This is a genomic window from Thermostichus sp. MS-CIW-15, assembly GCF_054060575.1.
The window spans coordinates 1-45,466 of record NZ_JBSSDI010000024.1 but is presented as its reverse complement, the minus strand read 5'-3'; the positions used below and the strand labels follow the sequence as shown (position 1 = coordinate 45,466).

39 protein-coding genes, 1 other RNA gene and 2 pseudogenes are annotated in these 45,466 nt (G+C 61.1%); 17 read left to right on the top strand and 25 right to left on the bottom strand.

Annotated elements, in window-relative coordinates; genetic code table 11:
- Window positions 1-232 precede the first annotated feature (232 nt).
- The 4 genes from ACVW0R_RS09755 (at window position 233) to ACVW0R_RS09740 (ending at window position 3,179) form a co-directional block, all read left to right on the top strand.
- Window positions 233-997: an SDR family oxidoreductase gene (locus ACVW0R_RS09755; RefSeq protein WP_457501993.1), complete on the top strand. Its 765-nt coding sequence runs from the start codon at window positions 233-235 to the stop codon at window positions 995-997.
- 80 nt (window positions 998-1,077) lie between these two features.
- Window positions 1,078-2,337: a sensor histidine kinase gene (locus ACVW0R_RS09750; protein ID WP_011431152.1), complete on the top strand. Its 1,260-nt coding sequence runs from the start codon at window positions 1,078-1,080 to the stop codon at window positions 2,335-2,337.
- Window positions 2,338-2,487: 150 nt separating this feature from the next.
- Complete coding sequence (pedR, locus tag ACVW0R_RS09745; protein ID WP_011431151.1) at window positions 2,488-2,751, top strand: photosynthetic electron transport-dependent transcriptional regulator PedR; 264 nt, start codon at window positions 2,488-2,490, stop codon at window positions 2,749-2,751.
- A 182-nt stretch (window positions 2,752-2,933) separates the two neighbouring features.
- Window positions 2,934-3,179, top strand: a complete 246-nt coding sequence (locus tag ACVW0R_RS09740) for a hypothetical protein (protein WP_240527823.1) — start codon at window positions 2,934-2,936, stop codon at window positions 3,177-3,179.
- 331 nt (window positions 3,180-3,510) lie between these two features.
- Here ACVW0R_RS09740 and ACVW0R_RS09735 read toward each other — a convergent pair whose 3' ends face one another.
- Window positions 3,511-4,404 (bottom strand): acyl-CoA desaturase, encoded by an 894-nt coding sequence (locus ACVW0R_RS09735; RefSeq protein WP_011431149.1) that lies wholly within the window; start codon window positions 4,402-4,404, stop codon window positions 3,511-3,513.
- 319 nt (window positions 4,405-4,723) lie between these two features.
- On the opposite strand from ACVW0R_RS09735, the gene ACVW0R_RS09730 reads away from it, so the two are divergent.
- Complete coding sequence (locus tag ACVW0R_RS09730; RefSeq protein WP_099812859.1) at window positions 4,724-5,392, top strand: TetR/AcrR family transcriptional regulator; 669 nt, start codon at window positions 4,724-4,726, stop codon at window positions 5,390-5,392.
- 50 nt (window positions 5,393-5,442) lie between these two features.
- Here ACVW0R_RS09730 and rnpB read toward each other — a convergent pair.
- Both rnpB and lipA read right to left on the bottom strand, forming a co-directional pair.
- An RNA gene (gene rnpB, locus ACVW0R_RS09725) (RNase P RNA component class A) lies at window positions 5,443-5,891 on the bottom strand.
- A gap of 134 nt (window positions 5,892-6,025) precedes the next feature.
- Window positions 6,026-6,916, bottom strand: coding sequence for a lipoyl synthase (lipA, locus tag ACVW0R_RS09720; protein ID WP_011431147.1), 891 nt, complete (start codon window positions 6,914-6,916; stop codon window positions 6,026-6,028).
- 411 nt (window positions 6,917-7,327) lie between these two features.
- Between lipA and tkt the strand changes: the two genes are divergently transcribed.
- Window positions 7,328-9,328, top strand: a complete 2,001-nt coding sequence (gene tkt, locus ACVW0R_RS09715; protein WP_011431146.1) for a transketolase — start codon at window positions 7,328-7,330, stop codon at window positions 9,326-9,328.
- Between the two features lie 366 nt (window positions 9,329-9,694).
- On the opposite strand, the gene ACVW0R_RS09710 is transcribed toward tkt, so the two are convergent.
- Window positions 9,695-9,829: a hypothetical protein gene (locus tag ACVW0R_RS09710; RefSeq protein WP_255322487.1), complete on the bottom strand. Its 135-nt coding sequence runs from the start codon at window positions 9,827-9,829 to the stop codon at window positions 9,695-9,697.
- Window positions 9,830-10,071: 242 nt separating this feature from the next.
- Here ACVW0R_RS09710 and ACVW0R_RS09705 point away from each other — a divergent pair, with 242 nt between their 5' ends.
- The 3 genes and pseudogenes from ACVW0R_RS09705 to ACVW0R_RS09695 all read left to right on the top strand — a co-directional run bounded on the left by ACVW0R_RS09705 (window position 10,072) and on the right by ACVW0R_RS09695 (window position 12,338).
- Window positions 10,072-10,497, top strand: coding sequence for a hypothetical protein (locus ACVW0R_RS09705; protein ID WP_187147158.1), 426 nt, complete (start codon window positions 10,072-10,074; stop codon window positions 10,495-10,497).
- 117 nt (window positions 10,498-10,614) lie between these two features.
- A pseudogene (locus ACVW0R_RS09700) lies at window positions 10,615-10,998 on the top strand (zinc ribbon domain-containing protein); the annotation flags it as partial.
- 293 nt (window positions 10,999-11,291) lie between these two features.
- Window positions 11,292-12,338, top strand: a complete 1,047-nt coding sequence (locus ACVW0R_RS09695; protein ID WP_228375300.1) for a hypothetical protein — start codon at window positions 11,292-11,294, stop codon at window positions 12,336-12,338.
- 96 nt (window positions 12,339-12,434) lie between these two features.
- Here ACVW0R_RS09695 and ACVW0R_RS09690 read toward each other — a convergent pair whose 3' ends face one another.
- The 6 genes from ACVW0R_RS09690 to ACVW0R_RS09665 form a co-directional block, all read right to left on the bottom strand.
- Window positions 12,435-12,710: a hypothetical protein gene (locus ACVW0R_RS09690; protein WP_011431141.1), complete on the bottom strand. Its 276-nt coding sequence runs from the start codon at window positions 12,708-12,710 to the stop codon at window positions 12,435-12,437.
- Window positions 12,707-13,324: a hypothetical protein gene (locus ACVW0R_RS09685; protein WP_099812861.1), complete on the bottom strand. Its 618-nt coding sequence runs from the start codon at window positions 13,322-13,324 to the stop codon at window positions 12,707-12,709. The genes ACVW0R_RS09690 and ACVW0R_RS09685 overlap by 4 nt, the downstream gene beginning before the upstream one ends.
- 21 nt (window positions 13,325-13,345) lie before the next feature.
- Entirely contained in the window at window positions 13,346-15,175 is a 1,830-nt protein-coding gene (locus ACVW0R_RS09680) for a proline--tRNA ligase (RefSeq protein WP_099812862.1), read from the bottom strand.
- Window positions 15,176-15,277: 102 nt separating this feature from the next.
- Entirely contained in the window at window positions 15,278-18,373 is a 3,096-nt protein-coding gene (gene infB, locus ACVW0R_RS09675) for a translation initiation factor IF-2 (RefSeq protein ID WP_457501992.1), read from the bottom strand.
- Window positions 18,374-18,761: 388 nt separating this feature from the next.
- Complete coding sequence (locus ACVW0R_RS09670; RefSeq protein ID WP_457501991.1) at window positions 18,762-19,079, bottom strand: YlxR family protein; 318 nt, start codon at window positions 19,077-19,079, stop codon at window positions 18,762-18,764.
- A gap of 38 nt (window positions 19,080-19,117) precedes the next feature.
- Window positions 19,118-20,152 (bottom strand): HD-GYP domain-containing protein, encoded by a 1,035-nt coding sequence (locus ACVW0R_RS09665; RefSeq protein ID WP_099812865.1) that lies wholly within the window; start codon window positions 20,150-20,152, stop codon window positions 19,118-19,120.
- 238 nt (window positions 20,153-20,390) lie between these two features.
- Here ACVW0R_RS09665 and ACVW0R_RS09660 point away from each other — a divergent pair, with 238 nt between their 5' ends.
- Window positions 20,391-20,789 (top strand): DUF4346 domain-containing protein, encoded by a 399-nt coding sequence (locus tag ACVW0R_RS09660; RefSeq protein WP_099812866.1) that lies wholly within the window; start codon window positions 20,391-20,393, stop codon window positions 20,787-20,789.
- Window positions 20,790-20,873: 84 nt separating this feature from the next.
- The gene (locus ACVW0R_RS09655; RefSeq protein ID WP_457501990.1) at window positions 20,874-23,732 is read left to right on the top strand and encodes a tetratricopeptide repeat protein; all 2,859 of its coding nucleotides are present in this window, start codon (window positions 20,874-20,876) and stop codon (window positions 23,730-23,732) included.
- Here ACVW0R_RS09655 and ACVW0R_RS09650 read toward each other — a convergent pair.
- The 4 genes from ACVW0R_RS09650 to ACVW0R_RS09635 all read right to left on the bottom strand — a co-directional run bounded on the left by ACVW0R_RS09650 (window position 23,729) and on the right by ACVW0R_RS09635 (window position 26,686).
- Window positions 23,729-25,324 carry a copper resistance CopC/CopD family protein gene (locus ACVW0R_RS09650; RefSeq protein ID WP_099883679.1) on the bottom strand — a complete coding sequence of 532 codons (1,596 nt, stop codon included), beginning with the start codon at window positions 25,322-25,324 and terminating at the stop codon, window positions 23,729-23,731. The genes ACVW0R_RS09655 and ACVW0R_RS09650 overlap by 4 nt on opposite strands.
- 17 nt (window positions 25,325-25,341) lie before the next feature.
- On the bottom strand, window positions 25,342-25,929 hold the full coding sequence (locus tag ACVW0R_RS09645) for a YcnI family protein (RefSeq protein WP_457501989.1): 588 nt from the start codon (window positions 25,927-25,929) through the stop codon (window positions 25,342-25,344).
- 62 nt (window positions 25,930-25,991) lie between these two features.
- A complete protein-coding gene (locus tag ACVW0R_RS09640; protein WP_099812870.1) occupies window positions 25,992-26,339 on the bottom strand; it encodes a hypothetical protein in 348 nt (115 codons plus the stop codon).
- Window positions 26,339-26,686, bottom strand: a complete 348-nt coding sequence (locus tag ACVW0R_RS09635) for a c-type cytochrome (protein ID WP_011431130.1) — start codon at window positions 26,684-26,686, stop codon at window positions 26,339-26,341. The genes ACVW0R_RS09640 and ACVW0R_RS09635 overlap by 1 nt, the downstream gene beginning before the upstream one ends.
- Window positions 26,687-26,831: 145 nt before the next feature.
- Here ACVW0R_RS09635 and dnaG point away from each other — a divergent pair, with 145 nt between their 5' ends.
- On the top strand, window positions 26,832-28,727 hold the full coding sequence (gene dnaG / locus ACVW0R_RS09630) for a DNA primase (protein ID WP_457501987.1): 1,896 nt from the start codon (window positions 26,832-26,834) through the stop codon (window positions 28,725-28,727).
- Between the two features lie 14 nt (window positions 28,728-28,741).
- Here the strand turns inward: dnaG and ACVW0R_RS09625 are convergent, their stop codons facing one another.
- Window positions 28,742-29,941: an NAD(P)/FAD-dependent oxidoreductase gene (locus ACVW0R_RS09625; RefSeq protein WP_099812872.1), complete on the bottom strand. Its 1,200-nt coding sequence runs from the start codon at window positions 29,939-29,941 to the stop codon at window positions 28,742-28,744.
- Window positions 29,942-30,173: 232 nt separating this feature from the next.
- On the opposite strand from ACVW0R_RS09625, the pseudogene ACVW0R_RS09620 reads away from it, so the two are divergent.
- Window positions 30,174-30,930, top strand: a pseudogene (locus tag ACVW0R_RS09620) (mechanosensitive ion channel family protein); the annotation flags it as partial.
- A gap of 131 nt (window positions 30,931-31,061) precedes the next feature.
- Here the strand turns inward: ACVW0R_RS09620 and ACVW0R_RS09615 are convergent.
- Window positions 31,062-32,039 carry an alpha-ketoacid dehydrogenase subunit beta gene (locus ACVW0R_RS09615; RefSeq protein ID WP_099883683.1) on the bottom strand — a complete coding sequence of 326 codons (978 nt, stop codon included), beginning with the start codon at window positions 32,037-32,039 and terminating at the stop codon, window positions 31,062-31,064.
- A 909-nt stretch (window positions 32,040-32,948) separates the two neighbouring features.
- Here ACVW0R_RS09615 and pdxA point away from each other — a divergent pair.
- Entirely contained in the window at window positions 32,949-33,998 is a 1,050-nt protein-coding gene (gene pdxA / locus ACVW0R_RS09610; protein WP_457501986.1) for a 4-hydroxythreonine-4-phosphate dehydrogenase PdxA, read from the top strand.
- Here pdxA and rpiA read toward each other — a convergent pair.
- From rpiA to ACVW0R_RS09570, 8 genes are all read right to left on the bottom strand, one after another.
- Window positions 33,955-34,647 (bottom strand): ribose-5-phosphate isomerase RpiA, encoded by a 693-nt coding sequence (rpiA, locus tag ACVW0R_RS09605; protein ID WP_457501985.1) that lies wholly within the window; start codon window positions 34,645-34,647, stop codon window positions 33,955-33,957. The genes pdxA and rpiA overlap by 44 nt on opposite strands.
- Window positions 34,648-34,677: 30 nt before the next feature.
- Window positions 34,678-36,078, bottom strand: a complete 1,401-nt coding sequence (gene rimO, locus ACVW0R_RS09600; RefSeq protein ID WP_457501984.1) for a 30S ribosomal protein S12 methylthiotransferase RimO — start codon at window positions 36,076-36,078, stop codon at window positions 34,678-34,680.
- A gap of 148 nt (window positions 36,079-36,226) precedes the next feature.
- On the bottom strand, window positions 36,227-37,042 hold the full coding sequence (gene cbiQ, locus ACVW0R_RS09595) for a cobalt ECF transporter T component CbiQ (protein ID WP_414411053.1): 816 nt from the start codon (window positions 37,040-37,042) through the stop codon (window positions 36,227-36,229).
- Window positions 37,029-37,673, bottom strand: a complete 645-nt coding sequence (gene cbiM, locus ACVW0R_RS09590) for a cobalt transporter CbiM (protein ID WP_457501983.1) — start codon at window positions 37,671-37,673, stop codon at window positions 37,029-37,031. The genes cbiQ and cbiM overlap by 14 nt, the downstream gene beginning before the upstream one ends.
- A gap of 2 nt (window positions 37,674-37,675) precedes the next feature.
- On the bottom strand, window positions 37,676-38,215 hold the full coding sequence (locus ACVW0R_RS09585) for a hypothetical protein (protein WP_011431121.1): 540 nt from the start codon (window positions 38,213-38,215) through the stop codon (window positions 37,676-37,678).
- 57 nt (window positions 38,216-38,272) lie between these two features.
- Window positions 38,273-39,193 (bottom strand): DUF4382 domain-containing protein, encoded by a 921-nt coding sequence (locus ACVW0R_RS09580; RefSeq protein ID WP_240531067.1) that lies wholly within the window; start codon window positions 39,191-39,193, stop codon window positions 38,273-38,275.
- A gap of 128 nt (window positions 39,194-39,321) precedes the next feature.
- Entirely contained in the window at window positions 39,322-40,128 is an 807-nt protein-coding gene (locus ACVW0R_RS09575) for an SH3 domain-containing protein (RefSeq protein ID WP_011431119.1), read from the bottom strand.
- Between the two features lie 167 nt (window positions 40,129-40,295).
- Window positions 40,296-40,664 (bottom strand): hypothetical protein, encoded by a 369-nt coding sequence (locus tag ACVW0R_RS09570; protein ID WP_099812877.1) that lies wholly within the window; start codon window positions 40,662-40,664, stop codon window positions 40,296-40,298.
- Between the two features lie 387 nt (window positions 40,665-41,051).
- Between ACVW0R_RS09570 and ACVW0R_RS09565 the strand changes: the two genes are divergently transcribed.
- Entirely contained in the window at window positions 41,052-41,771 is a 720-nt protein-coding gene (locus ACVW0R_RS09565) for a response regulator transcription factor (RefSeq protein ID WP_011431117.1), read from the top strand.
- 42 nt (window positions 41,772-41,813) lie between these two features.
- On the opposite strand, the gene ACVW0R_RS09560 is transcribed toward ACVW0R_RS09565, so the two are convergent.
- On the bottom strand, window positions 41,814-42,692 hold the full coding sequence (locus ACVW0R_RS09560) for an ABC transporter ATP-binding protein (RefSeq protein WP_457501982.1): 879 nt from the start codon (window positions 42,690-42,692) through the stop codon (window positions 41,814-41,816).
- A 525-nt stretch (window positions 42,693-43,217) separates the two neighbouring features.
- On the opposite strand from ACVW0R_RS09560, the gene ACVW0R_RS09555 reads away from it, so the two are divergent.
- Together ACVW0R_RS09555 and ACVW0R_RS09550 are read left to right on the top strand one after the other, a co-directional pair.
- A complete protein-coding gene (locus tag ACVW0R_RS09555; RefSeq protein WP_457501981.1) occupies window positions 43,218-44,834 on the top strand; it encodes a TM0106 family RecB-like putative nuclease in 1,617 nt (538 codons plus the stop codon).
- A 47-nt stretch (window positions 44,835-44,881) separates the two neighbouring features.
- Window positions 44,882-45,349 (top strand): response regulator, encoded by a 468-nt coding sequence (locus ACVW0R_RS09550; protein ID WP_457501980.1) that lies wholly within the window; start codon window positions 44,882-44,884, stop codon window positions 45,347-45,349.
- Window positions 45,350-45,466: the final 117 nt, after the last annotated feature.

Sequence of the window (45,466 nt, the reverse complement as noted above, 5' to 3'; positions counted from 1 at the left end):
GGTGGGACTGCCGCTCTCTGGCTGTGGAGGATCCTGGTTTACCAGTCCGTTGAAGCAGCAACTCCGGGAAGTGATTCTCGGAAGCTCCCGTCTACGGCCCGTCAGGGCTTAGCGGGAGAGGATGTCACTTGGATACGCTCTATGCCTGCGTTAAGCTGCTGGAATACTCTCTTCAGCCGGGGGCCCGTTCGAGTTGCGGATCCCCTTGGTAGCCCCTTAACTCTTGCGGACTATGCTTGAAAACGCCATTGTGCTCATCACCGGCGCCAGCAGCGGCATCGGGGCAGCCTGTGCCACGCTTTTTGCCCGTTCTGGAGCCAAGCTGATCCTGGTGGCCCGCCGTCAGGAGCGGCTACAGGAGCTGGCCGCGGAGTTGCAGCAGGCTTACGGTGCTTCCTCATACTTGCTGACTTTGGATGTGCGAGATAGGGCAGCCGTGCAGCAGGCGTTCCAGTCTTTGCCGCCGGCCTGGGCTGAAATCGACATTTTGATCAACAACGCCGGCCTCAGTCGCGGCTTGGACAAGCTCCACAGCGGGGCTGTGCAAGATTGGGAGGAGATGATCGATACCAACCTCAAGGGCTTGCTGTATGTTACCCGCGCCGTCTTGCCCAGCATGGTGGAGCGGGGCCGGGGCCATGTGGTCAACATCGGCTCCATTGCCGGTCGCCAGACCTACCCCGGCGGCGCCGTCTATTGCGCTTCCAAGGCCGCCGTGCGGGCCATCTCCGAGGGACTGAAGCTGGATCTGCTGGGCACCTCCATTCGCGTCACCGAGATCCAGCCCGGCTTGGTGGAAACCGAGTTCGGCCAAGTGCGCTTCCGCGGCGATCGCGAGCGGGCGGCAGCCGTCTACCGGGGCCTCACCCCCCTGACGGCGATGGATGTGGCCGAGGTGGTGCTGTTTGCCGTTACCCGTCCCCCCCACGTCAACCTGAGCGAAGTCTTGCTGCTGCCCACCGACCAGGCCAGCACGACGATGGTGCATCGTCGCTAGGGATGTGATGCCGTATCCGTCGTTGTTGGGTATTCACTCCCCCATGCCTGGGCGACAATGGCGGCAAAGGGGGTGGGCCCATGGGACTGGAAAGCGGGATCCTCATTGGGTTGGGCATCGGCCTACTCGGCACGCTGATTTTGCTCTGGCAGAGCCGGCGCCGCTTCGGCCGCCAATTGCAACAGTTGGGATCCCTGATGCACCTGGCCCTGCCTCTCAGCTCGCCTGAACAGATGCTCAGCCGGCTCAGCCACCACCTTCGCCAACAAGAACTGGAGTGGGCCCGCCAAAAACGATACCTACAGGACTGGCGGTATCTCAGCCACCACCTGCCCTGGGGATATCTGCGGGTAGACGAGAACAACGTGGTCTGGGAGTGTAACCCTGCCGCCCAGCGTCTGCTGCGCATCAGCCAGTGGCAGCCGGGCATCAAGCTCCTGCTGGAGTGGGTGCGCTCCTACGAGTTGGATCAGCTTATCGAAGCCACCCGCCGCCAGGAAGCTACCGCTCCCATCCAGAGCCGCGAGTGGATCTTCTACCCTTCCGGGGGCGAGGACAAACCGGTGCCGCTGCGGGCTTGGGGGCTGCCCCTGCCCCAGGCCCACGTGGCCATCTTCTTGGAAGACCGCCTAGAGGCAACTCTGCTGGCCCAACAACGGGATCGCTGGGCCTCGGATGTGGCCCACGAGCTGAAGACCCCCCTCACCTCGATTCGCCTGCTAGCGGAAACCCTGCACAGCCGCGTCGATGCCGCGCAAGCAGTTTGGGTGGAACGATTGCTGAACGAGACGCTGCGCCTCAGCCAGTTGGTGCAAGACTTGCTGGAACTGAGCGCCCTCAACCTGGGGGCCGCATCGCGATCCCAATGGCGCTGGGTGGATCTGGCAAGCTTGGTGCGCGAAGCCTGGCAGAGCCTGGAACCGCTGGCCAAGCCCCGCCAGCAGGAACTGGATCTAAGCGGCCCCTCCCAGCTCTATCTCTGGGGAGATGAACAGCGCCTCTACCGCCTCGTCCTTAACCTCTTGGACAACGCCATCAAATATGGCGGAACCGACTCCCCCATTCACGTGGCCCTGTCGGAACAGGAATCGCAAGTGCGGCTGGAGGTGTACGACCATGGCCCTGGCCTGCCGGAGGATCAATTTGAGCTGGTCTTTCAACCCTTTTACCGCACCGACGCGGCGCGGGCCCGCAGCAAAGGCGGCACCGGCCTGGGGCTGGCGATCGTGCGGCAAATCGTGGAACTACACGGGGGTACAATCCGTCTGCGCAATCACCCGCAAGCAGGTGGGCTGTGGGTGCAGGTGGAGCTGCCCCGGAAACACGCCGATGCCCTGTGAAAGCTGCCCAGAAGCGCTCCCATCAACATCACCAAGCCCTTCGACCTGAGAACTGCCCCAGATTTTCCTCCGGCGGGGCTATCCATGTTGGAGGGGATCCCCTAGAATTGGTCTAGGTAATCCTTACAGTTTGTACACTGGGCATTCGGAATGGGCGCAGACTATCATTCCGCTGATTTGTTGTCGGAGCGTGAGCTGCAGGTTCTCGAGTTAATCGCAGCGGGCCTGACCAATCAGGACATTGCAGAGCGCTTAGAGATTAGCAAGCGCACTGTTGACAATCACATCAGCAATATTCTGAGCAAGACGCGAACGTCAAATCGCGTCGCTTTGGTGCGCTGGGCCTTGCAATGGGGAAAAGTTTGCCTAGATCAGGTCAATTGCTGTACGTTGGCCAACGACAAAATTGCTTAGCCACATCTCGGAGACTCTCTCTGCCCCCTCTTTGTTTTGGCAGGCAATTAAATGCAGAGCAGGGCTTTTTTACCTCAAAAGTAGCGAGACATTCGCAAGATGTCATTGGCCGTTGTGGTGAAGCTGTTTGTTACCTGGATCCCTAGTTTCTCCTTTCCTTGCCTATCGTGAGCCTTGCTGAGTTGAAACGCTACGCTGTTCGTTATGATTCCATGCCCCTGATGGTTTATCGAGAGGTGGCTGCCCATCTGGCCTGCATTCCAGGGGTGGAAGCAGAGCTGGAATGCAGAAAAGACTCCATCTTTCGCTACTCCGATAGCCAAATCGAGGCGCTGCAAATTCGCCAAGAGGCCGACGCTGACCCAGAGCAAGTTCAGCGCGTTCTTGACCACTACGGGACATGGCAGTACAGCCCGTTACAGGACTAGCTCTCCTGCATTGCTGAAGAGGGATTACCGGAACGCCAGACCTTTGGGTTGTTTGGTGAGCACTACCACCTCCCCGCAGGGCGATACCGACCCACCTCCCAACTGGAACCGATAACTGGGCAGCCGCTCCAAACCAAGTCGAGACAGACCTTGAGCGCTCTGCGCCGCTAACGAGTTCGCGCTAGCGCATACAGGCCCCTCACCCTTAACCCCTCTCCCAAAAAAGGGAGAGGGATCCGCCGAGCAGCACAACGAACTGTCTTAGCAGGAATTGCCCGTACGACGGGGGTAACTCTGTCGATGGTTCTAGAAGCTCTGAGGCAGAGACTGTTTAGCGAGTTGGCTGACTTTGAGCAGGCAAGTGCAACTTACGAGCCAAACCCAGTCTTGCCAACACCCAAATGACCCAGTAGGTCATGTCAATTTCCCACCAGCGCAAACCTGCTTTCACGCACTTCGGGTCGGCGTGATGGTTGTTGTGCCAGCCTTCACCGTAGGTGAGGAGAGCCGCCCACCAAAGGTTACGGGCATTGTCGTCGCTCTCGAAAGTCCGGTAGCCCCAGAAGTGGCTGGCAGAGTTGATCAACCAGGTGCAGTGCAGCAGCAGCACTGTCCGCACGAAGATGCCGTAGATAACGAACGGCCAACCGCCGAGCAGGTAAAGCACTCCAGCCAGCGGCAGTTGCAGCAGCAGCCCATACTTGTCTAGCCAGCGATAAAAAGGATCCCGAGCCAAATCCGGCGCAAAGGCAGAATACTTCTCACGGTTAAAAAACTCTTCCCGTTGGTAAATGAGCCAGAGCATGTGGCTCCACCAAAAGCCCTTGCGAGCAGAGTAGGGATCCCGCTCTTCGTCTTCAGTAAAAGCGTGATGCTGACGATGGCCGGCCACCCAAAAGATCGGCCCCCCCTGGATGGCGAGAGCACCGAAGGTAGCAAAGACATATTCCAGCCACTTGGGCACTTGGAAGCTGCGATGGCTAAGCAGACGATGATACCCCAGGCAGATGCCCAAGCTGCCGAAGCACCAGTGAAGCAATAGGGCCACCCCCAAGGCTGGCCAGGAAAAGCAAACGATGCCGCCCACTAAAGCGAGGGCGTGAAAAACAACGAAAAAAAGAACAAATTCCCAGGCAAACCGAAAAGACTTTTGGGGCTCAGGCTGAGCTAGCGAAGCAAAACGGTTGGGATTGTCCAGCGATTGGGTGGGAAGGGAAACGGCCATGAACCAGCAAAACCTCAGAAAAGGAGTAAGGGCAGCGCAGGATCAAATACCTCCTCGCAAAGTTGCTTCTCATGCATAGGCCACCGCATCCCTGGCTTAGCTTACAACGAGCTCATGTCCCTGAAAGGCAAGCCGGGATCCCCAAAGGCCTGGCCAAGCAAGCTTCAGCAGTGAGAGCCGCTATGAGAGAGCAGAAAGGCAGCAGGTTTGATCTCGCCTGAGGCTAAGCTTAACGATATTTCACCTCAAATGCAAGTGCTGCTTGCAGATTGCCACTACCTTGAGCGCCTTCTCTTGACTCCTTACCCCATCACCTACCATGGCACGTCCTTCTTCCCGGCAAAGGCTGCTGAACGCGGCTCGAGACCTCTTCGTCCGCCAGGGCATCACTCAGACCACCACCCGTCAAATTGCAGACTTGGCCGGCGTTCATGAAGTAACCCTGTTTCGTCACTTTGGCAGCAAGCAGGGGCTGCTCCTGGCTGTATTTGCTGAGCTGGGAGTTTTCTCCGGCATTGCCGACTTACCCCTCCCAGCAGACCCCACTACCTTCCGGGGCTCTGAGCTACAAGCCATTCTCCTCCGCTATGTCCAAACCTGCTTCCAAGCTCTAGCTAATAACCCTGAGCTGGTGCGCTCGTTGGTGGGAGAAGCAGGCTTCTACTCCGAGGAGCATCGCCGCGCCTTGAGAGCAGGCTTCCTGCAGGCCCAAGAGCAGCTAGCCCACTACCTCCAGCAGCTCCCTAGCCCGGAGCTACAAGCCGTCGACTCTGGGTGCCTTCACGCAGCTGCTGGAGTTCTCCATCTGATGATTTTGGGGACGGCTGTATTAGCCGTTACCGCTGGCTTGCCTGCTGGCGACGGCGACCAGCCCTCCTCCGACCCAGCGGACAAGGGCACTTATGACAACAACAGCAGCACTCCCCCTCTCCTCTACGCCTGCGTAAAGCTGTGGATGGCAGCCTTGAGGGGCATGAAGGAAACCTAGTGCAAAAGACTCTCTCGGGGTTGGAAGGAGGCAATCCCAAAAAAAGAAGAAGAGATGAGGAGGTTGTAAGCCGGGTTCTGTAGTGGGGTGCTCCAAGGAGCAGCCCGCACTGGCGGTCATCTCTCTGGGAGTGATGTTGCCATCACCCTCTAGCGGCTCACCACCACCGAGACCACCCTCCCCCAACCGCTTGGCTGAGTACCGTGACCTCGGTGCAGCCGACAGGGGCGAAGAACAGCCATAGTCCTGCGGCTGCGGCCTTGCTTTCCACCGGGGTTTACCGAGCCAGCGCCTCACGACGCTGCTGGTGGGCTCTTACCCCACCTTTGCACCCTTACCTGTGCTGGGATCCCAGCCATCGGCGGTATGTTTCTGTGGCACTATCCTCGCGGTTTCCCGCACTGGGCTTTCCCCAGCGGTGTGTTCTTCTGAAAGCCCGGACTTTCCTCATCCTGCTGCCTGGTGGCGGCAGCGAGGACGCGACCGCCTGCCCCTCCTATCTCTTCATTTCAATCCTAGCGCATCCCCCCAGCGCAGAAAATCTCTCTGCGCCTAGGCTCCGCGTTGCTGGCCAGCCGGCCTGCAAAGCTGACCCCGCTGTTCCTGCTCCGCAGGGACTCCATCCCCCTAGGTCTACGTTCCTGGTCGAGGAAAGCGCTGCATCAGCTCTTGGACAGCCTCGGCATGGTAGGAGCTGCGGGTAAGCGGGGAGGACACCACCTGCAAAAAGCCCAACTCTTCCCCCACCTGTCGCCAGTGGTCAAACTCCTCTGGGGGCACGTAGCGCTCCACCGGCAGGTGTTTGGGGCTGGGAGGAAGGTATTGGCCAAGAGTGAGGATGTCGCAGCCTACCCGGCGTAGATCTTGCATTATCTGCAAAATCTCCTCGGCGGTCTCTCCCAAGCCCAGCATCACCCCCGACTTGGTGTAGAGGCCGGGATCCCATTGCCGCGCCAGTTCCAAAAGCCGCAGGGAACGCTCGTAGTTCCCCTGGGGGCGCACTCGCCGGTAGAGGCGGGGCACGGTTTCCGTGTTGTGGTTGAGCACCGTCGGGCGGGCGGCGAGAATTTGCTCCAAGGCCTGCCAGTTGCCGCACAGATCTGGGATCAAGACCTCGATGGTTGTCTGGGGCATGCGGCAGCGGATTTCGGTAATGCAAGCAACAAACTGGCTGGCTCCCCCATCGGGGAGGTCGTCCCGATTCACCGAGGTAATCACCGCATGGCGTAGCCCTAGCCGTTGCACCGCTGTGGCCACCCGCAGCGGCTCAGTGGGATCCAAAGGCGGAGGCCGTTTGGTGAAGTCGATATCGCAGTAGGGGCAGGCGCGGGTACAGGCCGGGCCCATGATTAAAAAGGTGGCGGTGCCGTTGGCAAAGCACTCCCCTAGGTTGGGACAGGAAGCCTCCTCGCAAACGGTATTCAGGCCCAAGTCCCGCAGCAGTTGCTGGACGGATCCGGCCCGCTGGGGGGCTTTGGCCCGCAGCCAGGGAGGTTTGCCGCTAGGCGAAGAAACAGCGCTCAATGAAACCCTCCAACCAGAAATGGCGGCAAGCGTATCTCTCAGCTTAGCCTGTCATTATTGCCCAGCCGAGACCGGGCTCGGTGGCCAAAGCCCGAAAAAGGATAGCTCAGTAGCCCCGCCCTTAAAGGCGAAGCAAACTTTAGCTGCTCGCCAATGGTATAGTTGTCACCGAGGCGTACCGTTCTCAGGCGAGCCCCTAGTCACGGTGAAAAACCCAACCGGTGGCAAGCGTCCGGGAAAGGCCAACGTCTCAGCCAACCTGCCCAGACAAGCCAGCAGAACCTTGGGGCCTTGCCTCAAGGAACTGTCTAGAGGCATCTTGACAGCGCCTTGACGAGAATCCCCCGCCTTTAGGCGGTGGGCGTGTCAAGGCATACTGGAAAGCGAATGTCGAGCGATAGGGATCCCCACATGGTTGTTGCTGCTCCTCCCTCTCTGGAACAACTTGCCATCAACACGATTCGTTTTTTGGCGGTGGATGCTGTTCAGAAAGCCAACTCGGGTCACCCCGGCCTGCCAATGGGGGCAGCACCCATGGCCTATGTGCTTTGGCAGCAGTTCCTGAAGTTCAATCCCCGCAACCCCAAATGGGTGGATCGGGATCGCTTTGTCCTCTCGGCAGGCCACGGCTGCATGCTGCAGTATGCTCTGCTGCACCTGACCGGCTTTGATGTGAGCCTAGAGGACATCAAGCAGTTTCGCCAGTGGGGATCCAAAACCCCCGGCCACCCGGAAAACTTTGAAACCCCCGGTGTGGAGGTAACCACCGGACCGCTGGGGCAGGGGGTGGGCAACGCCGTTGGGCTGGCCATTGCCGAGGCCCACTTGGCCGCCCGTTTCAACAAGCCCGGTCACACCATTGTAGATCACTACACTTATGTGATCTTGGGCGACGGCTGCAACATGGAGGGGGTGGCCTCGGAAGCGGCCTCGCTGGCCGGCCACCTCAAGCTGGGCAAGCTGATCATGCTCTACGACAGCAACCACATCTCCATCGACGGCAGCACGGAAATTGCCTTTACCGAAGATGTGGGCAAGCGCTACGAGGCCTACGGGTGGCATGTGCAAAAAGTGGAAGATGGCAACCACGACCTGAAGGGAATTGCCGCCGCTATCCAGAAAGCTAAAGAAGTTACCGACAAGCCTTCCTTGATCATTGTCGAGACCACCATCGGCTACGGATCCCCCAACAAAGCCGGCACGGAGAGCGTCCACGGGGCGCCGCTGGGGCCAGAGGAGGTGAAACTCACCAAACAAAATCTGGGCTGGCCGCTGGAGCCGGAGTTCTACATTCCCGACGAGGTGCTGGCCCACTTCCGCCAGGCCATCGATAAGGGGGCCAAGGCCGAGGCGGAGTGGAACGAGCGCTTTGCCGCCTACGAGAAGGCCTACCCGGAAGAGGCCGCCGAATTCAAGCGCATCATGGCCGGGGAGCTGCCCGCAGGCTGGAAAGAAGCGTTGGCTCCCATTGCCGAAACCGGCAAAGAATCCACCCGCAACCTCTCCAAGTTTTGTCTCAATGCTTTGGCCAAGGCGGTGCCAGAGCTGCTGGGCGGATCCGCCGATCTGGCCCACTCCAACATGACCTATTTAAAGGGGATCCCGGAGTTCCAGGCCGGCTCCTATCATGGGCGCAACTTCCGCTTTGGCGTACGGGAACACGGTATGGGGGCGATTGCCAACGGCATAGCCCTGCACGGCGGCCTCATTCCCTACGACGCCACCTTCTTGGTCTTCAGCGACTACATGCGGCCGGCCATTCGCCTGTCGGCCCTCTCGCGGGCGCGGGTGCTCCATATTATGACCCACGACTCCATTGCCCTGGGAGAAGACGGCCCCACCCACCAGCCCATTGAGACGCTGGCTTCCCTGCGGGCCATCCCCAACCTCTACGTCATCCGCCCCGCTGATGCCCGCGAGACGGTGGGAGCCTACCAAGTAGCCCTTGAGTCCACCTCCACCCCTTCGGTGCTGGTGTTTACCCGGCAGGCGGTTAACCCCGTGGAAGGCACCTCCATTGAGGGGGTGGCCAAGGGGGCCTATGTAGTGGTGGATACTCCCAACCCAGAACTGATCCTAATCGCCACCGGCTCAGAGCTGGAGCTGGCGGTGAAGGCCGCTGCCCAACTGCAGCAGGAAGGCCGGGCGGTACGGGTGGTCTCCATGCCCTGCATGGAGCTATTTGAGGCCCAGCCCCAGAGCTACCGCGACGAGGTCTTGCCCCCCAAGGTCACCAAGCGCGTCTCCGTCGAGGCGGGATCCACCTTTGGCTGGCACAAGTACCTGGGCTTTGAGGGGGTGGCCATCGGCATCGACCGCTTCGGCGCTTCTGCCCCCGGCCCCGTGTGCATGGAGAAGTTCGGCTTCACAGTGGAGAATGTGCTCAATACCGCGCGCCGTCTCCTAAGCTAAGGTTTCTGCTCCTCCGGCCTAAACCCAGCAGGGATCCCTTCTCTGCTGGGTCTTTTTTGCTGCCCAATGGTGGCACAACTTGACAAGACTTAGCGAAGGCTGACAACTTGTTCAGCAGGACTTGCAAAACATTGCAGTTGTTTCAAACAAGGTTAAGACCCTTGCCCCCTCCCCCCCACCTCCTTTCCCCTTGTGGGAGAGGGGAGCGAGAAAGTTGTTTCATAGTTTCATAACTTTGTTTAAAACGACCCCAGATCCGCTTTCCTCTGGAAAGCTAACCCTTTCCACCCCCGCCTTGAAGGGAAAACGTTGGCTTCTGGCGACATGCTGATGTTCCTGGAGCAACTGAGGATCTGACAGCTCGGCCTACTGCAGGAAGCCCGCCAGCAAAATCACCGCTCCCCCCACGACGGCCAAAATCGTCAGTACCCGGCCTGCGTTGGCACTGCCCTTCCAGGAGTAGTTTTTCTCCGGTTTTTCCAGTTTTTCTGGCATAGCCATGCCTCTTTATGCCCCGTTAACTCTAATTTAACCTTCTCCCCCGGAATTTCTGCCGTGCGGTGCTGCGGTAGCTGGAAGGGGAGCTTGCTGAGGCGTACCCTTGAAAAAACAGCGACCACCTGGCCCGGCCAGCCCTTTTTGGGAACAATACAAGCAGGCAAGGAAGGGGATCCCAATTTCAAGGCGCATTCTGAGGCAGAGGCATGAGGTACGCGAAAGGAAGCAAAAGACTCGGCTTGATCATGGTCGCTTTGTCAGCCTGGGTGGGTGGACACCGTGCTGTCGCTCAGCCTGCCTTTCGGACAGTGCCGCTGCCTCGCCTGCCGGTGGGTGTGGATCAATTGGTCTTCGATCGCCCGGTGGCCCGCTTCAACCCCAACCTGCCTGCTGAGCTGGTGATCCACAATCGCACCGGCCTGCCTCTGGAATACGGCTTTACCGATCCGCGCCAGAAGGTGTCGGAACTTCCGCCGGGAGAAACGCTGCGTCTGAGCAACCTGCCGATCCCCAACTGCATGGCCATCAACACGCCGATGTTGTCCCCAGTGGGCTACCGGGTGAGCGTGGATCCCTTGAATGTAATCACCGTAGAGGTGCGCCTGGTCAACGATGTCTCCGGCGACCATTGTCTCGATTTACAAGAGACAGGCGCTATTTTCGTGAATTGATGCCAGCTTGAACGGGCAAAAGATAGCCTTTGGGATCCCGACCGGGTTCTAAACTTTGCGAAGATGAACGCCGCATCCCCCTATATCCCCCCGTACACGGGGGGACTGGGGGGCGGGGGGATCCGGGAACGTAGCCACCGACCGCCGCGCAGCAAAACCGAGCGTCGGCGGTCCAATAGTTGGGCGTTCTATCAACTGAGGCAGTTTGTGCACTACAAGGCAGCGAGAGCAGGGATCCAGGTTGTGGTGGTGCCACCTGCCTACAGCTCGCAGACCTGCCACCAGTGTTTTTGGATTGAGCAACGGGAAGGGAAGCATTTTCGTTGTGTGAACCCGCTCTGTGGTTGGGAAGGGGATGCAGATTTTAACGGTGCCAACGGGATTGCACTTTTGGGGGTTGCTGTAAACCAGCCCCCCTACATCCCCCCGCATGCGGGGGGATGTAGGGGGGCCCGTGGTTGGCTTGCCAACTGCAGGGCTACCAAAAGCCCGCTTCGTACCCCCCTCAATCCCCCCGCCCCCCTGCCCCCGTATACGGGGGTTGGGGGCTGGAAGGGGGGCGGTCGGAGCCGGGTAGTTTACATGGCAGTCAACCTTACTCGAATCTGACGTTGGAGCTGGGTCTGTTGGAGAGCCAACCCGAGGTTTAGGCGTATCGACAGCAATCGACCCCTATGACAGGATGCAAACAGGATGTCCAGGTCGATGTTCTTGTAGACTTTGCTCTGCCTTTGAGCTACTCGCCTGTAACCTAACTGAAGTGTCCTTTACTTTTACTTTTTTTGGATGGTCTCATGAGCGATAACTTGTATTCTTGGTTTCCCCGTGCCTTGGTGATGGGCGCTGCGGTGGTGGGGTTGTCGGGCCTGCCGGCAAGGGCTCAACAAATTACGGATCCCAGCCCGGCTCAAGCGGCCACCAATGTGGAGCCCACCTCGCCAATCTCGGCTTCTTTTCGCAGCCAAGATGGGGTCAGCGTGCGTCCGGAGACGGTGCGGGTTTTTGTGGATGGCAAAGATGTTACTGCCGAGTCGGTGATTACCCGGGATTTCTTCACCTACCGTCCCTCGCAGCCGCTACCGCCGGGACGGCGGGAAGTCCTGCTGGAGTTCACCAATACCCAGGGGGTGACCCGCCGCGTGACCTGGAGCTTCACCGTGGGTAACCCCGTCCGCGCCTCTATCGACCTGGTGGATCACAACGCCGGCAATCGCCCCTTGGCGGCGGGCGAGATCCTGCTGGTAACCGTCAAAGGCACTCCTTCCAGCCGGGTAACCGTTTACCTTGTCCAGGACGGGCGGCAGGTGCAAACCCTGCCGGCTCAGGAAGTTTCCAGCGGCACCTATGTGGTCAACGCCCTGATCGAGCCAAAAGATGCCACCCGCGAAGGGATCGTCATCGCTCGCCTGGAAAACGGCGGCCAGGTGCGCTTTATGACCGCAGAACAGCCCGCCCGCCTGATCGAGGGGGCCGCCGGTGGTATCCAGCGGCTCGCCACCCAAGAGGTTGCCGCGACGATCAGCCTCTCCAGCCTGCTGCCCCAGATCACCAACCTGCGCGATGGGGATCGGGTTTCCGGCTCTTCCTTTACGCTGCAGGGCACGACGGCTCCCAACGCTTCGGTGCGGGTGAATGTAACGGCTTCGACCTCGCTGGGGGGCATCATCAGCGCCCAACAGACGGTGACCAACCAAACTGTGCAAGCCGATGCCCAGGGCCGCTTCACTGTTACGGTGCGGCCGCCCATTCCGGCCTCCGGCACGGTGTATCAGATCAATCTCACGGCCACTTCCGGCAACCAAACCAGCCCGACGGTAACCTTGCGCCTCACCCAGCAGTAGCCTGTCCCCTTGGCTGGACTGAGAGTGTCGCCCTGCCGGCCTGGCAGTGGCGCCCAAGCTCCCCTCTCCCAGAGGGAGAGGGGCTGGGGGTGAGGGTCAATGGAAAGGCGGCTGAGAGATTTTTGGATTCTCAGAGTTTGCAGTTGGCGGGGATCCCTGGCGGTCTTGAGCGCGGGTTGGGGAGAGAGAAGACCGCTGTTGCCAGCGCCACAGGATCCCGGCCATGACCAGGGCGGGCGAGACGATCATGGCCAGGATCACCGGCAGGGTCTCCGGCAAGGCCAAGTAGGGGCCGCCATATTTGATGGCCGCGCTGATCCCGGCAGCGGCCACCATCAATTGCAGGGCAAACCAGAGGGTTTTGGGTTTCATGGTTGGCTGGGATCCCCTACCATGGCCGTGAGGATGCCGGCAACGCTCTCCAGATCTTCCGGTACTCGGTACAAAGTCAAGTCTTGTCGGATTGTCCGCGGATCCCCAAGGATCTGCCCGAACTGCCAGATAGATCCAATGGTAACAGCGCCGTAGATCTGCGCTTGCGGCTCCACCTGGGCCAGGGCGATCATCTCCACCGCCATTTGGACAAAAGCCCGCGTCAGATCGTCCTTTTTGGCTTCAACCACCAGCAGGATGTTCTTGCCCCGCAAGAGATAATCAAGGCTGCCCTTGAGCCAATTGTTGACCATCAGGGGATATTCCAGCCGCAAAGGAACTCGACAGTGAAGAGCCACTTCCGTCAGCACAGGGGCCACCAGCAGCTCTCGGCGGGCTGTCTCGCTGGTGAGGCTGACCAAAGGCAACAATTGTCGGATCCGGTTTTTCAGAGCTGGGGTTTGGGGTGGGGCAGGGGCAACGGGCCATGTCCACTCTCCTATCTCCAGACGGTAGCTAAACTGAGCCAGGATTTCCTCTGGCTCGTAGGGCATCTCAAAATAAGAGCGAAAAGTATAGGATTCGTCTTCCTTGAGAAGAGAGAGGTTCAGCATTGGTTACGACAAAAGCCCTGCTCAATCTGGCACAGCCAGAGCGGCAGCAATCCGCTCTTTGAGGGTAGCCACCACTTCCTCAATGGGAATTTCTACCGCTTGGCCGGTGGCCCGCTCGGCCAATTCCACCTTGCCTTGCTTAAGGCTGCGCCCGGTGGTAAGGCGGTAAGGGATCCCGATGAGATCCGCATCTTTGAACTTGACGCCGGCCCGCTCGTCCCGGTCGTCCCAGAGGGTCTCGATGCCGGCAGCAGCCAGTTCCTGCACCAATTTTTCCGCCACCTTCGTCTGCTCTGGGTCGGAGACGTTGGGCACCACCACCACCACGTGATAAGGGGCGATCGCCACCGGCCAGATGATCCCATTGGCATCGTGGGACTGTTCCACCGCCGCCTGGGCCAGGCGCGATACCCCAATGCCGTAGCAGCCCATCCACAGGGGCTGCTCGGATCCCTGCTCGTCGGTAAAGCTGGCCCGCATCGGCAGCGAAAACTTGAGGCCCAACTGGAAAATATGGCCGATCTCAATGCCGCGGGCGGTTTCCAGAATCTGGTCGGGGTTGAGCAGACAGCGATCCCCGGCTTGCGCTTTGCGCACGTCCACCACCTCCGGCAGGGGGTACTGCTCGCCCCAGTTGGCCCCCACTACGTGCCGCCCCACCTGGTTGCTGCCGGTTACAAAGTTTTTCAGCAGGGCTGCCGTCTGGTCGGCCAGGCGCAGGATCTGAGGGGCCAGGTTTTTCTGCCGGCCCAGGCAGCTATCCGGCAGGTCGGGCGCGATGTAGCCCACGGGGATCGGATCCCCTTGCCAGCTTTTTTGGATCTCCGCATCCGCCAAGGTGAGCTTGAGCAACTTGTTGGCTTGGTAGCGCTCCGCCAGACGGTTGAGGTGGTTGGCCAGCTTCACCTCATTGACTTCTTGATCGCCGCGGATGCTCAGCAGCACCACCACCCGTAGGCCGTTGTCGTAAAGGGCTTGGTAGAGGACGTTTTTGACAATCAGAGTGGGGGAGATCTTCAAGAAATTGGCCAGCTTCTCGATGGTTTCCGTTCCCGGCGTGTCCAGAACCTGGAAGGTGGTGTAGGGGGAGTCTGCTGCTGGCGGCGGAAGGGAGACGGCCTTCTCCACATTGGCGGCATAGGAGCCATCAGGAGTGTAGAGGATCTCGTCTTCTCCGGCAGAGGCCAACACCATAAACTCCTGCGAGGCTGCCGATGGCCCCCCGATGGCGCCGGCGTCGGCCTCCACCACGCGGAACTCCAGCCCGCAGCGGCGCAGGATGCGGCCGTAGGCCCGGTACATGTCCTGGTAGGTCTGGCGCAGGCTCTCTTCGTTGGCGTGGAAGGAGTAGGCGTCTTTCATGAGGAATTCCCGCCCGCGCAGCAGGCCAAAGCGGGGTCGAATCTCGTCGCGGAACTTGGTCTGGATTTGATAGAGAATTTGCGGCAACTGGCGATAGGAGCGAATGAGATCCCGGGCCAGCAGGGTAATCACCTCTTCGTGGGTAGGGCCCAGGGCCTGCTCGCGCCCCTGTCGGTCTTTGAGGGCGAACATGATCCCTTCCGCTTGGGTGTACACGTCCCAGCGGCCCGACTCCCGCCAGATCTCGGCTGGCTGCAACTGGGGCAGCAGACACTCCTGAGCGCCGATGGCGTTCATCTCCTCCCGGACGATGTCCGAGATCTTTTGCAAAACCCGCCAGAGGAGCGGCAAATAGGTGTAGATCCCCGGGGAGAGCCGCCGGATAAAGCCGCCCCGCAGCAGCAGCTTGTGGCTGATCAGTTCTGCTTCGGCAGGATCCTCCCGCAGGGTTACAAACAACATCTGACTCAATCTCTGGCTCCGTTGCATCCCTCCCCTCCACTTAGCAACTGCTTCCGTTGTTCTGGAGCAAATCCTCCCTCCTAGATCCCCTGGACTGGGATCCCTGCGACGCTAGGCCACCCAAATTAACTAGGCAGGAGCCAGCGTCCGCCGCTTGGTAACCATCTGGTAGACCTCGATAAGGTCCCCTTCTTGCCAGGCATCGAACTTCTCGATGCCGATCCCGCACTCGAAACCGGCAGTTACCTCCCGCACGTCGTCCTTGAAGCGTCTGAGAGAGTCGAGGCGCCCCTCGTAGACTACCTCTCCTTTGCGGCGAACCCGCACCAAGGCGTTGCGCTGCACCTTGCCGGAGAGCACGTAGCTGCCGGCAACCGCACCGCGGCTGATGGGGATGACTTTGCGCACTTCCGCCTGGCCCAGCGGCTCCTCCACCTCCTCCGGCTCCAGCAGGCCCTCCATCGCTGCCCGCAGATCGTCCAGCAAGTTGTAGATGATGTCGTATTCGCGCACATCCACCCCCTTGTCGTCAGCAGCCTGCCGCGCGCCGGGGGCGAAGCTGGTGTTGAAACCCAGAATAATGGCGTCGCTGGCTGCTGCCAGATCCACGTCAGTCTCGGTGATCTCCCCAGGAGCTGCTAGAAGCACTCGCAAGCGCACTTCTTCTTGCGGCAGATCCTGCAGCGCCGTCTGGATGGCCTCGGCGGATCCCTGCACGTCCGTCTTGATGATCAAGTTCAACTCCTTGAGCTGGCCTTCCTGGGCCTTGGCAGAGATGCTGCCCAAACTCACCCGCCGCGACAGCAGCGCCTGTTGCAGACGGGCTTGCCGCAGGGCTTCCGCTCGCTCCTCGGCAATCCGCCGGGCTTCTTTCTCGTCGGCGTACACCTGGAACTCATCCCCCGCTGCGGGCACCTCCTCCAGGCCCAACAGTTGCACCGCCGAAGAGGGCCCCGCTTCCTGCAGCCGTTGGCCGCGGTCGTCCATCATCGCCTTGACCCGGCCCAAGACGGCGCCGGCCACCAGGGTATCGCCCACCCGCAGGGTACCGTTTTGCACCAACAGAGTAGCCACCGGGCCGCGAGCCTTGTCCAGGTGGGCTTCGATCACGGTGCCGCGGGCAGGCCGGTTGGGGTTGGCCTGCAGCTCCGCCACATCGGCCACCAACAGGATCATCTCCAGCAGCGCGTCCAGGTTGCGGCGAGTGAGGGCGCTCACCTCCACCATGGGCGTGTCGCCGCTCCACTCCTCCGGCAACAGGCCGTGCTCTGCCAACTGCTGCTTGACGCGCTCCGGCTGGCTGCCGGGCTTGTCGATCTTGTTGATGGCCACGATGATCGGCACCTGGGCTGCGCGAGCGTGGCTGAGGGCCTCCAGCGTCTGCGGCTGCACCCCGTCGTCGGCAGCCACCACCAAAACGGCAATGTCGGTGACGCGGGCGCCGCGAGCGCGCATGGCGGTAAAGGCCTGGTGGCCGGGAGTATCCAGGAAAACAATGCGCCGCTTCTGGCCTTCGAAGTCCACGTCCACGTGGTAAGCGCCGATGCGCTGGGTGATCCCGCCGGCTTCTCGCTGGGCCACATTGGTGTGGCGGATGGCATCGAGCAGAGTGGTTTTGCCGTGATCCACGTGGCCCATGATGGTCACCACCGGCGGACGTGGCACCAGATGGTCGATGTCCTCCAGATCGAGGATCTCGGTTTTCTTGGCTTTGGGCTCTGCCTCGGGCCGACGTACTTCGTAGCCCAACTCTTTGGCCACCGACTCGGCCAGCGACTCGTCCAAAACCTGGTTGATGGTCACCCTCACTCCTTTAAAGAAGAGGGTTTTGATGATCTCGGTTTCGGCTACCCGCAGGCGGCGGGCCAATTCTTGCACGGTGAGGCTGCCCTCCAGGAGCAATACCTTCTCTTCTGGCAAGGATTCTGCTGCGGCCTCAGGAGCAGTAGCTTCGGCGGAGGCCGAGGGCCGCTGGGGGCGCTCAGCAGCCGGGCGAGGGCGAGCTGCTGCCGCGGGCGGACGATAGGAGGGGGGCTTGGCGGTGGGGCGCGCCAAGGGTTTGAGCGCGTTCAGCTCCGCCTGCTTGACGCTGGAGAGGACGGTCAAGGGATCCAAATCCAGAACGTCTCCGTCTCCTTCCTCTCTTCTGCGGCTGCGTTTGCGCTTGGCCTGGGTGCGGCCGGCCCGTCGTTCGAGGGCTTGTAGTTCCTCGTCCTCTTCTTCCACCGTCTTGCGCTTGAGTTTGGGCGCAGCAGGCCGCACGGGAGCTTCGGCCAACACCGGCGTGGGGCGTTCCTCAGGGATCCCTTCTGGCAAGCGAGGGGAAGCATCCGGCTCAGGGGGAAGAGGCTTAGCCACAGGACGGGTAGGAGGCCCTACCAATTCCAGCCGCCGCTGCGGACGAGGAGCCTCGTCAGCTTTGCCGCTGTCGGAGCTCTCTTCCTTCTTGGCCACCGGCGAGCGCGGCTCGGGACGAGTGCCAGGGCGGACAGGCGCGCCCACCAATTGCGGACGCGGGCGCTGTTCAGCTTGAGGGAGAGAAACCTTTTCCTCGACAGGAGGAGAGGTACGAGCGCCGCTGGGGGAGGGCGCCTCCGCAAGGCCAGGGCGACGGGATTCAGGGGCCCGTTGCGGCGGCTCGGGCCCAGAGGCGGCTCGTCGAGGGGGGGGGAGCACTGTCGGTCGCTTGGCCGCCGGAGCAGGGCTAGGTTCGGGGCTGCCGGCTTTGGCGGCAGCCTCAGGGCGAGTAGAAGCAGCTGCCGGCTGCGGCTCCTGGGCAGCCGGGCGCGCAGGCGGATCGACTTGCCGCCGCGGCGGGCCTATCAATTCGAGGCTGCCACCGGCAGCCCCTTTTTCAGAGGAGAGCTGGTCGGGTCGCTGCGGCGAAGGCTTGGAAGAACTGGCCTCACCAGCAGCAGCTTGCTGCTGAGCAGGAGCGGGCCGGCGAATGCCGACAATGTGCTGAGGGCGCTCACTTGCTTTGGCTTCGACGGGAGGCTGCGGTTGAGAGCTCTCAGGTTGCAGCTTGGGCCGGAGCCGGGGACGAGTCGGTTTCACAACGCGAGGTTCACTCAGTTTGCTGCGCACCAACTCGGCTTGCTCTGGAGAAATGGTGCTGCTATGGCTTTTGAAAGGGATCCCCAACTGCTCACAAACCTCCAGCACCTCGCGATTGTCACATCCCATTTCGCGGGCAATCTCGTAAAGTCGGACTTTATCGGTCATTCGTCTGCTAGCCTCTGCTCCTTGCTCCTTGTCAGTTTTACAACCCAAGTTAATACAATCCAAATCGCCAGATGGGACTGAACCTGTTGGGTGTGTGGCCACTTCCTTCGGCACAGCGAGAGCATCTCGGCGATCCTCCAAGAGCGCGGACTGGAGGGAATCCAAGTCCGAAGCTACTTTGGAAACATCCGCAGGGGACATAAAGCTAGGACAACCGGGGAAGAAACCAACATCAACAGTGCTTTTTAGAATAACCTTTCTGCGGCTCATACAGGTTGGCCGCAGCCAGTCCTCATTCTGACAGTTGAGAGGGGCTGCCGTGTAGTTCGCGACTGGATGAACCTGAAAAGGTGTTTCAATATCTTAACTTGGCCAATTCTGGAGCTGCCTAGGTTTTGTCTAAAGCGCTTGCCCCCGGGGCTGATGTTTCCGGGGGGCTCTGGGCCTCAGAATCGCGCAGCAGTTGCTGCTCCAGCAGTTGCCACAGCGAGTCGGGCACTGCTGCCTTGAGGGCTCTGCTCATCTGGTGCTTACGCCGGGCCGCCCGCAGACATTCGAGGCGGCAACAGAGGTAGGCAGAACGCCCCATGCCCTGATCCAAAAGCACCTGGTGAGTGTCGTATTGCCTAACCAGCCGCCACAACTGGGAGCGGGGAAACAGTTGGCGACAGCCGACACAGCGACGTAGCGGATCTGCCCCTGCCAAAAGACGCCATCTCGCTGAAGCACGGGAACTAGTCCAGTCTACTCCAAATGGGGCAGCCGCGACCTGAGAAACTCAAAGAAACGCTCCACCAAGTAGGGATCCCGCCAGCCCTTGGTCGTTTCTTGCCGCAGGATGTCCATGGCCTCCTGGACAGTGAAGGCTCGCTTGTAGGGCCGCTCCGAGGTAAGGGCGTCGTAGATGTCGACAATCTGAAAGACGCGGGCCACCAGGGGGATTGCTTCTCCCTTAAGGCCGTCGGGATAGCCGCTGCCGTCCCAGCGCTCGTGGTGGTGGCGGATAAGGGGCAGCACATCCCTCATGGTGCGCAAGGGGCGGCAGATTTCCTCTCCAATTAGGACGTGGGATTTCATCACCTCCCACTCTTCCGGCGTGTGCTTGCCCGTTTTGCCCAAGATGGCGTCGGGTATGCCCACTTTGCCGATGTCGTGCAGGTAACCTCCCCAGGTCAGCACCTTGATCAGGGGACGGGGTAGCTGGAGAAACTCGCCAAAGCTCTTGGCCAGGGCTGCCAGCCGCTCGCAGTGATCCCCGGTGGTCGGATCCCGGCTTTCTACACTGCGGGCAATGGCAAATAAAACCTGGGCGGCATGATCCAAGTCTTCATTGAGATGCTTCTGGCGAACGAGGGAGCGCACCCGCGCCAGCAACTCGGACTCGTCAAAGGGCTTGCTCAAGAAGTCGTCTGCCCCCGCCTCAATCCCGCGCAGGCGATTTTTGCGGTCGCTGGCCGCTGCAATCAACACCACCGGGATCAGGCGTGTCTCTTCATCAGCCTTGATGCGCCGACAGACCTCGAATCCGTCCAACCCCGGCATCATCACATCCAACAGGACCAGATCCGGCTGCAAGCTTGGCAGCATCTGCAGGGCTTGCTGGCCGTTTTCCGCCTCGCTGACGCGATAACCAATGCTCTCCAACAGATCCCCCAGCAACAGGCGACTGTGGGGCTGATCGTCCACGATGAGGAGATGGCCCGCCGGCTCCTGCTCTCCAAAAGGTGCTATCTCAGGGATCCCAACCCTCACGGGCCTCTCAGCTTGGGCGGATTGCATCTTGGTAGAGACTACTCCTAGCTCACCGCTTCCACCGTAATTTCAGCTCCCAATTGCAAGCATCCGCCTTTCCACTGAACTTGCCAGGGCCTCAAGCCGCCGCCAATCCCTTAAAACACGGGTAAATAAGGGGATTTTTTCTGTCGCAATTCCCTCGCTAGGGATCCCATTCCTCGGCCACAATGGGGATAATGGAGGTAGTCTTGGCTACGTTTTTGGCACCCGTTTTGACTTTACCATGCCGTCTTTTTCCTCTGAGTCTCTGCAGGAGCAGGTGCGCCGCATCGATGACCAGCTTTCCCGCCGATCCCTGGAGCTAGACCCGGCAGGCTACTTTGTCATCTATGTGGATCGGCAGCAGCAGCTCATTTGCGCTAAGTACTACAGCACTGTGATCAACGAGCGGGGGCTGGCCACCGACCCGGAGACTGGAGCGGTGATCCCCGCGCGGGGGCCGGTCAATCGCTCCCCGCAGCGGGTGTACGTTGGCCGGACGGCCAAAGAGTTGTGCGTCCAGATTTTTGAAAAAGAAAGCGAAAAGGTCGTCTCTCAGCTCAGCCACGCCGCCTACCTGGGGCGGGAGTTTCAGAAGGCAGAGGCGGCCCTGCTCTCTGGCGAAGAGTACGTGCAGGACTAAGACCAAGCTCGCTGCAGGAGGCCAGCCTATGGCAGAATCGAGCTAGCTTGCCGTGACCAAGATCACTGCAGGGCAAGCTCGGCCATGGACGACAAGGTTAAGCCGGGAGCCATTCTGCGGGGACGCTACGAAATCCTCGGCCTTCTGGGGCAAGGAGGGTTTGGGGTTACCTACAAGGCGGTGGATCGCGACACTTTCAACACTCCCTGCGTGGTCAAGCGCCTGCGCCCGCTCTCGACGGATCCCTACACCCTGGCCACGGCGCGCAAGCTGTTGGAACGGGAGGCCAAGGTTCTCAACCGGCTCAACAACTACGACCGGGTACCTCGCCTCTTGGCCCACTTCGAGCAGGATCAGGAGTTCTATTTAGTCGAGGAGTTCATTGCCGGGCACGACCTCACCCACGAGCTGGTAGACGGCAAGCCGCTCAGCGAGCCAGAGGTCGTGCAACTCCTGTGGGAAGTTCTCGAGATCCTGCGCCATGTCCACGCCCACCAGATCCTGCACCGGGACATCAAGCCGGCCAACCTGATGCGCCGCGACTTCGACGGCAAGTTGGTGTTGATTGACTTTGGGGCGGTGAAGGAGGTGGGGAGATTGGTTAGCCACGCCCCCGGTCAAACCCAGGTGGCGACGGTAATCGGCTCGGTGGGCTACATAGCCCCAGAACAGCTTGGCGGCAAGCCCCAACCCTGCAGCGATATCTACTCGGTGGGGGTGCTGGCCATCCAAGCGTTGACTGGCCGTCCCCCCACCAAGATCCGGGACGATCCCCGCACCGGCCAGCTGCTTTGGCGGGATCTGGTGCCGGTTAGCAAGGAGCTGGCGGAGATTTTGGATCGCATGGTCTGTCCCCGCTGGCAGGAGCGCTTTCAATCGGCGGCTGAGGTAATGGAGGCGCTGCGGCCTCTCCTGCCTACCCCCCCCGAAGGTGTAGCGCCTGCTCTCTCCCAGCTTTCGGTGGATCAACTCTTGGCGATGCGCTTGGTAACCCGCGGCCAGGAAAAAGCTCGCCAAGGGGATCTGCAGGGAGCAATTGCCGACTACACCCTGGCCATTCAACTGGATCCCCAGAATGGCCGCGCCCACAGCCAGCGGGGCAGCGTCCGCTACAAAACTGGCGACTGGGCAGGAGCGGTGGAAGATTTCACCCGCGCCATCCAACTGGGGGGAGGAGATGCCCGCACCTATTTCAACCGCGGCATCGCTCGCTATCGGCTGGGGAACTATGAGGAAGCAGTTGCTGATTACACGCACGCCCTCCGTCTCGACCCTCACTGGGCCCTGGCCTACTACAGCCGCGGCAATGCCTACCGGCAGCTCGATCAGCCGCAGCAAGCCATCGAGGACTATTCCCGCGCCCTTGAGCTCAACCCCGAGGAAGTACGGGCCTACTTTAACCGCGGCGTAGTGCGCGGCCAGTTGGGAGATGCGCAAGGGGCTGTAGCCGATTTTTCCGAGGTCCTCCGACGGGATCCCCAAGATACGGAAGCTTATTTCAACCGGGGCGTAGCACGGGCGCAGTTGCTGGACTTTCAGGGAGCCATTGAGGACTATACCCAGGCGCTGCAGTTGGATCCCGGCCACCCCAAGGCCTGTTACCGCCGCGGTCTAGCCCGGCAGGCGTTGGGGGATCTGCAAGGGGCCATTACTGATTTTTCCCAGGCCATTGCGCTGAGGGCTACGCAGGGGGAGGAGCCTTCGGGAGCCGTGGCGGCAGCTCAAGCGGAGCTCTATCTGCAGCGGGCTGTGGCCTACCTGAGCAACAACGCCCTGGAGGCAGCGCTGGCTGACTGCGAACAGGCGCTCCGCCTTAATCCTGCCCTGGCGCTAGCCCATTTCTACCGGGGGCTGGCCCGCCAGGGGTTGGGGGATCCGGCAGGCGCTTTGGCCGACTTCAACCGCGCCCTGGAGTTGGATCCCCGGCTGGCCAAGGCCTACCTCAAGCGTGGGATTGCCCATCTGGAGCTGGGTCACCTGGAAGCGGCTCTGGCAGACTTGAATCAGGCCATTGCTTTAGATGCCAGCGATGTCGGCGCCCGCAGCAGCCGCGGGCAGGTTCACCGGCTTTTGGGGGATCCCTTGGCGGCCCTGCAGGACTACACGGCTGCCCTGGAGCGGGATCCCCGCAACCCGCAGCTCTACTTCGACCGCGGCCAGATCTACTTTGAGCAAGAAGATTGGGCAGCAGCCTGTGAGGATTTCTCCCAGGCGCTGCAGTGGGCAGGCCAGCCGGGGGGCCCCCATGGGCTGGATCTGATGGCTCGTATCCACTTGTACCGGGGCATGGCGCGGCAGCGGCTGGAAGACTGGCAGGGAGCGCTGGCCGATTTCACGGCCTTGATCCAAGAGCAGCCGCAGGCTTCCCAGGGATTTGCCCTGCGGGCAGCGGTACACCTAGTCTTGGGAGACGAGGAGGCAGCGTTGGCTGATCTCGACCGGGCCATAGGCTGCAACCGCGACTGGGGGCTGGCGGATGCGGCGCTGGCCTACCGGCAGCGGGGGGATCTCCACCGCCAGGCCAACCGGCTGCAGCAGGCCATTGCCGACTACACCCAGGTCCTGGCCTTGAACCCGCAGGAGCGCCACGCCCTCCTCTGGCGGGCTCTCCTTTGGGATCAGGCGGGGGAAATAGAGAGGGCCCTGGCCGATTACACCCAGCTCCTGCAACTGGAGCCAGATCCGCAGACGCGCCTCTGGGCCTTGAACAACCGCGGCTGGGCCTACGCCCAACAGGGAGATTTTGCGGCAGCTATCCGCGACTACACGCAGGTTCTCGAACGGGATCCCAGCCACATCAAAGCCCACTGCAACCGTGCCCTAGCCCGCGCTGCCGTTGGTGACTGGCAAGGAGCCTGTCAGGACTTCCAAACTGCTCTCCAGTTGCAAGGATACGAGGGTCGCCTTTGGGAAGAAGAGACTCACTCCCTAGGCAGCTCTTAGCGATCCTCTACCCTGAGCCTAACTTGCTCCCGTCGCTCCTCGAAGTCGCTCACCAGCAGCCTTACCTTGAGCTGCCATTCTCCCGCTAAGGGCAAGAGGACATCTTCCACCTCAAACTGGCCAGGTTCTCTTGGCAGCGCCTGGCGGCGCAGAGGCGGGATCCCACGTGCGGGGAGGTCAAACTCCAGGCTCAGCTCCTGGGCGGGGATCCCCTTAACTTCCACTTGGATGCGGTTGTTGCCAGGGCGGCAGGGCAGGATCTGCAGGCGGAGGCTGCCTTCCGGCCAGCTCAATGTCTCTTGGCAAGCCGGTCCCGCTCCTTGGCCAGGAGGGGCTTGGGCCACCAGAAAGCTGGTCAAGGCCAGCACCAGAACTAGCCCCACCAACTCCAGGCGGACAATTTGGCGCAGGGATCGGCCCGCCGACCAAACCCCCTCTCGCAACGCCGGCAGCAGCCGCAACTTGTTGTGGGCGCCCAAACCCACGATCATCAGCACCAGCAACAGCTTCGCCCAGAGGTACTGCCCGTAGGGGTGCTCCCAGTCCCAGCCGCGGTGGATCCCGCCCATCCCCACTCCCGCCAGCACCAGCCCCGGCACAGCCCAGGTGGCCACATCGGAAAATCGTTGGATGACACCTGCCGATTGGGAAGTCCATTCAAGGACTCCGTCCCGCTGGCGCAATCGGCTCAACAGGCGCTCCACCCCCCACAGCCCCCCCAACCAAAAAGCCGAGCCGGCCAGGTGCAGCCCCAAGAGGGCCATCGTCCCTGCTGGATACTCGCTGGTGAGGGCATGGCCGATGGGCAAAAACGACCCTATCACCGCCACCGACCCCAGGCCGTTGGCCCAGCGGGGCCCGCCCTCGCAGGCCCAGATCAGGATCCCCAGCCCCACCAGCCGCAGCCCTGTGCCCCATCCGTAGGGAGAGATGAGCACGCTCAGCAGCTCTGGCCCGGCAAAGTGGGGGTAGAGCTGGGCCAAATGCAAACCCAAAGCCACCAGCGTCAGGCTGAGGGTGAGCCAGGCGGCAGCAAAAGCCCAGGCCTCAGCAGAGAGCTCTATTTCATCGGCAGTGCCCGACCGCCCCCGCACCAGCCGCCACCAGCCCAGCACGCCGACAACAAACAGGCTGCCCAGGTAGATCCCCCAGCGCACCCCCACCAGCGGCCAATAGAAGGGATCCCCCGCTTGGGCTGCCCTCGCCGCTCGCAACAGCTCCGGATCCGCCGCCCCCACCAGGAAGACAAACGAGCCCCCTACCGGATGAGAGTCGGCAGAGATGGCCCGCCAACTGACGATGTAAACCCCCTCCGGCATCTCCGCAGGCAAATCTCCCTGGGGCGCGTTGCCGCTGCTAACCAAGTTTTCCAGGGGCAGCACCTGGCCGTTGCTGTCCAGCACCTGGAGCTGCGTGAGCTGCACGGGTTCATTGAAGACCAGCCGCACCTGCGCCGGGGCTTCCTGCAGCATCGCCCCATCTTCGGGAAAGGTGGAGAGCAAGCTGGCGTGGGCAAAAACGGGTCGGATCCCGCCCACCCACAGCAGGGCGCACAAGAGACCCACCCGAATCCAGAAGAGGATAGACATCATCCCAACGGCAAACCCGGCTAGCGAGCGCCATGCCCGTGGCTGTGTCCATGCCCGTGGCCGTGGGTCTCTCCTTTGCCCGTCAGCTTCAGCAGGGGTGCTGGCTCCGGCAAGCTATGGGGATCCTCCCCCGGCTGCGCCACCTGGATCCAGCGGTACATGCCTTGCTCACATTCCTGGATAACCGGGATGGGGAGGGTCTCGCCGGGGCGATCCGGCAACCTGAGAAGGATACTGAACTCATCCATAAACTCATCCGGCAGCGAGCCGCCGCTCCAGATCACCTCGGCCACCGTTTCGGTGATCATCTTCCCGTGGGACTCGTAAGGTTTGTCCAGCGGCTTTTTCACCGTCTCAATTTTCCACAGGGGATGCACCATCGGCTTCACCGAGGTCGCCCCTTCCGGGATCTGCACCCGCAGGCGAATGGTGGGGGATCCATCGCAGCCATGGGGCACGCGGAAGGTGAGCTTGGCAACGCTGCCCGCCGGGGCCTCTTTGGGATGGACGGTTACATGGGCCCAAGCAGAAGCAAGGGGCAAAACGCTCATCCCCAGCGCAAGCAGAGATTCCTTGGCCAAGGCCAAGTAACTTTGCAAACTGAACATTGCAAACGCTCCTTAACAACGCTAGGTGGAAAGAGAACCAGGCAGGGTCTGGCTGGCAAAACCTATGGATGGTGATGGGATCCGTGGGATTCGGTTACGCTCATGCTGTGCTGACCCCAACTGGAGAGGCCCATGGACACCAGGCCGGCGCTGGCCAGGCCCATCGACACCAGCCCAAAAGAGAGGGCGCCCATCGCCACCAGGCCAATGGAGAGAATGCCGTGGGTCACCACGCCTATGGCCACCACCCCGTGGGCGGAGATGCCGACGGCCACCAAACCATGCGCCCCCACACCAACCGACAAGATTTTGCGGCGGGATCCCTGTGCTCCACAGCCCTGCTCCTGCGGCACCGGGGCGACAGAATTTTTCGGAGCCAAGGTCAGATCTTGAGTCCTCTCCTGAGCCATCAGCCTTTGCTCCAGTTGTGCTCAGCCCGGTCGAGAACATAGGCGGCCACGGCTTCGATTTCTTCTGGTTTGAGGAGCTTGCCAAAAGCGGGCATGGCCCCTTTGCCGTTGCGCACCTGGGCTTGGATCAGCTCAGGGGTATCCACGTGGTACTCGTGCAGGGCAGCCAGGGAAAGGTTTTTCGCCGCCACCAGAGTGTTGCGACCGTTCAAGTGACAGCCCACACACTTGGCCTGAAAGACCTTGGCACCCAAAGCCAAATCCGGTTCCGCAGAAGCCACCTGCGGGCCCCAGAAGACGGCGGCGCCGACCAGCAAAAGGAGCAAGAAAAACTTGATGATCCGCATTTTCCTCTCAACAATCTGCAAAAAACCGCTCATGGAAAAATCCAGCTTTTGAAGCTAGACCATTATCTCCACTAGGTCAGGTTAGGTCAAAAGACAGCCTGTCAACTCCCCTGCAGGTACCATAGGGTGCAGGATCCCCAGGGCCATGAGCAGTCTGCCGCCGGAGTTCATCCAGTTGGTGCGCCAGAAGGCCGACATCGTCGAGGTGGTGGCCGAAAAGGTGGTGTTGCGCAAGCAGGGCAAGAATTTCGTCGGCCTCTGCCCTTTCCACAACGACCACAAGCCCAGCTTTCAGGTCAGCCCCAGCAAGCAGATCTACAAGTGCTTTGCCTGCGGGGCGGGGGGAGATGTCATCCGCTTTGTCAGCCAGATAGAGGGCCTTTCCTTTGCCGAGGCGGTGCGCCACCTGGCCCGCCGCTACCATGTGCCGGAGCCCAAGGGATCCCTCTCCCAGGACTACGAGCGCCAACTCTCCCACCGGGAAAAGCTGCTGGAGATTTTGGCCCTGGCTGCCGATTTCTATCGGCATGCTCTCCGCTCCCAGATAGGATCCGCCGCCCGCCAGTACCTGCACAGCCGCCGCCTGAGCGAAGAGACCTTGCAAAAATTTCAAATCGGCTTTGCTCCCCCCGGCTGGCACTCGCTCTACGAGTACCTGGTCAACCAAAAGCGCCAGCCGGTCAAACTTCTAGAAGAAGCCGGCTTGCTGGTGCCGCGCCAGCAGGGATCCGGCCATTACGACCGCTTCCGCAACCGCATCATGCTGCCCATTTTCGATTTGCAGGGGCGGGTCATTGGCTTTGCCGGCAGAGCCCTGGGAGAGGAGCAGCCCAAGTACCTCAACTCCCCGGAAACGGAACTTTTCAACAAGGGCCAGGTGGTCTATGGTCTCAACTTTGCCCGCGAGGCCATTGCCAAAGCCGACCAAGTCTTGGTGGTGGAAGGCTATTTCGATGTCATCGCCCTGCACCAAGCCGGCATTGCCTATGCGGTAGCCGCCATGGGCACGGCCCTGACGCCGCACCAGGTCAAGGCTCTGCTGCGCTACACGCCGTCCAAGCGGGTCATCCTCAACTTCGACGCCGACCGCGCTGGGTTGAATGCCGCCTTGCAGGCTATTCAAGCCGTTGAGGAGCAGGCGCGGCGGGGGGAAATCGAGCTGCGCATCCTCACCCTTCCTGCTGGGAAGGATGCCGACGAATTCCTGCGGCAGCACCCGGCTTCCCAACTAGAGGCCTTGCTGGCTCAGGCTCCCCTATGGCTGGACTGGCGGATTGAACAGGTGCTGGCCGGTCGGGATCTCAGCCAGGCCGCCGATTTCCAACAGGCCTATCAAGCGCTGGTGCAACTGCTGGCCGGTCTAGGTGGACAATGGCGCTCCTTGTATATCCACAAAGTGGCGGAATTGCTCAGCCGGGGCAACGCTCGCCTTAGCCGCAATCTGGAAGAGGATCTGCGACGTGCCGTGCGCCAGTACCGCTGGTCAAAACCCCAACAACCTGCTGCCGACCGGGGATCCAAACTCTTGCAGTCCGAGTCCCATCTTCTGCAGATCTACTTGCACTTTGCCGAGTACCGCCGCGAGATCCGCCAGACCTTGATGGAGCGGGAGCTGCAATTCAGTTTCCGTCCTCACCGGGAGCTGTGGCAGCGGATCTTAGAGCTGGTCTCGGCCCAGCCGGAGCTGGAAGACGAGGAGGAGGGTCTTTTGACCGCCCTGCGCACTCTCTGCGCCCAGGACGACGCCCTCAACGAGCGCCTCAGCCACCTGCTCTGGCAGGACGAAACTACCCGCGTAGCTCTGATGCGTCCGCGCCTGGTGGTGCGGGCTGCTCTAGCCAACATGGAGCTGGAAATTCGCCAGAAGCGCTACCGCTACTGGACGCAGCTCTGGGATCAGGCCTTTTCCGAGGGCAACACCGCTCTGGCTGCCCAGTACCAGGCCAGCATTCAACAGGAATATCAGGCTATTCAGGCCTTGCAGCGCCAGGTGCAACTCAACCTGGAAGACCTGCTGGAGGCACCGCTGGCTGAAGACTAGGGGGGCTCTTCTCCCTAAGGGAGCGGGGCAGGGGGTGAGGGCCCAGCAAAGCGCGCTGGCGAGAGGCTGGGGAGCCACTCATCCTCTTGTCCATAGGCCTGCTGGGCAAAGCGGCGAGCCAGGGCCGGCAGGATGGCCAAAGGGCTGCTGAAGCCGGAGAAGAGCTGCAGCCCTTCCCAGCCGGGCAGGGATCCCACCAAAGGCTGGTGATCGGCGCTGAAGGCCACCAAGCAGTGATACCACCGCCCAGGCAGGCGGGCCACCTGAGGCAGGTAGCGACCGGCCTGTTCCCGGATCTGGGCTTCGCTGGCAGCGGCATCTACCTCGGCCATGGGATCCGTCAGCACCCGACTAATCTGCCCCAGGCGAAGGCTGCCGTCGAGAAACTGCACGATCCCGACATCCAGGATGGGCGGGCAGAGCTCCTGTCCCGGCTGGTCCCAGAGGGGATCCCGGTCGGGGCGGCCAGCTTGCCGCTCCAGCTCCAAACGCTGCACGGGCGCGCCCATGACGATGGCTCTCAACCGCACCTCCGCAGGATCCAGCTCCAGGGATTCGGCGTGGGTGAAGTAGATAGGAGCCCAGATCCCGGCCTGGCGCAACAAAGCCCGTGTCCAGCCGCCGGCGCACACCACCACCTGAGCCGCTCCGCAGAAGTCGGTATCCGTCTCCACGCCCGTAATGCGCCGGCCCTGGCGCCGCAAGGCCCTTACGGTTTGCAAGAGCAGGGATCCCCCTAGGCGTTGGAAAGCCTTCTGAAAAGCCAGCGTCGTCAACCAGGGGTGGATGTGGCCATGCCGCGCCCAGAGTACACCCTCGAGGGCGGCAGGGTTTAAAAGCGGCTCTAGCTCACAGGCCGCCTCTACAGAAATTCGCTGCGGTGGGATGCGACAGTCGGCCAGATCGGCTTCCACTGCCTCCATCCTGTAGCCAGGGGCAACGGGCATGAGCAGATCCAGCTCGCGAAATTGAAGATCCGCCTCCAGCTCCTCTGACAGGGTGCGGTAGCGCTGGATCCCTTCTTCCCCCAGGGCTTTGAGCAGGGGGGTTTTCCCGGCCCAATGGGCCAGGCCACCGTAGCTGTAGCGAGTGGCACTGGACGGCAGCGCTTCCTTCTCAACGAGGAGAACGGATCCCCCCTGGCGGGCCAGCTCGTAGCTCAAGGCTGCCCCCGTGATCCCGCCGCCGACGACGATCCAGTCGTAGTTGGCCATGCTGCGGCCCTGAAACCTATCTTGTGGCAGAGTGGCTCTTTCAGGGTAGCAAGCACAGCAGAACCTAAGCCGTGGCGGATACCAGCTGAGGCGGAACCCACAGAGAGCCTCCCTGAGTCCTGATCGAGTGTTCCCGCCGAAGTCGAATGGCGTTCTCTGGCGTTCATCGTGATCGATAGCGTAGCAAGGGTGAAGATATGAACGAACTACTGCAAACCATCAACCGCAGTCTTCTAGAGATGGCGTTCGGGCCGTGCGGCGCCTGGCGGGATCCGCAGCCAACCGCTGGATCCCCAGCCCTTCCCTACAAATGCTGCTGGTGCAAGTCAGCCAAGTGGGTGCTTGGGTGGCAGGGATCCTGGCAGCCAGCGTGGTGGCTTTCCCAGATCTGCGCCTGGGAGATCTGATCGGGCTGTTGGGGTTAGGGTCGGTGGCCATCGGTTTTGCTTTTCAAGATATTTTCAAGAACTTCCTGGCGGGCGTGCTGCTGCTTTTGAACGAGCCTTTTCAACTCAATGACCAGATTGTCGTCGGGGATTTTGAAGGTACAGTTGAGGAAATCAGCATTCGCTCCACCCAGATTCGCACCTACCAAGGAGAACGGGTGGTGATCCCCACCAGCCCGATCACGGTCTTAACCGATCGCCCCTTTCGCCGCACCGATCTGGAGATTGGCCTCGACTACAACACACCCCTGCCCAAAGCCTTGGAGGTGCTGCTGGAGGCGATGCAAGGCGTGGAGGGAGTGCTGGCGGAGCCCCCTTTGAGCTGGACATCGTCGGCTTTGGGGACAGCTCCATCGATTTTGTGGTGCGCTACTGGACTCGGCCTCGCAAGGCGGAGGTGCGCCGCGTCCGCACTCAGGTGATATCGCCCTCAAGCAGGCCTGTGACCGGGCCGGATTGGTCATTCCCTACCCGATTCGCACGGTGTACCTGTTCGACCAGCAGGATTTTCAGGATCACCTCCCCACCTCCAGAGCCGCCTAGGGATAGCGGGCCGGCAGCATTTGGAACCGGCTCTCCCCCAGCAACACCGCCTTGGGGTTGGGATAGGTATCTTGCAAAAGGGCGCAGGCACTCCCCGCCCTCCGGCTACTGCCTGCCAGCAGGCAAGAGTCTCATCCGTAGAGGAGCCGCTCCACCGCTGCCACAATATCTGCCGGCTGCACAATGGTGGCCGCTTCTAGCGTGCCGTTGTAGGGGGTGGGAATGTCTTGGGAGGCCAGGCGCACTACGGGCGCGTCCAGCTCGTCGAAGAGTTCTTCCATGATGCGGGCCGTCAGCTCTGCCCCAATGCCGCCCGTTTTCATGTCTTCTTCCACGATGACCACCCGGTGGGTTTTGCGCACCGAAGCAGCAATCGTCTCCATATCGGGGGGCTTGAGGGAGATCAAGTCGATCACTTCCGGATCGATCTCCTGCTCCAGCAGGGTGTCCACGGCCTTAAGCACGTGGTGGCGCATGCGCGAGTAGGTGAGGATGGTAACGTCAGATCCCGTGCGGACAACTTCCGCCTTGTCCAGGGGCAAGAGGTACTCCTCCTCCGGCAGGTCTTCTTTGAGGTTGTAGAGGAGCACATGCTCGAAAAAGAGAACGGGGTTATCGTCGCGGATGGCCGACTTGAGCAGACCCTTGGCGTTGTAAGGGGTGGAACAGGCGACGATCTTCAGACCCGGCACTGCCTGAAAGTAAGCCTCCAGCCGCTGCGAGTGCTCGGCTCCCAATTGGCGTCCCACCCCGCCTGGCCCGCGGATCACCAGCGGGATCTTGAAGTTGCCGCCGGACGTGTAGCGCAGCATGCCGGCATTGTTGGCAATTTGGTTAAAGGCCAGGAGCAAAAAGCCCATGTTCATCCCTTCCACCACAGGCCGCAAGCCGGTCATGGCTGCCCCGATGGCCAAGCCGGTGAAGCTGTTTTCGCAAATGGGGGTATCCAGGAGGCGCATCTCCCCGTATTTGCGATATAGGTCTTTGGTGACTTTGTAGGAGCCGCCGTAGTGGCCCACATCCTCTCCCAGAACAAACACATTGGGATCCCTGGCCATCTCTTCGTCGAGGGCGGCACGCAAGGCATTGTAAAGGAAGGTCTCGGCCATAGAGGGCAACCGCTGCTCAAAAATGTTGCTAAGTTTCCATTAAACCATTTTGCCGGCAGGGATCCGCTGGCAGACAACCCGCTGGGCAGGGCACCTCGCCCCTAGGGATCCCAACCCCGGTTATGTTGCCAAAAGCACACCAAAACGGTATCAGCAGCTCTGCGAGCGCCTCGCCAAAACCCGCAAAGGCCGATTCTTTCGTTGACCCGCTCGATGCCTTGCGCCACAAGGCTTTCAGGCCTCTCACCCCCCCTCTTCGGGGCCCTTTTTTGCCGTTTTCGACCGACCCCCTCGCAAATAGGCCTTGCATTCCTTGCCCCGCTTGGGTTTAATAAGGGTAGAGTTCCCCCTTCGGGGGGATCCCTAGAAATTGGAAACATGATCCGGATCTACTTATTAGTATCGCTGGATTCTCAATGTTCCCCCTTCGGGGGGATCCCTAGAAATTGGAAACACTTGTGCGCAAACATTGAAGACAGCGCAAAAGGAGGGAGGTTCCCCCTTCGGGGGGATCCCTAGGAATTGGAAACTTATCCGGGAAACCGGGTGGGAGAGACTCTATTCAAGTTCCCCCTTCGGGGGGATCCCTAGAAATTGGAAACTCTACCTGCAGTTGAGGAGGTAGCATCCCAGCCTAAGCGTTCCCCCTTCGGGGGGATCCCTAGAAATTGGAAACTTTTGCAACCTTATCCTCCATCGACTGATGGTTTTGTCGTTCCCCCTTCGGGGGGATCCCTAGAAATTGGAAACTGGCACGTTTAACCAAAGGACCGGGTTGTTTTTAAAGGAGTTCCCCCTTCGGGGGGATCCCTAGAAATTGGAAACGCCCAACAGCTCTTCCTTGATAAATCCTTCTCTAATAGGTTCCCCCTTCGGGGGGATCCCTAGAAATTGGACTAGAAATAGAAAATGAGCTTGCTGCTGCCGAAGCTAGCCCTGACATTGGGAGATCCGGCGGGGATTGGGCCAGAGATTGTGCTCAAGGCGCTGGCGGATCCCCAGGTGCAGGCCTGCGCCCAGATAACGGTGGTGGGCGAGCGGCAGGTTTTGGAAGCTACCTACTGCCTTCTGCGCCAGCGAGGGGCAACCGACCTGGCCGACCCGGCAGGGATCCCCGTCCTAGAGTGCGGCAGCGGCTTCCACCTAGAGTTCTCTCGTGTGGGCCGGGGGGATGCCCAGAGCGGAGCGGCCAGCTTTGTCTACCTGAAAACGGCTGTTGAAGGGGCGCTGCAAGGCCAGTTCCAGGGGATCGTGACCGCCCCCATTGCCAAATACCTCTGGCACCAAGCAGGCTACCCCTTCCCCGGCCAAACAGAGGTACTGGCCCAGCTCAGCGGGCGCGAGTGCTACGGCATGCTGTTTGTGGCCCGTTCTCCCCACAGCGGCTGGCAGATGCGGGTTCTACTGGCCACCACCCACATCCCCTTGAGCCAGGTGCCCCTCACCCTCACCCCAGAGCTGGTGCGTAGGAAGTTGGACTTGCTGGCGGGATCCCTACGCGAGCTCTTTGGGATTGGCGATCCCGTAATTGCCGTGGCTGGCCTCAACCCCCATGCCGGCGAACGGGGGCAACTGGGTTCAGAAGAACAGGAGTGGCTGGCGGAGCTGCTAGGTACCTATCCCCACGCCAGAATCTGGGGGCCGCTCCCCCCCGATACGATGTGGCTAGCTCCCGCCCAAGCCTGGTATGGTCAAGGGTCTCCCGCCGTGGCCGATGCCTACCTGGCCCTCTACCACGACCAAGGCCTGATCCCGGTGAAGCTCCTGGCGTTTGACCGAGCCGTCAACCTAACCCTGGGGTTGCCCTTTATTCGCACCTCCCCCGACCACGGCACTGCCTTTGACATAGCTGGACAGGGGGTGGCCCGCGCCGAGAGCCTCAAGCAGGCAATCCTGCTGGCAGCCGAACTGGCCCCTATGGCCGCCGCAGCGTCTCGATCCCTTCAGGGCCAGCGATAATGGCCTCGGTGGCCATGCCGATAAACAGGCCGTGCTCCACTACCCCCACCGTTGCTTTGAGTTGCTCAGCTAGCTTGGCTGGATCGGCAATAGGGCCAAACTGGCAGTCGAGGATGTAGTGCTGCTCGTCGGTGAGGTAGGGATCCCCCTCGGCAGTGCGCCGCAGCACCGCCTGACAGCCCAGGGCCTCCACCCGCGCTAGGGTCGTCTTCCAGCCAAAGCGCACCACCTCCACCGGCACCGGGAAGCGGGTGCCCAGGTGGGCCACCTTTTTGGAGGCATCGGCGATGATGATGAGCTCAGCAGCGCTGGCCTCCACCAGTTTCTCCCGCAGCAGAGCTCCCCCTGCCCCCTTGATGAGGTTGAGGGATCCCACTTCGATTTCGTCGGCTCCATCGATGGCAAGATCTAGGCGCGGCTGCTCCTCCAGCGTGGCCAGCGGGATCCCTAGAGAGCGGGCCTGTTCTGCCGTGCGCTCGGAAGTGGGCACCCCAATGAACTGCAGCCCCTCCTTTTGCATTCGCTGGGCTAGGGCGCCCACAGCAAAGGCGGCTGTGGATCCCGTGCCCAGCCCCACCACCATGCCCGACTGCACCTTTTGGGCCGCCGCTTGGGCTGCCGCCTGTTTCAGCTCATCTGCACTGGCCATCTCGCCTTTCCGAAGTTCAACCGAATTATTCTACCGTCCGCTCCAGCTAAAGCCTGCTGGCGCCTCCACCACCTGGCCAAAGAGATCGTAGGGCTCGGCCCGCGTAATCTGCACCGGCACCAGGGATCCCAGGGATCCCGGCCCGCGCACATACACCACCCCGTCCACCTCAGGGGCAAAGCGGGGGGAACGGCCAATCCACTCGCCGGTGCGGGGGTTTTCCTGCTCCAAAAGCACAGGCACCACCTGCCCCACCTGCTCGCGGTTGCGGCGGAAGGCGATCCCTTGCTGCAGTTGCATTAGGCGGGCGCGGCGCTCTTCCTTGAGGGGCTCCGGCACCTGCTGGGGCAGATGGTAGGCGGGCGTGCCCTCTTCCGGGGAAAAGGTGAACACCCCCACATGGTCAAATTGGTGGCGCTGGACAAACTCCAAAAGATGCTGGAAGTGCTCCTCCGTCTCGCCGGGAAAGCCGACAATAAAGCTGGTGCGCAGGACAGCCTTGGGCAGGGCCTGGCGCAGCCGTTCGATGAGCCGGTCGTTAACCTGGCCCTGCCAGGGGCGGTTCATGGCCTTGAGGATCGCTGGGTGGCTGTGCTGCAGCGGCAGATCCAGATAGAGCAAGAAATTGGGCGTCTCCTGAATGGCCTCCACCACCGCCGGCGTAATGCCCGTGGGGTAGGCATAGAGCATGCGGATCCAGGGGATGGGGATCTGGCCCAGAGCGCGGATAAGCTCGGCCAGCCGCGGCTCCCCGTAGAGGTCGAGCCCGTAGTTGGTGGTGATCTGGGAAATGAGGATTAGCTCCTGCACCCCTTCTGCAGCCAGTTGTTCTGCTTCCCGCAGAATGGACTCGATGGGGCGGGAGCGTTGCTTTCCCCGCAGGTGGGGGATGATGCAGAAGGAGCAGCGGTAATCACACCCTTCCGCCACCCGCAGGTAGGCCACCGGGGCATGGGTGGTGCGATAGCGGGGGACGGTCTCGTCGGCAATGTAATCTAAGCTCGAGGTAACGGCGTTAACCCGCTCTCCCCGCTCTGCCCGCTGGATAACCTGGACAATCTGGTGGTAGTCGCCGGTGCCGACGATGGCCACCGCCTCGGGGATCTCCCGCAGCAGCTCCTCTTGGAAGTGCTGCGCCAGGCAACCAGCGATGATGATCTTCTTGCCCTGCACCGCCAGCTCCATCAGGGTGCTGACCGACTCCCGCCGCGCCGCTTCGATGAAGCTGCAGGTGTTGACGATGACGTAGTCGGCGCTCTCTTCATCCCCCTCCACCCGGTAGCCTGCCTGGGCCAGCAGGCCCATCATGTGTTCCGTGTCCACGCGGTTTTTCTCACAGCCCAGATGCACAACGGCAACAGCCGGCGCTTCCTTTGGGGAGGCGGCAGGGCTGCGAGAGGGCGTAGGCAGAGCGGTTTCCAACCAGTTCATAGCCACAGGAGAGGCCGAGAGAATGGCAACAATAGACAACAAATGAATTGGGAAAATTGAGGCCTTCCTATTCTAGTTCTAGTTGGGTTTCGCTTCTAAAGGCGGGGAGGAGGACTGTCCATCTTGTCTAACTCCCCTGCCAACCAGCTCAATCGGGATAACCCCCAAATTGAACCCACACCAAGCCGAGAGCCACAGCCACCGCCAGCCCAGTGGCCGCCCAGCTCCAGGGATCCCTTGCCATCTCTTCTGGGAGCAGAGGTGCTCTTCCATAGCCCCTCAGGCGCAGCGCCTGATAGACCCGCTCGGAGCGCTCGTAGCTGCGCACCAGGAGAGTGCCCACTGCAGCAGCCAGGAAGGGAAGGTCTTGTCGCAAGGCCAGGTCCGGACGCCACAGGGATCCCCGCGGTCGCCAGCCCCTCAGCCGAGCTGCCCGCTGCATCCGCTGCCACTGGGTAGCCACCTCCTGCAAATAGCGCTGGGTTAGCCAAGCCAGTTCCAGGAGTAGGTCGGGGATCCCCAAAGCCCCTAGGGCTGCCAACAGGGCCGGCAGAGGGGTGGTCTCCCCCAGCAGCATTGCCAGGGCCAACAGCGCCAGGCTGCGCCCGCCAAGGCAAAGCGCCCTCTCCAGCCCCTCCCAGCGCAAAGCCAAGGAGCCCCACTGCCAGAGGAAGGTCTCCCCAACGGCAAAAGGCAAGAAGAGGACGAAGGCTATCAACAAAACTCCTGGGGCGGCCAGCCGTCTTAGCCCTCGGCGCAGGGGCAAGCCGGAGAGCGCCCAAAGAAGAGCCACCAACACCCAAACTAGGGGTAGCAAGGCCAAGCGCTGCACCTGGGCAAAAGCCGCCATCAATGCCAGTAGGCCAACCACCTTGGGCAGAGGCCGCCAGCGGTGGAGCCAAGGGGAGGAAAAACTCCTGGAGGCGAGAGGCGGGCAGGGCAGATTAGCCTTAGAGCTTTTCATCCTCCCCCAAAAGCTGCGGCTGTACCCGCTGCAAGAACAGCACCACCCAACGGGTAAACAGCCCCTCCACTCCTGCCAGCGGCAGATGAGCTGCCATCAAGCCGGCCAGGGCCAAGCGCTCTGCGGACGTGGAAGGGATCCCCTCGCTGTACAGCGCCGCCAGCACCACGCCGTAAAACAGCAGCGCCGCCAGCACCACCCCCACCGCTCCCGCCCAAAAAGCGGCCCAGCCCGTGCCCAACCAGCGCCGGCTTGCCCGGAAGATCCCTCCTGCCAGAAGCGCCGGGATCCCCATAATGGCGGCGTTGATCCCCAGGGTGGTCAACCCCCCATGCCCAAAAGCCACCGCCTGAAAAAACAGGCCCACCACAATTGCCGGGTAGGCCAAGGCCCCCAGCATCACGCCCATCAGCCCATTGAGCAGCAGGTGCAGGCTGGCCGGGGGAAAAGGCAGGTGAAGGGAGGAGGCGACAAAAAAGGCCGCCGTGAGCAGCGCTGCCTTGGGGAGCTGGCGGCGGGGATCCTTTTCCAACCGCTGGAGGAGGTGTAGGCTCCAACCCGTAAGCAGGGCAGTGATGCCATAACCCCCCAGCCAAAGCGGTGCTGGCAAAAGGCCCTCGCTGATGTGCATGGCTAGTCTTGGCTCAAAGCGGCAGCATCCACTGGGGAGTCGGGGAGTTCTGGGCCTTGGAAGGGGCGGGGCCGGGAAAAAAACAGGGCCGTGCCCAAACAGCCCCAGATAACACAGGCAGCCATAACCCCCCGCTGCAGGGGGCCAAAGCCAGGGGAGGAGGGGCTGGGGATCCCTTCTGCCTGCATACCCTCCTCGCCCACCGGCACGTTCACCACCCCGCCGTGGCCGGCCTGGCGAATGCGCACCTGCCACAGTCCCTTAAGCTCAGGATCCGGCTGCAGCCAAAACCGGCCCTCTCCGTCTGTCTCTCCCTCCTGCCAGGGGAGAGTGGGATTGGTGGGCGCAAACACCGTAACTCGGGCAAAACGCATCGGCTCGCCGGAATCGTAGCGGGCCTGGATCTCAAAGGTGGGAACAGCCCGCCAAGAGGCCTCCACCCCATGGCCCCAAGCCGGCGGAGATAGGAGCAGGCCCAAGGCCAACCAGCTCAGTTGCCAGGAAGGGGAAAAAGGGATGCGCTTTGGCCAGACTGAGTTCATCGGTCAGCAAAAGACAGAGGACACCCTTCGATCTCAAAAGCCACCCAGGCCTAAAACCTAAGGCAAGGATCCCGTCCCGCCGAGGCCGCCAGAGGAGGCGCGGCAGTGGCCCTCTCCCACGTGCCCCAAGCTCTGCAGGCTCTGCAAGACAGCCTGGGCCCTAGGGGATCCCTCCTGCAGGCTGCCCCAGTCCACCTCCAGCGGCTGGGATCCCGCCTTTAGCCCTTGCTCGAGGGAGACTGGGTCGACTGGGTCCAACTTCACAAGGGAGGCAAACCCCAGCGCCGCTGAGTTGAGGTCGTCCTTGGGAGGCAGGCTGCCATTCCCAAACAGGTGGTCGAAGTGGAAAGTCGCCTCCAGATCCGCCACCTGGCCTGCCCGGACAAAGCCCTTGCGCGTCTCCCCCACGTACTCGCCGCAGACAAAAGCCAGCTCGGGGCTGAACTTGAGCACAAAGGGGATCGCCTCTCCCTCCCCTTCTGCCGGTCGAGCTCTGCCCTCGATCCAGAGGGAGTAGCCCTTTGCTGGCCCCTCCGCTGCCGGCACTAGGCGCCAGGCCAGGGCGTTGTAGTGCCCAGGGGGGGCTTCCAGGGATCCCAGCAGGGCTCGCTCCGGCACCAAATCCACCGTAAGAGGCCCTGTCAGGCTGACCAAGGCCTTGGCCTGGAGCTCGCCTTCCCCTTGCGGATCAAAAGGGGGATCCGTCTGGTAGGCCGTAATGTCCGCCAGCGTCACGTACACATGCTCAAACTGCAACGCCCAGCCCTCTTTGGAGACCAGCCCCTCCCGCAGGAACGCTTCGCCGTTGGCCCACAGCTCCAGCGTGCCCGTAGCCGAGGCAGAGATCGCCTGCCCATCCCTGGCTGGCCCCGGCTCGACAGGCGGGCGACAAGCCGTCATGCCGGCTCCCAGACCCAGGGCCACCAGAACCATCCCTTTGGCCAGGGGTCGCAGCAATGACCACTGAAACCAAGACATCAGGTGCTGCCACCAGTGTAAGAACTCCCTCCCGCTAGCGCGCCTGCCCCTCCCGACAGCGGCTGGCGGTACTGTCCCAGCCAACCACAAGCTCTCGCCAACCTACAATCCCCCACCGGGGCATCTTGCTACTCTTGCGCCAGGTTGCCGGCCCGCACCCAACCTTCCTGCCCGTTCTGGCGCCGGATGCGCTGCCAGCGGCCATCGGCGCTGTACTCCAACACCGTCACCACCTCATTCATGGGCAGGCCACCAATGTAAGCCCCTTCCCGGTCGGGAGTGGCCCGTAGCGCCAGGCCAATCGGCTCGATCACCCGCCCCTGCGCACCTGGGGCAATGCTTGTTGCTGCGGGGGGCCGAGTCGGCAAAGGAGTGGACTCTGGTGTGGATTCGACCGCAGGCGTTGCAGCAGTTGTGGCTGAAGCAACCGCTGCCCCACCCTCCACGGGGCCCAAATTGCCGGCCCGCACCCAGCCTTCCTGGCCGTTTAGCTCCCGCCGCACCCGCTGCCAGCGGCCATCAGCGCTGTACTCCAGCACCGTCACCGTTTCCCCCGCCACAATTCCCCCTTGGTAGGCTCCGTCAGCAGAAGGCTGGCTGCGAATGGCTAGACCTATGGGCTCGATTACCCGCCCGCGGCTGCCGGGGGGAAAGGCCTCAGGGTCGATGGTGCCCGCCGCCGGCAAGGACTCCGTCCCACTGACGCGAACAGAGGGGGAGGAAGGCAAACTTGTCGGGCTGGGTAAGGGATCCACACGCACCGCGCGAGGAAACTGAGGCGCCGCAGGAGGAGCCAGCAGGGGGGCAATGAACCGCCACGCCTGCCAACCCAGAGCAGCCAAGACCCCAACCGAGAGGCTCAGTGCCATTAAGGTGCCGAAGGGAAAACCGCTGGCAGCAGGAGAAGAACGGCCTCGCATTGGGTAGTTAGCCATCCAAAACTTAGCTCCCAAAAGCCGGAGACGAAAGCAAAGGGCTTTGCCAACGCTTGCAAGTACCAGAGCATCTCTGGTACTTCTAGTTTCGCCTCTGTGTACTGCCTTGGGAAGCCACCTACCCAGGGGCAACGCTGTCTGGAGCAAATCAGTAGCAAGTTTAGTTTCTACTTAGTGAACATATTCTCCCAGTCGGTGGTGAGAACCTCGTGGCCAAATGTCCACCCGGCCAGGAGCAAGGGCAAGGCCAAGCCCAGGAAGCCGAAGAAACTGATGACCTGGGCAATTTGTCGCTGGGCCCTTTTCTTTTTCGGGTCGGGGATGTAATTAGCAGCTACTGTGAGCTTTGAGCAAAAGGCCACCACCACCGCCCCCACCGGTCCCAAAACCAGCGAAGGCCACAGCCAATCCGCTACCTGCGCATACTCGTAGGCCCGGGTAAACGGCATGATGACAAAACAGGCCAGCTCCAGGATCCCCCAGGTGAAGAGGGCCAACTGGATATCTTTGCGAAAGACTTCGTTGGGATTGTACATAGGCTTCTGGGATAAACCGGCGTGCAACTTTAAGGTTTGGCCTGCAAGTACAGAAGTGGCGAGGTTTTTGAATGGGCTTCTCTCTGCGGGCAAGAAGCTGCTGCGCGAATCCCTTTTACCTTACCCTTTCCCTTTCCTCCGGACAACCCAGTAGAATGAATAATGCCTGAGATTCTTGGGTTAGCCTCCCTTGATTTACCCAGAGAAAGAGGGTTCCAGAAAGGCCAAGCTCCTGGTGCAATCCAATGGGTAATGTAAAAACCTGAAGCTATCTGTTGTAGTCTGGATGGGCTGCCCTCTCCTGCCCAGGCGCAAAATGCGTTTGCCCTGCGGGCAGGGCTTTTCTACAACTCTGCCTCGTGCTGACTGTGAGAGCGTCAAGCTGCCATGTTACGCATCCTCATCATCGATGACGATCCCAGCATTTGCGCGCTGCTCAAGCGGTATTTGCAGCGGCAGGGGTACTCAGTCGAGGTAGCGACGACGGGGGCCGAGGGCCTCCAGCAGTTGCGCGCTTTTCAGCCAGGCTTGGTGATTTTGGATCTGAATTTGCCGGATGTGAGCGGCTACGACCTTTGCCAGCAGATGCAAAAAGAGACCGGCGTGTATGTGTTGATGTTAACCAGCCGAGTGAATCCTGCCGACAAGCTGCAAGGATTTCAGCTAGGCGCAGATGACTACCTGACCAAACCCTTCAGCCTGCCGGAGTTACAGGCGCGGGTACAGGCTATCCTGCGCCGAGGGCGGACGAGAACGGAAACAGGCAGCGCGCCGGTTTTGACTTTTCCCTCCTTGGTGATCGACCCGACCACCCGAGAAGTTATCCGTGACCGTCGCCCGATTAACCTGACCGCTCTAGAGTTTGATTTGCTCTATGCCATGGCTCGACACCCAGGACGGGTGTGGCGACGGTCTGAGCTGATTCAAGAGGTGTGGGATTTTAACCACGAGGGAGATGAACGGGTGGTCGATGTCCACATCGGCCAAATTCGCAAGAAGCTGGAAACCGATACCAGCCAACCGGAGCTGATCCGCACCGTGCGCGGAGTTGGCTACAAGTTCGAGCCCCCCACTCCAAAGGAGGGATGGGGAGAGGAAAAACCGTAACCTTCCTCTTTCCGAAGGAGAGAGGTTGAGGCTGAGGGCGCGCTAATCCAGGCGACGGCCCGTCAAGCGTACAAAAATATCTTCTAAGTTGGCAGGGCGCACCATCAGGCCGGTTTTGTCGGGTTCCGCTTCCAACTGCCGCTGGGCCTCCGCCAAGCTGGGGAAAAAGGTGTAGCTCACCTCCTGGCCAGGGCGGGAGCGCACCAGCAGGGCTTCTCCGTACTTGGCCCGCAACTGGTCGGTGCTGCCCAGCTCGATTAGCTTCCCGCCGTCCATGATGCCGATGCGGTCACACAGCTCCTCGGCCTCTTCCATGTAGTGGGTGGTAATCAGCAAGGTCATCCCCTGCCGGTTCAGATCCCGCAGGATCTCCCACAGCAGCCGCCGCGCCTGGGGATCCAACCCAACGGTTGGCTCGTCCAAAAACAAAATTTGAGGCCGGTGCAACAGCGCCCTGGCCACCTGGAGGCGCCGCTTCATGCCGCCGGAGAGGGTCTTCACTTTGTCGTGCCGCCGGTCGGCCAGCTTCACGTACTCCAGCCACTCGTCGATGCGCTGCTGCCGCTCCGGGTTGGGGATGTGGTGCATGCGCCCATGGAACTCCAGGTTTTCCCAAACCGTCAGCTCTGCTTCCAGGGTGATGGGCTGCAACACCACGCCGATCTGCCGCCGCACCGCCAAGGGATCCCGCACCACGTCGTAGCCCCCCACTTGGATGGATCCCTGGCTGGGTCGCGTGAGGCTAGTGAGCATGCGGATGGTGGTGGATTTGCCGGCGCCGTTGGGCCCCAGCAGGGCAAATACCTCCCCCTGAAAGATCCGCAGGCTCAAGTCCTGAACAGCCACCTGCTGCCCAAAGCGCTTCCACACCCCCTGCGTTTCCACTGCCGCCGGCTGGGTCTGGGGCAGAGTCGGGGCCATCGAAAGAGGGGTTGCAATCAGCTCCATCTGCAGTGTAAAGAAACCTTTCTTCCCTAGCATACGCCAGTTGGGTTGGCCTTCTCTCCTGGGCGGCTGTGATCCTCCTCACTCGGAGCTTTCACCTCGCCCTTGTAAAGTAATTGACATCCAGCTGAGGAGCGGGGCTAGGCCAAAGCTCTACCCGAAGCACCAGAGTGGAGAGGAACTATGCAAGGTAGAGACCGATTTGATCAGATTGACTTCCGCCTGGATCGCCTAGTCGGCGCTGTGTTGACCCTAGTTGAAGCCGTCAGCTCTATCAAAAACGACTTGTCCCAGTTAAAAGACATCGTTCAGCAGCAGGCACAGATGACACAGGAGCACAGCGCTTGGCTGGGGGAGTTCAAGGCGGTTTGCCAGCAGCAAGCGGAAACAGCCCGGTGCCAAGCCGAAACGGTTGAGCGCCTCATCGCGCACCTCTTGCCAGTTCAGAAGTCAAAGGCTTGAGGCATGTCACAATGGCAGTAGAGCTGAGGTCGTCCGCCCTTGGAGTTCCAGGTTGCAGCAGCCCAGCAGGGTTCTGTTGACGCAGAAGATTTGCTGGCCTTTTTTCGCTGTCGTCGCCTGCCCTACTTAGATCGGTTTGGGCCTCAAGAAGCCAAGCTGCCGCCGGAAAACCTGCTGGAGCAATGGCGTCGGGATCGCCGAACTCTGCAAGCTGCTGTGCTGGAGCAATTCCCGGGAGAAGAAGTTGCGCCGGGCAATGAAGCCCTTCTGGCAGCTATGGCAGCAGGGGCGGAGCGGATCTACGGCGGACAGATTGTAGCAGAGCTGTTTTGGGAAGCTGAGGCGGAGCTTGCCAGCTCTGAAGTTGCCCTCGCTCCTTCCCCTGAGACAGAGGTTGAGCTCCCTGAAGACGGCTCCACTAACAAGACACCTGCACTGCCGCCTGGGGCTGTTCCAGAGTTTCGTTCCGTTTGGGTAAGCAGCTCGCTGGACCTCCTGATTCGGGATCCCGCCCTTCGCAGCCAAGGCCGGCCCGTTTACCTGCCGGTGCACATTCGCCTCGGCAAGCGCCCCAAGCCGGAGTACGAATTGTTGTTGGCTTTGCAGGCCGAGTTGCTTGGATCCCTGCAGGGTCAGGTACCCAAATGCGGCTTCTTGATCTTAAAAGACGGGAAGTGGCACCTTGTTCACCTCAGCCGACGCCGCACCCAGGTGCGTCGCTTGCTGCAAGATTATCTGCACTCCCTTGAGCAGGCGGAGCCGCCGCAGGTGTTTATGGCCCGCAGCCGCTGTCATCTTTGTCACTGGCGGGAGCACTGTCGGCAGTTGAATGCCGTCGCCCAGCCCCTCAGCCTGCTGCCGGGCGTAACCGGATCCCGCTATCCCCTTTTGCAGGAGGCAGGGATCCATTCGATTGAGGCTTTAGCTAACGCTCGCCTGGAGATGCTCCAGGCTATCCCCAAGCTGGGAGCCGGCGTGGCCCTGCAACTGCAGCTTCAAGCCCGTGCCACCCTCAGCCGCAAGCCCCTCTGGCTGCAATCCCCGCCTCAGGCTCTGCCGACAGCGCCCGTGGAGCTGTACTTCGATATCGAGGCGGATCCCCGCCACAACGTCGCTTACCTACTGGGCTTGCTCGTGGTAGAACAAGCAGAGGAGAACAAGGTTGTCAACTACTACAGTTGCCTAGCTGCTGAGCCGCGAGAGGAAAGGCAAGCCTGGCAACAATTCCTACAGCTAGTTCAACGCTACCCTGAGGCCCCCATCTATCATTTTCACAGCTTTGAAGTACAGACTTGTCGGCGACTGGGGGAGCAGCACCAAACGGATCCCCGAGAGGTGCGGCAACTGCTGAAGCGCTTTGTAGATTTGCACAGCTGGGTTCAGCGCTCGGTAGTGCTACCCATCGAGAGCTACTCCCTGAAAAACATCGCTCGCTGGCTGGGGTTTAAGTGGCGACTACCCGAGGGCAGTGGAGCCCACTCCATCTACTGGTACAGCCAGTGGCTGGAAACACGAGATCGCCGCTATTTGGAGCAGTCGCTCATCTACAACGAGGACGACTGCCGGGCTACCTATTGCCTTAAAAACTGGCTAAGCCAAGGTTCGGTTCTTGCCCCCGTCGACGGCCCAAGCCCAGATACTTGGGCCGGACATTGATCGAACCAGCACCATCTCGGTGGAATCGAAATCTGCCTCTCCTCATTTTGCTAACGAAAGATGCTGATCTCAAGCGCATGCTCTTGCAAAAGCCTATTGACCCAGATGCTATCTTTAAGATTCTCAACGAGCAACTAGATTATGCCAAAAATGAAGCCTCAAACCTCGAGAGAAAAAGGATTTTAGTTGTGGATGACAACAAGTCATTCGTCCTTGCGCTGAGAGAACCAGTGGATCCCTGGAGACTTGACCTGTACTCCCTCTCGATCCCAAAAGACTTTTGGGAGCAGCTTAATCAAATAATGTCGGAATTAAACGACCGAGATTGGAGCAAGATCCCGATACTCTTCCTAATCGCCCACCCAGACCCTCACACACTCGAACAAGTCTTTCAAGCGGGAGAGGATGACTTCGTTGGTAAACCCATCGTCGGTCCAGAGCTGATCACGCACATCTTCAACCATCTGGAACGCACAGAACTCTTACGGCGAGCTCAAGGGAGAAACTTCCCGTAAGTTTTACCCCCAGATGAAAATTAACCCCCCTTGTATTGGGGGGTTGGTGTGGAGAGATGAGCCTGGCACCGAGCTAGGTTACCGGAGGGTCACCCCTCAAGTAGGTTCGCCGCTGAT

Coding starts and splice junctions, on each gene's coding strand:
- ACVW0R_RS09575 (WP_011431119.1), bottom strand. CDS start 40,128: ATGGCTAACTACCCAATGCGAGGCCGTTCTTCTCCTGCTGCCAGCGGT.
- tkt (WP_011431146.1), top strand. CDS start 7,328: ATGGTTGTTGCTGCTCCTCCCTCTCTGGAACAACTTGCCATCAACACG.
- ACVW0R_RS09645 (WP_457501989.1), bottom strand. CDS start 25,929: ATGTTCAGTTTGCAAAGTTACTTGGCCTTGGCCAAGGAATCTCTGCTT.
- cbiQ (WP_414411053.1), bottom strand. CDS start 37,042: ATGAAAAGCTCTAAGGCTAATCTGCCCTGCCCGCCTCTCGCCTCCAGG.
- ACVW0R_RS09640 (WP_099812870.1), bottom strand. CDS start 26,339: ATGGCTCAGGAGAGGACTCAAGATCTGACCTTGGCTCCGAAAAATTCT.
- ACVW0R_RS09705 (WP_187147158.1), top strand. CDS start 10,072: ATGGTCGCTTTGTCAGCCTGGGTGGGTGGACACCGTGCTGTCGCTCAG.
- ACVW0R_RS09755 (WP_457501993.1), top strand. CDS start 233: ATGCTTGAAAACGCCATTGTGCTCATCACCGGCGCCAGCAGCGGCATC.
- rimO (WP_457501984.1), bottom strand. CDS start 36,078: ATGAACTGGTTGGAAACCGCTCTGCCTACGCCCTCTCGCAGCCCTGCC.
- ACVW0R_RS09710 (WP_255322487.1), bottom strand. CDS start 9,829: ATGGCTATGCCAGAAAAACTGGAAAAACCGGAGAAAAACTACTCCTGG.
- ACVW0R_RS09660 (WP_099812866.1), top strand. CDS start 20,391: ATGCCGTCTTTTTCCTCTGAGTCTCTGCAGGAGCAGGTGCGCCGCATC.
- ACVW0R_RS09625 (WP_099812872.1), bottom strand. CDS start 29,941: ATGGCCAACTACGACTGGATCGTCGTCGGCGGCGGGATCACGGGGGCA.
- dnaG (WP_457501987.1), top strand. CDS start 26,832: ATGAGCAGTCTGCCGCCGGAGTTCATCCAGTTGGTGCGCCAGAAGGCC.
- pedR (WP_011431151.1), top strand. CDS start 2,488: ATGGGCGCAGACTATCATTCCGCTGATTTGTTGTCGGAGCGTGAGCTG.
- ACVW0R_RS09685 (WP_099812861.1), bottom strand. CDS start 13,324: ATGCTGAACCTCTCTCTTCTCAAGGAAGACGAATCCTATACTTTTCGC.
- cbiM (WP_457501983.1), bottom strand. CDS start 37,673: ATGCACATCAGCGAGGGCCTTTTGCCAGCACCGCTTTGGCTGGGGGGT.
- ACVW0R_RS09615 (WP_099883683.1), bottom strand. CDS start 32,039: ATGGCCGAGACCTTCCTTTACAATGCCTTGCGTGCCGCCCTCGACGAA.
- ACVW0R_RS09585 (WP_011431121.1), bottom strand. CDS start 38,215: ATGAACTCAGTCTGGCCAAAGCGCATCCCTTTTTCCCCTTCCTGGCAA.
- ACVW0R_RS09750 (WP_011431152.1), top strand. CDS start 1,078: ATGGGACTGGAAAGCGGGATCCTCATTGGGTTGGGCATCGGCCTACTC.
- ACVW0R_RS09565 (WP_011431117.1), top strand. CDS start 41,052: ATGTTACGCATCCTCATCATCGATGACGATCCCAGCATTTGCGCGCTG.
- ACVW0R_RS09680 (WP_099812862.1), bottom strand. CDS start 15,175: ATGCAACGGAGCCAGAGATTGAGTCAGATGTTGTTTGTAACCCTGCGG.
- rpiA (WP_457501985.1), bottom strand. CDS start 34,647: ATGGCCAGTGCAGATGAGCTGAAACAGGCGGCAGCCCAAGCGGCGGCC.
- ACVW0R_RS09635 (WP_011431130.1), bottom strand. CDS start 26,686: ATGCGGATCATCAAGTTTTTCTTGCTCCTTTTGCTGGTCGGCGCCGCC.
- ACVW0R_RS09570 (WP_099812877.1), bottom strand. CDS start 40,664: ATGTACAATCCCAACGAAGTCTTTCGCAAAGATATCCAGTTGGCCCTC.
- infB (WP_457501992.1), bottom strand. CDS start 18,373: ATGACCGATAAAGTCCGACTTTACGAGATTGCCCGCGAAATGGGATGT.
- ACVW0R_RS09730 (WP_099812859.1), top strand. CDS start 4,724: ATGGCACGTCCTTCTTCCCGGCAAAGGCTGCTGAACGCGGCTCGAGAC.
- ACVW0R_RS09655 (WP_457501990.1), top strand. CDS start 20,874: ATGGACGACAAGGTTAAGCCGGGAGCCATTCTGCGGGGACGCTACGAA.
- pdxA (WP_457501986.1), top strand. CDS start 32,949: ATGAGCTTGCTGCTGCCGAAGCTAGCCCTGACATTGGGAGATCCGGCG.
- ACVW0R_RS09690 (WP_011431141.1), bottom strand. CDS start 12,710: ATGAAACCCAAAACCCTCTGGTTTGCCCTGCAATTGATGGTGGCCGCT.
- ACVW0R_RS09580 (WP_240531067.1), bottom strand. CDS start 39,193: ATGTCTTGGTTTCAGTGGTCATTGCTGCGACCCCTGGCCAAAGGGATG.
- ACVW0R_RS09735 (WP_011431149.1), bottom strand. CDS start 4,404: ATGGCCGTTTCCCTTCCCACCCAATCGCTGGACAATCCCAACCGTTTT.
- ACVW0R_RS09695 (WP_228375300.1), top strand. CDS start 11,292: ATGAGCGATAACTTGTATTCTTGGTTTCCCCGTGCCTTGGTGATGGGC.
- ACVW0R_RS09665 (WP_099812865.1), bottom strand. CDS start 20,152: ATGCAATCCGCCCAAGCTGAGAGGCCCGTGAGGGTTGGGATCCCTGAG.
- ACVW0R_RS09650 (WP_099883679.1), bottom strand. CDS start 25,324: ATGATGTCTATCCTCTTCTGGATTCGGGTGGGTCTCTTGTGCGCCCTG.
- ACVW0R_RS09560 (WP_457501982.1), bottom strand. CDS start 42,692: ATGGCCCCGACTCTGCCCCAGACCCAGCCGGCGGCAGTGGAAACGCAG.